A 57,238-nucleotide genomic window follows, 5' to 3' on the forward strand; every position below is an offset into this window, starting at 1 on the left:
TCTCCGGCACCAAGACTCGGATTCTCACCACACAACTGCAACCGAGTTCTGAGTTCTCAACTGAGGACTGGTAGAAGTGTTTGAACATCAGTCGCTAGGGTGTATTTTTGAGTCTCAATCATGGGATTGCACATTGGGAAGCGCATGGCAGTGGTTCCCTTGTCAACTCAGCCTCAATGGAAGCTGTCGCCGCGTAACCCAATTTCCCAGCACGGGTTGTGAGTAATTTGCAGGAGTGAGTCTGTCTCGTCAGGTCGCATCCGACTGTCCTCACAGCGGCATCCTCGTGAACACCGTTCTTCCGTGTTAGACCGAAGACCCGCTAGATGCAGATCCCCTGGCAGATCATGAGGTTGGGTGACAGGTTGAAGAGACATCGCCAAGCCGGAAGAAAGGCGAGAAGTGTCATGCTGCCGCCTGTCCATGCGTTGGGGGCAAAAACTGTTGGCCTTGAGCGCTTCTGGAGAAGTTGAGAAATTGAGAAGTTCTATTTTGGAGAATCATGAAGCCACGCAGTACTGACCCAAGGTGGCTCCGAACACGAGAAAATCTGGCGGAGGCAGTACTGGCCTTAGCATCTCAACGACCGATTTGGGAGGTGGGTTTCACTGAAATTGCGACTGTCTCGGGGGTGGAACGGTCCACGGTGTACAAACATGCCTCGAGTCTGACGGAATTTCTTATCGACATCCTTGTGGATGAACTGGCGGCAGTCTTCGAGCGCTTTCGGGTTGAAGCATTGGAAGCTCCGTCTTACTTCTCGCGGGTGCGTGGTATGCGGCTCCTGCTCGAAACGGTTCTTCTTCGGCAGGAAATCTACCGTCAGGCCGGGCGAGATTCAAACTACTCAGTGCTGAGCCGAGTGCTGGCGAGGCATCTACATGATCGGCATCTCTTTCTCGTTGAACAGGGCTACTTTCTACTTCCAGAATCGGTTTCAAAAGACGCTATTGGATCTGAGATGGCTGCGTGGTTCATCACAGACGGTGTGGCTGGGTCCATAAAGGCATGGATCGACACTTCGGCAAACCCTGATATCGACACATTTCTTCGGTTCCATGCCGTTATACCTCCGGAATGGTGGCACTCAGAGTCCGATCGACTGGGCCGAATCAGGTAAGACTCAGCCTGACAATCTCACATCCTGAGGATCTAAGTGTTTAGCCGCGCCCTTCGGTAGCGCGTGTGGGTCGATCCGGTGTGGGTTGATCCGGTAGCACGGGTGTGGGTAATCGGTCGCGCTCCCGCGCCCACGCTGCCGTGTTAGTTCAGTCGTCGATAGTGATGTCGGCGAGGTAGCGGCGCATGTTCGGGCCGTCGAGTTGCACGAGTTCTGCGTTTGAGACGATGCTGTTCAGGATGGATTTCGCGGTCCATTGCACTATTAACCTCGCCCACCTAGACTAAGCAACCAAATGATTGGTAGTGCGCTCGACGTCGAGAAGGGATTGTGAACCCGGTGGGTAACATTGTTTTCAATGAGGAACAGGTTCAAATCTACCGCGAGAGGACCCGCAGGTCAGCAGAACTCTGGTCCAAGACGAAGGAGCTGATCCCCACCGGACATGCTGGCGGTATGGGGGCGTTCTACCCACATCCGATCGTCGTGGAGTCAGGCAAGGGATGCTGGCTCTGGGATGTGGATGGCAATCGCTACCTCGATCTACGGCTGGGTGACTGGGTGCTCATTCATGGACACTCCGATGAAGACATCCGTCAGGCCGTTTACGAGCAGATGGGCAAGGCCGTGCAGGTCGGCGCGCCGGAATGGAACCTCGGCTACCGAATGTCGGAGCTCTTGGTCGAGCGGATGCCGTCTGTTGAGAAGGTGCGATTCTTCGTGTCGGGTACCGACGCGAACATCTGCGCCCTACGCCTCGCCCGGGCGTTCACTGGTCGGAGTCTGGTGGCAAGGTCGACCGGTGGCTACCATGGAACCTCCGACGAACTGATCGCCGGAGTCTCGGTGCTCCGTGATCGGGAGGACCTCGTTCCGCGAGGTGCGCTTCGGCAGTCGAAGGATCAGATCGTCGAGATCCCCTACAACGATGCAGACGGTGCCGAAATGGTGATCCGGAAGCATGCGCGGGACCTTGCGGCGGTGCTCATCGAGCCGGTGATGACCGCTGCAGGAATGCTCGAGTCGAGTAGAGAGTATCTGCAGCGCCTCCGTGCAGTGACCAAGGAGCTCGATATCCTGCTCATCTTCGACGAGGTCGTCACATTCCCGGTAGCCTACGGTGGGGCGCAGGCGCATTACGGGGTGACTCCCGACCTCACCACACTCGGCAAGACGATTGGAGGCGGTCTGCCGGTCTCCGCGGTCGGAGGCCGCCGCGACATCATGGATCTTCTCGAACCTGCGGCACACAACGGGGTCGCGCCGGTGTGGGTCATGTCCACATTTGGGGGGAATTCCGCGTCCCTGGCCGCTGGCATCGCCTGTCTCGAGAAGTTGACTCCCGCAGCGCACGAGGAGATGAATCGCAAAGGCGAGCGCATCCGCAGCTTTATAGATGGACTTGGCCGGAAGTATGGCATCCCTCTACACGCGACCGGCATCGGCAACCTCATCGGTGTTCACTGGTCCGAGGACCGGGTCGTCGACGAGCCGACTTTGCGTCGTGACGACCGGGAGAAGATCCAGAACATCAATCTGGTGCTCGACAACGAGGGTTATTACCAGACGTTCACCGGGCTGTTCCTCCTGAGTACCGTCATCGGCGATCAGGAGATCGACGGATTCCTATATGCCTTCGAGCGTGCGCTGCACACTTTGGGGTATGTGGGTGAGCCTGCCGTGTAAATGATGCCCAGGGCAAGTCGACAGGCGCTCATGCACGTGAGGGTTGTATCAGATTTTGGAAGACACCATTGAGAGGTAGGAAAAGAAATGAATCGACTTGAGGGCAAAGTTGCCGTGATCTCGGGAGGGGCTCGCGGTCAGGGCCGTGCGCACGCGCTCCGGCTCGCGCAAGAAGGCGCGGATATCGTCGCGTTCGACGTCTGTGAGCCGTTCCGCACCCCCAGACACACAGGGGCGACGATGGAGGACCTTGCGGAGACCGCGAGACTCGTCGAAGATCTTGATCGTCGCTGCATGATCGCTCAGGTCGACGCGCGAGATCTCGGAGCGCTCACCTCTCTCGCTGAGAAGACAATGGCGGAGTTTGGCCGGATAGATGCTCTGATTGTGAATCACGGCATCTGGGCGGTTGGACCGAACTCATGGGAACTCGAAGAAGCCGACTGGCAGGAAAGTATCGATGTAATGCTCACGGGAGCGTGGAAGGTGACGAAGGCCTTCATCCCTGCGATGCTCGAAGCCGGAAACGGTGGATCGATCGTCCTGACTTCCTCTGCAATGGGAAAGCACGCACAGCCCGGTTCCATCGCCTATACCGCGGCCAAGCACGGCATTCTTGGTGTCATGCGTACGCTCGCCTGGGAGCTTGGCCCGCATTCGGTCCGCGTCAATGCGATCATGCCAGGCAGCATCAACACCTCGATGACGCAGACCGGTGGAACCGTTGAGCAATCCGCTGAATGGTACCCGAGATTCTTCGGTACGGATCGTTCACTGTTGCCGGTCGGCTGGATGGATCCGATGGTGATCGCCAACGCAGCGGCCTTCCTGGTGTCTGATGATGCCGCGTTCATTACCGGTGCTGCGCTGCCGGTCGATGCAGGGTGGAGCGCGTACTAGGCGAACGTACCCTCGCGGCCCGATTCGCAAGTCCAGTTTCGGGGTGGTGGGCTATCCAGGAACGAGAGGAGCGAACTATGACCGAATCGCCAGCGCCAGACGGACTCTGGATTATGCCAGTCGCCGGCCCGGGTTCTAGACGGAAGCGCAACACCTAAAGTGTGAGTTGTCTAGACCACCACCGAAGGGCTGCGCTTCCTTGTCCACACTTTACCGCCACCTCACCCTGAACGACCGGATCGAGATCGAGAAACTCCACGACCACGGCCACACCCACGCCGAGATCGCTCGAAGAATCGGCGTGCACCGTTCAACCATCGGCCGCGAGATCAAGAAGCGTTCCTGGCAACCTGAACACGACCACGCGAATCTTCGCCCCTACCTACGGAACAAACTCGACACCCGTCACCGGCGAGACCGGGTGTATCTCGCTGGTCAAGCACAACTCCACGCCAACACACGCCGAGCACGCTCGCACCAGCCCTACCGAATGACGCATGACCCGCTCGTTGATTGGGTGATCACACATTTGGGGCGGGGGTGGACCCCGGAAGAGATCAGCGGACGCCTCCCTATCGAGCACCCCACCGATCACCGTATGCGGGTCAGCCCAGAAACGTTGTATGCCTGGATTTACTCACCCGGCCAACAGCATCGGCAGCTGCACCAATACCTTGCTCGGGGGCAGAAGAAACGACGCCGCATCAAGGGCCGAAAGGTACACACGGAACGCATCAAATATCGGGTCTCGATACATGAACGACCCGCCGAGGTATTGACGCGGGAAGAGTTTGGGCATTGGGAATCAGACAGTGTGCTGGGCGCACACGGCACCGGCGGTATTCACACCATGGTCGAACGCACAAGCCGTTACTACCTGGGAGTGAAGCTCTCCCGAGTCGCTGCTGCCCCGACTCTGGAGGCGCAGCTTGGCGTGTATCGGGTGCTGCCTGCACACGCCGTCAAATCTGTCACAGCCGACAATGGAAGCGAGTTCGCACACCATTACATGCTTGCCGACACGATCGGGGTGCCCACCTATTTCTGTGACCCGTACAGCGCATATCAGCGGGGCAGTAACGAGCACTTCAATGGTCGGCTACGGAAGTATCTCCCCAAGGGCACAACCTTCGAGGACCTCACCCAGGAAGAACTCGACGAGTACATCGGTGAGATCAATGATCGGCCCAGGAAAGTGCTGGGTTGGGCGACCCCGGCAGAGGTATTCCAGGAGTTATGCTCGGGGTAACTCACTGGGTGTTGCACTCCGAACTAAAATCCGGGCCGGGATCGGCGAGATCACTCGAGATGATAACCTTGCCGATGTGATCTCGGGTGCCGTTCGTGAGCCGGTGCAAGCGGGGGACATCTTCGTCGTAACCTCCAAGATCGTGTCCAAAGCCGAAGGCCGCTTTCTCAATGCCGAGAATCGCGAGGCGGCAATCACTGCTGAAACGGTTCGGGTTGTGGCATCGCGAGCGGGTGCCCGAGGGAACGTCACTCGGATTGTCCAGAACCGTCAGGGCATCGTCGCTGCCGCCGCGGGAGTTGACGCGAGTAATACCCCCGAAGGAACGATCCTGCTTTTGCAGGAGGATCCTGACCGCAGCGCACGAGAACTGGCCAGCCGGCTCCGAGATCGCTTCGGAGTCGATGTCGGAGTCATCATCTCTGACACTCTCGGTCGACCTTGGCGGGAGGGCCAGACCGACTGCGCAATTGGGGCAGGTGGTGTGCGTGTCATCGACGACCACAGAGGAGCGGTCGATGCAGAGGGCCGCACCCTCGAGGTGACCGCGCCATGCGTCGGCGATGAACTCGCGGCGGCCTGCGATCTCGTGAAGCGGAAGACCAGCCGCGTGCCGGTTGCGGTGGTGAGGGGTCGGGGCGATCTGGTCGGATCAATGGATCTCCCGGGTGCTGCCTCGATCGTCCGAGACTTGGAGCGGGACCTGTTTCGCCTCGGAACGCGGGAGGCCTTCGAAGAGGGGTATGCGGCGGGTGTGGCCGCGGCGGAGAACCTTACATGAAAGAGCCGCCGAAGGTAGTCGTGCTTACTGGTGGCGTGGGTGGATCGAAGTTCGTCGTCGGCCTGCGCGACTTGTTGGTTCGAGAGCACGGGGTGGCGGCTGACACAAGCCTGACCGCGGTAGTGAACACTGGGGATGATCTGTGGCTCACGGGAGTCCGGTTGCAGCCCGATCTGGACTCGGTGATCTACGCACTCGCGGGTGTCAAGGATCTTGAGCGCGGCTGGGGCCGCGCTGGGGAGACTGAGACTGTCTCTGCGGAGTTAAGGGAATACGGGGCGAGCTGGCCCTGGTTCACTCTCGGAGACCTCGATCTTGGAACGCATCTCGCTCGTACCGGTTGGCTGCGTGAGGGGAACCGCGTATCGGAGGTCGTGCGCCGGCTCGCGGCACGATGGAACCTCGGAGTGCGCATCCTGCCCATGACCGACGATGAGGTTGACACGAGTGTGGTCGTTCGGGAAGGGCAAGGCGAACGAGAAATGCACTTTCAAGAGTGGTGGACACGGTATCGTGCGATGCCCCAGGCAGTTCGCTTCGAAAATCGGGGTATCAGCCTCGCGCGCCCCGCGCCAGGCGTGAGGGAGGCGATCCTTGGCGCCGATGCGGTCTTGTTGGCACCGTCTAACCCAGTTGTCTCCCTCGGGCCGATTCTGGCGGTACCCGGCATTCGGGAGGCGTTGAAGGAAACCCCGGCTCCGGTGGTTGGCGTCTCGCCCATCCTGGGCGGTGAACCGGTGAGAGGGATGGCTGACGTGTGTCTGCAGGCGATTGGGGTGGAAGTCTCTGCCCGGGGTGTCGCGGCGCACTATGGATCACGTAAAACCGGCGGACTTATCGACGCGTTTTTCATCGACAAGATAGACGGCACCTCGGCGCGTGAAATAGCACGACTGGGCATCGATCCTCAGGTGCAGTCGATCTGGATGCGTGACGAAGCGGAGTCCGTGGATCTCGCATCGACTGTGCTCGATTTCGCCATAGGAAATCGATCCGCACCTTGACCGTGGTGGGTCAGGAGACCTGTGTTCATTGCACCAACCGTTCGATCCTTTGCTGGGATTGTATCTGAAGATGGGGAGTTGTATGTCGGTAGGCGTTGTCACTGGAGGTGCCTCTGGTATCGGGGCCGCATGCGTCCGACGCCTTGTCAAGGCCGGACACTCGGTGGTGGTGGCTGATCGGTCGTTTGCTGCGGCGCAGCAGGTCGCGGAGCGCTGCGGGGAACGAGCTTTCGCGGTCGAGGTCGATGTTACCCAAGAGGCCAGCTGTCGGAAGATGACGGATGCGGTTGTTGATCGCTTCGGAAAACTCGACTTTGCTGTGAACAGTGCTGGAGTGGGGAATTTGGACTCCAGCCGTTTGATTGAAATCCCCTTCGAAGAGTGGCGTCGGGTGCTCTCAGTAAATCTCGATGGACTATTTCTCTCGATGGCCGCGGAGATCCGGATCATGGCCCCAGAGGCAGGCGGCTCGATCGTCAATATCGCATCGGTGATGAGTGCCGTGGCCGTCGCCGGTGCAGCCGCTTATGTCGCTAGCAAGCACGGGGTCATCGGGCTGACGAAGGCCGCCGCTCTTGACTATGCAGCCCAGGGAATCCGCGTGAACGCAGTTGGGCCGGGGTATGTTGAGACGGCAATGCTGAACGGGCGTCTGGCGCTCGCGCCTGCGGATGCACGCGAGGAGATCATCGGGAGGCATCCGATGGGGCGCATCGCGGCTCCGGAGGAGATCGCTGATGCTGTCGTCTACCTCGTGGGCGACGGCGCTTCTTTTATTACCGGGGCCTATCTTCCGGTGGACGGCGGTTACATCGTGCGCTGACGCAAGCGTTACACAGACCCAAACTCTTTCTTTGCAACCTGACATAAGGAGACGAATTGCCTGAATTGAGTATTCCTAACGGCCCTACGCTGTATTTTGAGGACACTGGGGGTTCCGGACTCCCGATCATCTTCAGTCACGGGCTGTTCATGAGCCGAGACATGTTCGGGCCGCAGCTCGAGGAGTTCGCCAGCGATCACCGCTGCATCGTCTGGGATGAGCGTGCGCACGGAAAAACGCGGTGGGAAGGGGAATTCACCTACTACGATTCCGCTGACGATCTCATTGCACTCGCTGATGCGCTGGGCATCGACAAGTTCATCCACTTTGGATTCAGCCAAGGTGGCCTTCTCGCGCTCCGCGCAGCCTTGAAGTATCCTGAGCGATTTGCTGGCCTAATCCAGTGCTCGACACAGGCCGGCGGTCTCGCTGGCGAGGAAGAGCAGGCTTTCAGGAAGATCGTTGCCGATTGGATCGATGAGGGTCCCACCGCGGAGCGTCTCGACTTCTTGGTGAGCCTCATCCTGGGCCCGGGGGCCGACGAGCAGTTCTGGAGGGAGTACTGGAGCGTGTTGACACCGAAACAGCTTGAAGACGCGACGTTTGCGCTCTACGATGCACAATCGATCGAGGATCGACTCGGTGAGATAGTTCCCCCTACCCTCGTCATTCACGGTCTCGCCGATGTTTCCACCCCGCTTGAGCGGGGGACCAGGGTGGCTGAACTTGTACCAGATTCCCGCGGGTTGCACCTCGTCGAGAACGGGCCACATGCGCTCAACCTAACCCATGCGGATGAGGTCAACCGGGTCGTGAGGCGCTTCGTTGATGAAGTGACCACCGAGACTGAGGGGCAGTGATCGTCAATGAATTCGACCTTCAGCGAGCCGGTCGATTGGTCTGCCGCAGTGGCACATTCGTGCACGTTCAAGACCAGTCACTTTATCCATGGTGAGTTTACTCCCTCGCTTTCAGGCAAGACCTTTGCGAGCGTGTCGCCACGTGACGGCCGAGTGCTGGCACACATTGCAGCAGGCGACACCGGCGATGTTGATCGCGCCGTCCTCTCCGCACGCCAAACCTTCGAGTCGGGGGTTTGGAGCAGGCGATCGCCCCGTGAGCGCAAGCGGATTCTTTTCGACTGGGCAGATCTCATCTTGTCGCATCGTGAAGAACTCGGGATGCTCGAATCGCTCGAAGTGGGTAAACCTATATCACATGCGACAACCAACGACGTCAACGGTGTCGTCGACGCCCTCCGTTGGTATGCCGAATCACTTGACAAGGTGTACGGTGAGGTCGCGCCGATTGGCGAAGAGGCGCTCGTTACCATTACCAGTGAGCCCCTCGGAGTGATTGCGGCAATCGTCCCCTGGAACTATCCGATGATCCTTGCTGCACTTAAATTCGCCCCAGCAATGGCAGTCGGCAACAGTATCGTAATGAAGCCAGCGGAACAGAGTTCGCTCTCTATGCTCAGGATCGCCGAGCTCGCGGTCGAAGCGGGCATTCCCGCAGGTACCCTCAACGTTGTCTGCGGTTTAGGAGCCGAAGCTGGGGCCGCACTCAGCCAGCATATGGACGTCGATAAGATCGTCTTCACAGGTTCGGGTCCAGTCGGTCGCCTCATCCAGAAGTATGCGGCCGAATCGAACGGAAAGGCCGTGCAGATCGAAGCGGGGGGCAAGTCCCCGCATGTCGTGTTCGAGCATGCCGGACCCTTGGATATCGTCGCCGAGCGAGTTGCGTTCTCTCTCTGCTATAACTCAGGCCAGACCTGCTCGGCTGGCACGCGAGTACTGGTTGCCCGTTCCCGTCACGAGGAACTGATCGAGCAGTTGCGAAAGGCATGTTCTGCATGGATCCCGCAGGATCCGCTCGACCCGTTGTCGACGATGGGACCGATCGCGAGCGAGCTTCAACTTGAACGGGTGACAGGCTTCATCGATCGTGCGATCGATTCCGGGTCCGAACTGGTTATGGGCGGCAAGCGAGTGCTGCTCGATTCGGGCGGATTTTACCTTGAGCCCACAGTATTTGATAACGTACAGAATCATCTGGAGATCGCGCAGGAGGAGATCTTTGGTCCTGTCCTGTGCGTCATTCCCTTCGAAGGGTTCGACGAGGGAGTCAGGTTGGCGAACCAGACTCGATACGGTTTGGCGGCGTCGGTCTGGAGCGACAACCTTTCAGAAGGCATCCGGGCTTCGCGTGAGATTCGTGCCGGAATGGTCTGGGTGAACACTTATCAACGATCGGACATCACTTTCCCCTTCGGTGGCGTAAAAGCGTCGGGGCACGGTCGAGACCGTTCCTTGCACGCCCTAGCAGAGTACTCATCCCTCAAATCCACTTGGCTTAACCTGTAGCGACGGGTCCGATCCGGGAAGGAACTGCTTCTGAAACACCCTTCGTCGGGGTGCCCCGCACAGATACACACCGTAGTTTCGACAGTGTCGTTTCCGGAACGCGTGGTATTGATCCTGACCCCGCCTGATGGTCTCGGAACGCACACCTGAAGCTATCGATCTAAAGTGCAGCTTCGCTCACATCGATATCCCGTTGCGCTCTTGGAGAGTACGTGACTGCGGTGATTCTGCCTCGGCTGAGCGCAGTCGAGTCCGGCGGTGGTCGATGCGGGATTAGGCTGTGATCGCACTACGAACGAGCGCGACCGATGCCTCAGTGATCTCCTCAATGCTGAATTGCTTACCGGAACGGCTGGGCCAGAACCGCACCCCATTTAGGGCTCCGGTGAGGAATCGAGTGATGAGGCGGTAGTCCTGATCTTGACGAACATCGCCGTCTTCTTGGGCGGCAATCACCAGGTCTCGAACGTACTTCTCGAATTCCTTTCCCGCCTCTAGTGCACGTTGGCGCCGATCTCCGGTCAGGTGACGGCGTTCAGTGAAGTAGATGTTCGCACGTTCTCGATTCTCGAGGTACCAGATCGTCTGGCGCCGGATGTACTCCATGAGTTCCTCGTAGGGTCGAAGGCCCTGAGCCTTGATCTCCTCCTGCAACCCGTCCATCGTCGCGTGGGATTCGGCGAGAATACGCCAGAGCAGGTCCTCCTTCGAGTCGAAGTAGTGGTAGAGGCTGCCCTTGAGGACTCCAACACGATCCGCAACTTCTTGAATCGATGTCGCAGAGTAGCCCCTCTCGGACATGACTTTGATAGCTGCCGCGATAACTGCTGCGTCCCGATTTCTCGAAGTCGGCGCCTTGGTCGCATTCGCCCCACGAGTCATGTGTGTTTCCGATCTGTCCAGGTTTCATTTACTTCGAATATTGGTCAATACTAACGTTTGGATGAAGTTTCGTATCCATCAGCTTTCCGGGTGGGTGATTTGCGTCTTGCATGCGGACGAAGGCTTCGACGCCTGGACGCTGCCGTCGGTCGTGTGACCCTCGGCCGACAGGCCGCTAGTCTATCCCGAGGTGGGAGGTGGGAGGTGGGTGCCGTGGCCAGCGATTCGGCTATCAAAAGATTTGATCTGGAAAGCAATGCGGGCGCCGTGCTGCGTAATGGGGAGGGAGGTGCCCGTGCTTGACTGACTCCCGAGTTTCGAGCATACTCAACCGTATGTTTGGTTGGCTTGCATGATTCGCGCGAGTTCCCGCGAGCGCATGTCGCGGAAGAGGAAGATGAGCAAGATGAGATCGACAGCTGATGTCGCCGCGGGACTCGGTGGAGACGTTGCCCTCGGCGCAATGCGGCACCCTGATCGGGTCGCCCTCGAAATGCTCGACGGGCCGTCTCAGACCTACCTTGAGATGGATCGGTTGACCAACCGGATCGCCAATGCTCTGCTGGGGTCGGGGCTCGTTCCCGGCGACCGGGTCGCCATCTGGATGGGAAACAGTCTTGAATACGTCAACACTTACGTGGCATGCCTGAAAGCAGGTCTCGTAATCGTGCAGGTCAACACCCGTCACACCTCGCGCGAGGCCGACTACCAGCTCGCAGACTCTGGGGCCGCTGCATTGCTGTTCGACGATGAAGTAGCGGCACGAGTCGAAGCGCTTGAGACTGTCGAACAACTGCGATTGCGGGTGACCACGGGTGCGGAACGAGTTTTGGGCGCGCAGACGTTCACTGAATTTGCCGCAGTGGGAAACGTGTCCCCTCCCTCGAGTTCTCTGGGTCCGGAGGCCCTTGCGGTGATCGGATACACCAGCGGTACGACGGGATACCCGAAGGGGGTGGAACTCACTCATCGTTCAATTCGGAGTCTAGGGGTTACGAATGCCTTGAGCAATCGATACGCTTTGGCAAGCAGGCAGGTCTTCGGCCTGTCACTGTCATTCACCGCAGCTACCCCAGCCCACATACTTCCGCATCTATACGTCGGGGGCACCACCCTGTTGATGCGATCGTGGGACACTGAGCGCCTCGTTGCCGCGATTGATGCAGAGCATGCGAGCTTCACCATTGTGCCGAGTCCGGCTGTCACTGATTTTACTGCGGCAGCACGCAGGTCCGGAACTCGGTTGGATTCGATGCAGAGCGTGCTGCATTCGGCCTCGAAGGCGCCGGCGGAGCATCTCCGGGAATTTGTCGATTACTTCGGTCCGCGGTTGGTCGAGGGCTGGGGAATGACCGAGAACTCAGGTGGGTTGGTAACCGCGACAACGGTTGAGGACTTTGTCAGGTCGAACGACGAGGTGTTCGCTTCAGCGGGACGCGCGGTGCCCGGCGCGATAGTCCGACTTGCCGACGAGCATGGCGATCCGTTGCCGCATGATGGTGAGACGGTGGGCCAACTGATGGTGCATTCGACATCGCTGGCTCGCGGCTACTGGCGCAACCCTGCTGCTACGGAAGCGGCATTTGCGGACGGTTGGTACAGGTCTGGTGACCTTGGCACGATCCGCACAGACGGACTCGTCACGGTTATTGACCGACGACACGATTTGATCATAAGTGGCGGGATGAACATATACCCAAGCGAACTCGAACGTGTGATTGCGGAGCTACCGCAAGTGCGAGAAGTCGCTGTGGTTGCGGCAGCGCACGACCGCTGGGGGCAGACTCCGGTCGCGTTCGTCTCAGTGAGAGTGGGCGATGGACTCGACAGCGATTCTGTGTTCCGGCATTGCGAAACGAACCTGGCCCGGTACAAGGTTCCGACGCAAGTCCACTTTCTCGATCAGCTCCCGTTGAATGCAAGCGGCAAAGTCTTGCGGGAAGAGCTTCGGGCGCGGGTCGAAACGACGGCAAGCTTCGGGCCTGACTCTGAACACACTGATGCGTGAGTTGTTCGCGGCATGAGGTGGAGCGAATGGTAAGGAGAGCTGCGATGATGCATACTCAGATTGATCTCTCATCGGCCGGGGGGGCGCTCGGCGCCGATGACATCATCCAGATGCTGAGCTCGCGCGGGGCAGACCTAGAGGGTCTTCAGCGGACTGCTGCGGAACTCAGGGATGAGGGATTACGAGAATTCGGTCGTCCTCAGGCGATCACGTACTCCAAGAAAGTGTTCATTCCTGTCACGAGGCTCTGCCGGGACCGCTGCCACTATTGCGCCTTCGTCGAGACCCCTGGCCGTCTACGCCGTCAAGGCAAAGACCTCTTCATCTCCGAGGACCAGGCCCTGGCTATTGCCATGCGAGGTGAACGGCTCGGATGTAGGGAAGCTCTCTTGACGCTTGGCGACCGGCCTGAAGATCGGTGGCCCGAAGCTCGGCAGTGGCTCGACGAGCATGGTTTCGAATCCACAATCCATTATGTCTCGCACCTCGCTCGCCGCATTATCGAGGAGACGACACTTCTACCACATGCCAATCCGGGGGTGATGAGCGCGTCTGAGATGTCCTCGCTTAGACAATTCGCGCCGTCGCTCGGCATGATGCTCGAAACAACGTCTGAGCGACTTTGGTCAGAACCGGGGCAAGTGCACTTCGGGTCACCAGATAAGGACCCGGCGCTCCGTTTGCAGGTGCTTGAGGATGCTGGGCAGCTCGGCGTCCCCTTTACGAGCGGTGCACTCATCGGTATCGGTGAGACCCTCCAGGAGCGAGCGGAGACGCTGATGGCGTTGAGAGACGTGCACCGGCGCTACGGAAATCTACAGGAAGTCATCATTCAGAATTTTCTGCCGAAGGACGGAACCCCGGCTAGTGGCGTGCACCCGGTCGACACTGAGGAGTACCTTGCCGCTATCGCAACCGCGCGGATAGTCCTCGGCCCGGTCGCCCACCTTCAGGCTCCGCCAAATCTTTCCGACCCAGAGACACTCGTCGCCCTCATCAACTCCGGCATCGACGACTGGGGAGGGGTGAGCCCGCTCACAGCCGACCACGTGAATCCGGAGCGACCTTGGCCGCAACTCGACCGGTTGGCTCAACTCACTCGTGATGCTGGGTACACCTTGACCGAACGGCTTACCATTTACCCGGAGTTCGTGACAGATGCTGAAACCTGGGTGGATTCTGCGCTCCGCGAAAATGTCTTGAGGCTTGCGGACGGCTTCGGTCTCGCTCAGTCACAGACAATCTCAGACTCAGCGCGGGCGCCTGATGTCTCACGCAAGGCCCACCCGCTCATTGCCATCTCTGAACTCCTTGACGCGGCAGCAGAAGGCGCGGAGGCGCTCGCTCCGGAGGATTTTGCCAGGCTTCTAGCCGCGGAGCCTGATGACCTGACGCGACTCTTCTCGATCGCCGACGACCTGCGTAAGTACACGGTTGGGGATTGCACCACATATGTCCGTAACCACGCGATGAGTCTCAATGTGCCACCCGCAGAAGTTCCAGATCCGGCAACGCTTGCCGCCGAGCTCGAGGCGCGAGGCATTGTCGAGCTGTGTATTCAAGGTGTGCTGGATGAACCGGGCAATTTGGATCTCACACTAGCTTTCGTGACTGGTGTCAGTTCGGCGGCACCTTCAGTGCATCTCCACGCGTTTCGGCCGGGCGACGTGTTGCGCTTGTCCCGTCGGTCTGGCGTGGCTGCGCGCGAGATCTACTCTGCCTTGTGGGATGCGGGTGTACGTACGGTCACCGGCACAGGGCTCAAGCTTTTAGACGAGACTTGGCGACTACAGCATGCTCCCGACGATCTCCCCATTGCTGAGTGGCGCTCGGTGATTGAGGGCGCGCATGAACTCGGCCTGAAGTCCACTGCCGTGATCGGTCTCGTCAGCGAACAGAGTCCACTGCAAATCGTCCACCATCTTTTCGAGCTGCGAAGCATGCAGCGCGCGACGGGCGGCTTCACAGAGCTTATTCCCTTGCCGGTAGCAGGGTGGAGGCCAATTGTTCCCGGCCGAGCTCCCGAGCTCGATCTTCGGGCAGTGACCGCTGTGGCGCGGCTGATTCTCGGCAGTGACCTCACACATATTCAAGTGCCCTGGCCAAGAGTGGAGCGTCACGAGGTTGCTTCGCTCTTGACTGCTGGCGCTGACGATCTCGGCGGGACTCTCGAACGCTGGGGGGAGCCAGATGATCCTGGTTCAGAATTCAGCGTCAGCGAAATGGCACCAATCGCAAAGTCTTTGGCGCGGACACTTCGCATGCGTAACGCCTGGTACGGTCACCCTGACGCAGGGCGTTAGTTTCGTGTCGCTGACGGAGGTGCGAATGCACGTACGTCCGGATTCCCCGGAGGAGGGAACTCTTGACACGGTCATCGTGGGTGCAGGTATTGCTGGCATCGCCATGGCGATGCGTTTGAAAAATGATGGGGTTGAGAACTTCGTCCTTCTTGAGGCTGAGCGAGGCCTCGGCGGCACCTGGCGCGACAACGTCTACCCGGGCGTGGCCTGTGACGTTCCGGCGCCGCTCTACTCATATGAGTCGATGCCGCAGGGTCCGTGGACTCGTCTCTATGCTGCGGGACACGAAGTACTTGCTTACCTACAGGAGTGCGCGGAACGGGCGGGACTTCTGCCACACATTCGGTTTGAATCCCCAGCACGCCGCATGGAATGGTCGGCTGCGGACGAGGCATGGCGCGTGGAACATGCAAGAGGGACCCTGCTAGCGCGAAACCTGGTGCTCGCATGTGGGCGATTGACCGAGCCGGCAATTCCCTCGATACCGAACCTTGATACCTTTCCAGGGATCGTGTTGCACTCCGCGCGATGGAAGGAGACGGAGCTGGCTGGATCACGGGTCGCACTCGTGGGCACCGGCGCATCAGGTGTTCAGTTGTTACCGCAGCTGGTGCAGCGATCCAATTCGGTGGTGGTCTTTCAGCGCACTCCGGCCTATGTGCTACCCAGGCACGATCGCCCCCTGACATCACAGGAAACGCGTGCTCTGCGCGATGGGGGAGCTCCCGCCGAGCACCTCCGTCGTGCACTCTTTGACCAGGCGGAATCGGTTCACCCGCAACGACTTGGGTTCGGCGACGTGCAAGAGCGGCAGGCCCTGCAGCATCTTTCCCAAGCGATTCCAGTTGCAGAGTTGCGTGGGCAGTTGACACCCAGGTATCCGCTCGGCTGTAAGCGGGTGACTTTCTCGGACGAGTACTATCCGAGTTTTCTCGACCCGAAGGTGACGCTTGAGCCCAGCGCTCTGGCCGAAGTACACGGGCGGAAGTTGCGAGGCGCTGGGGGTCGGTCGTACGAGGCCGACGTTCTCGTGCTGGCCACTGGATTTGAAACCACGGATCAGCCGTTTGCGGCTCTCGTGTACGGTCGCGGGGGTCAGAGGCTCGACACTTACTGGGAGCATCGCATGCGGAACTACGCCTCAACCGTAGTCCATGGATTCCCGAACATGTATGTACTGAACGGTCCGAACGCTGGGCTGAGTCATAACTCCGCGGTGTACATGATTGAGTCACAGATCGGGTTTGTCGCGCAGGCGCTTGAATATCAGCGCTGGAACGGCCATCCGACCATTGAGGTGCGCGCAGAGGCGGAAGAGGCGTACCTGAGTCAAATCGAGGAGCGTGCGTCGCGTGGCGTGTGGCACTCAAAATATTGCAGCAGCTGGTATTTGCACAAGCGCACGGGCGCATTGAACCTGCTTTGGCCGGGTACGGCAACAGAGTTTCGCGAGGAGTACGGTACTTTTCAGGCTGACCCCTTCACTGAGACGCCGCTCGTCTCCGAAGCTACGCCAATCCCGTGATCCGCACGCCAGAGTGCGCCTTGTAGCGGCGATTGATCGAGATGAGATTTGCTGTGAGGGCCTCCACCTGAGCGCTGTTACGCAGACGGCCGCCGTAGATGCCATGAACGCCGGGAATTACATCGGCGAGCTCTTGGACGATCTGAGCATCTGCTCGCCCATCACCAAGGACGAGTACGTCGCTCGCGACCTCACGTGATATGTCGTTGAGCACGACGGCGGACACGTTGTGGAATGCGCCGATTACGCGAGATTCGGGAAGCAGAGCTGCTGCCTGCTGGGTGGCGCTTCCCTCGTCAACCGGCAGCGCGAATGCACCTTTCTCGTCGAAGCCCAGCGGGTTGACGCAGTCGATCACGAGCTTCCCGCGAAGGGGATCTCGAAGCGTTTCGAGCGTGGGTTTGTGGCCCGCCCAGGGAACGACGATGGCGACAATATCGGCCCATGTGGCAACGGTCGTATTGGTGCCACCAGTAATGTCTGCGCCAGGAATCAGCTCTAAGATTTCGGTAGCAACCTGTTGGGCGCTTTCTGGATTCCGGGAGCCGATCCTGACGCTCATTCCCGCCTGCGCCCATCGGAGCGCAAGTCCTCGACCCTGAGGTCCGGTTCCGCCGATAACTCCAATACGCATCGACTTTGACAGGGCTTTCAAGGTTTCTGGCACAGCGTTCATCCTCCAAAATGTCAGGTCTCCTCAAAGGCGAGAGGATCAGGGTTAATTCTATCAATCGTTTGGTATTCTGAGAAGTGTGGATGATCGCCAGATAAGATTCCATTTCAATGACGAAGGTGGTGCGCGATGGAGTGGAATGCAGTCGTGGCCTTTCGCGGGGAGTTGGGTTCAAAGTCTCGCCTTTCGCAAGGTGACGGGGCACCGCCCCCAGAGGTATCGCTTGAGTTCGCTCGCGCCTTCGCCTGCGACTTGGTGGACGCCTTGCATGGGACCGAGGCCATACGTCGTGTCACGGTGCTCACTAAGCAACCTCTCCGCTGGTCTCATAGGTGCGCGGGTGACGAAGAGCTCGTCATGGACCGGTCCACGGAGTTCAACGCGGCACTATCGTCTGCGGTAGTGGAGGTACGGAGTGAGTCTCCTCACAGCGGTGTTCTGATTCTGCCGGGAGACTTGCCTGCTCTTACGCCAGTAGATCTTGCCGGGGCCTTGGCGCAAGCATCACGCTTTGAGCGGGCCTTCGTGACTGATCGGGTCGGGACGGGAACCACCCTGCTGACTGCGCGACCGGGTGCCGGGTTGATGCCTCTTTTCGGAGAAGGCTCGGCAAGGCGCCATTCAGCCGCTGGGTTCCATGAACTCGATCTTCCCGTGCGAAGTCCTCTGCGTAACGACGTTGACACCCTTGAAGACCTTGAGCGCGCGATGGGGATGGGTGTTGGTAGCCACACCGAGGCTATCTATCGCAGGTGGTTCGAGATGCGGACCGGGCATCGTCAGGACTTCGCACAGGTGGCGCTGGCCAGATAAACTTACGGGGGCTTCAGTCAACTCGGATTGACTGAAGCCTCCGTCGTGCTTAAGCCCGGGATCGCTAGGCGAGCGCCGTGTCCTGCTTGTTGAGGCCGAGCTGTTCGACGACAAGCTGTTGTGCCTCCCAGGTCCGGTCTGCACCGGCGCCCCCATCGTTCATGACCATATCGAACGACTTCAGAGGCTGATCGATGGTGCCATCGAAGTAGGGCATGACTTCCTGGGCGAAGAGGCGATGGCTGCGCAGAGTTGCCTCATGATCCGCCCAGTCAACTCCCATCAGCAGATAGCTTCCGAACCCGCCGGTCTTGTCGAGCAAGCGCTGGATCTGGGCGCGAGCCATCTCAGGAGTGCCAACGATTGCTCCACCTGTTTCGTTGAGGAGCTTCACTGTCCCCTCGACATCATGGTAATCAACGCCCTGGGCCTGCTTATGAATATTGGCACGATAGGTCTCGAGGGTCGGCATACCCCATCGAATTTCCTCCATCGCCTGTTCCACCGTCGGAGCGATGTGCATCGGTCCCATGAGCCTCCACTTGGAGCGCTCGGGAGCGGGCTGGTTGAACTCTGCAGCAGTTTTTTCCATGAGTGCCCACTGGGTATCGAGCACCTTGAAACCAGCCGGATCGGTTGCAGCGACGGAGATGATGTTCGCGCCATTCTTGCCTGCCGCGTATGGGGCATTAGGCGAAATCACACTCACGATCTGTACGTCGAAATCGTTGTAAGGGAGTAACTGGAGTTCGGCGTTTTCAAGGGTAAACCAGTCGGACTTGTGCGTGACTACCTCGCCCTTGAGTAGTCGAATGATGCAGCTCAGCGACTCCTCCATCATCAAGCGGTGCTGCTTGACATCGGTCCCCATCATGAGTGCGTCCTGCAGCAACTGGCCCGGCGCAACGCCAAGGTGCACACGACCACGGGTCTGATGCGACAGCTGAACGATGCGCGAGGCGATCTGGAAGGGATGGTGCCACGGGAGGGTAACCGCTCCCGTGCCGAATTCTAGGCGCTTCGTGCGCTCTGCCGCTGCGGCAATGAACAGCATCGGGTCGTCGACGAGTTCAACTCCGCCAGAGTGGTGTTCGCCCACCCAAACCTCATCGAAACCGAGTCGATCCATCTGTTCAATGATCTCAAGATCCTGCTGAAAGGTGAGGGTTGGGTTGATGCCGGGCTTGTGGTATGGCCCAATGAAGAGACCGAATTTCAGTTTGTCCTGCTTAGAGAACTTCATTTAAACTCCTTAACTTCGTTGTGTAGGGTGTTGCTACGCAGAAAAGGCTTTGAGCCTCGATGCTCAAGGAAATTGCTCCTCGCTAGCAAGCGGTACTTAAAAGTTACCACAGAGGCTGCCGTGCGTTTGGTAGATTTTTGCGCTGCCTCCTTTCCCTCAGAGGGGCTGTCGGACAGGCGAAGAAGACTATGATCTGTGCAGGACTATTTCCGAAGAGATTCTCGGAGTTCTTCAGTCACTGACGTCGCGGCGACGAGCCCGCCATCAACTGGGAGTGTGTGCCCGTTAATCTGCCGGGCGCTCTCTGACGCGAGGAAGGCAACCACTTCCGCAATGTCTTGTGGTGCAGAAAGCCTCCCCGTCGGCGTGCAGCGGAGGTATGCCTCACTGAGTTCCGGTGGAGCGTAAATCTCATTGTTTGGAGTGGTGACATACGAAGGAGCGACTGCGTTGCAACGAATTCCCTGAGGGCCGAACTGAGCGGCGATGGCCCGCGTCAACTGAATCACACCCGCCTTCGCGATTCCGTATGCGGTCAAGTTTGGCTCACCAAACATTCCGGATACTGAGGCGATATTCACAATACTTCCGCCGCCGTTTCTGAGCATGATCGGGATGACATGGTGGCACATGAGGTACGGGCCTCCGAGGTTGGCGCGGAGAGCTTCGATGAAATGGTCGTGAGGCGTATCGATCACGGATAAATCACCGGTAGTAAGAGCCAGCACCGCAGCGTTGTTGTTCAGAATATCGATGCGTCCATGGCGCTGAACGATCACTTCGAGTGCCGCTTGGACCTCATCCTCGTTGGTCGCGTCAGTGCCTATGAGTTCTGCGCGGCCACCTTGCTTGGTGATGTCGTCGACAACGCGCTGAGCATTGGCGACATCGGGATCCAGGACTATGACCTGCGCTCCCCGTGAGGCGAGCGTGTGTGCACTTCGTTCACCGATTCCGTTACCTCCGCCAGTGACAATGGCGATGCGCTCATCGAGAGCGAGGGTGTTGGGGCCTTTGGTGCTAGATGACAACTGACGGGTCTCCTTTGGCCTGTAGGCTGGGCTCTGGTTTATTTCGCAGGACGCGGGCGCTCTGCGATTGCTGTCAAAGGGATGCGCATTACCTCGTTTTTTACGAACGGAAGTTCGGCAAGCGTGAGTTCCGCGGCCTCTTTTGATTCCGACTCGATGATGAGTACTGCACCGGTGCCGTCGAGTCTGCGGAACAACTGGCTGATGAACCCAGTTCGCATAAGCTCGTCGACTGCGAGGATTTCGGCAGCCAGATGGGGTTCGGGGTCGGCACCTGGAACTATGCGGGCGTCACCAAATAGCTGCATGTATCACTCACCCTCGTCTGTGATGAGTGTTTTGGCCGACGCATTTTCCCGCGCCGACCAAAACACTAGCGGCGCTTCTCAGCCTCGTACTGCGCGATGTACTCGGTCTGTGCCTTGAGATTTACCTCGGCAATGTCCTTGCCAGCTGTGAGAACGTCGTTGTAGGAAGACAGCAGCGGCTGCGATTGACCCTGGAAGATGGGCATGACCTCCTCAGCGAGAAGTTCCCAGCTGCGCATCGTTGCCGGGAAGTTCGCCCAGTTATGGCCCATAAAGAGGAAGGTGCCGAAGCCGCCGGATTTCTCGATCACACGATTAATCTGCGCGATCGCCATCTCTGGCGTACCAATTACGGCAGAACCTGCTTCATTCCAGTCGTCGATGACCTTGTCCAGATTATCGAAATCAGGCATCGGTCCTGGGTTCACCAGGTACCGAGGTGTCTCGATCTCCTTAAGGGCGTACTTGACCTCGCGACGCGCCTGCTCCTCGGTTTCGGCGATATGCATGGGTCCCATCATTCGCCAGTCGTTTCGCGAAGCGACGTGACCTGCAGCCTTGGCCTCGTCGTTCCAAATGTCCCAGTGACCAGCGAGTCGCTCGATTCCCTGAGGATCTGTCGCTGCCACGGAAATCATGCCCGTGCCATACTTGCCTGCCAGCTTGGGACCCGCGGGTGAAAGCACACTCACAGTCGCGATATCAAGATCAGAGTGGGGAAGGATCTGGAGACGGGCTTCATTGAGCTCGAACCGTTCGTTTCGCATGGTGACCGTCTCCCCCTTCAGTAGGCGGATGATGGCATCAAGAGCTTCCTCCATGATGCGGCGACTCTGCAATGGGTCGAGCCCGATCATCTGTGCGTCGCGGAGGAGTGCACCGGGGCCGATACCCAGCATGGCCCTGCCTTTTGACTGGTGGGACAGCTGGGCAATGCGATCAGCGACCATGAGCGGATGGTGGTAAGGAAGGGACACTACGCCCGTGCCCAACTTGATTCGCTCGGTGCGTTCTGCGGCGCCCGCGAGAAGCAGCTCGGGAGAGGGGCAGGGACTCACCCCACTCGAATGGTGTTCTCCGACCCATACCTCGTCGAAGCCGAGGCGATCGAGTTGCTGAATAATCTCAATGTCCTGACGGAGCGAGATCGTAGGGTGGTTACCAGGCTTGTGGTAGGTCCCAGTGAACATCCCGAAACGCATCTGGGATTCGAAGAGCTTCATGTTTGTCCTCATCTTCTTGGAATGGCCCACGCAGAGTTCGGAGTCTCGACGCAGAGCGGGATCGACCTTGTTGTGGAACGGAAGGCTCCGCAAACAACATTAATCGTGGTCTGGTACTTGAAATCTGTCAAGCGTTTGGTTGATAATCAATCCTACGTAGGGCTCTCGTGAATCAGAGTGCCAGTGGATCTCCCTGGAGAGGACTATATAAGATGTCTGAAGTTCGTGCGGAACACGCAGACCGCGTGGCTTTGGTGACCGGTGCGGCTGGCGGTATCGGTGCTGCCGTCTCGCGCACACTTGCAGCTCGGGGTGCCAGCGTTATCGTGGCCGACTTTAATTCGGATGCCGGTGAAGCAACGGCCGCAGAGATACGCGCTGCAGGCGGTCGGGCAATCTTCCGCAAGGTCGATGTGACGGATGAAGCGCAGGTTGACGCGATGGTCCAGTTCGCCGTCGACGAGTTCGGTGGATTACACATGGCACACAATAATGCGGGCATCTTGCATCCCGGGGACCGGTTCCATGAGCTGTCAATGGAGCAGTGGGATAGGACGATGGAGATCAATACCCGCGCGGTGGCACTCTGCATGCGTGCGCAAATTCGGCTAATGCTCGCGAACGGAGGTGGCTCGATCGTGAACACGGCTTCAGGAGCCGGCATCGGCTCTGCGCCCGGGATCTCTGCCTACACCGCGAGTAAGCATGCGGTTGTTGGAATGACGCGCAGTGCAGCCGTTGAGTATGTGCGCGATGGAATTCGGGTAAACGCGGTTGCGCCTGGAACCGTCGACACCGGAATGCTTGCAGGGGTTCCAGCAGAACGCCGAGATGAGCTGAACGCACTGATGCTCATGGGGCGGATGGCGCAGCCCCAGGAAGTCGCTGAGGTTGTCGCCTTCCTCTTATCCGAAAAAGCAAGTTACGTCAATGGGGCGATCGTCAGCATCGACGGTGGCTCCTCGGCTCACGCCTGACGTCAACCACCAGCATCTGCAGCTCTACGAGCCTGCTTCGGCGGGAATCAGGGGCACACGATGAATTCCAAGTAACTGTGAACAAGGGTGTGAGCATATGGAACAATCCGGGACTGCGAGCCGAGCTACCGGCACCGCCGACTTCGAGCGCAAGGCAGGAGCATGGCTCGAAGCGAATGTGCCAAAGAAATGGCGTGAGAACCGTGGAGCGCTCAGCGGTGAAGAAGCCGATGCGATCCGCCGCGACTGGGATCGACAGCTCTGGGAAGGCGGGTTTGCGGGCATCAGTTTTCCCGAAGAGTATGGCGGTCAAGGGCTCGGGCTCGCCGAGGACGTAGTCTTCCATGTCCTCGCGGCGAAGGCGCAGGCTCCTGACGGCTTCTCTCGCATCGGTAAGACACTTGTCGCGCCAATGCTTGTGCGCAGCGGTACGGCTGAACAGAAGGAACGCTATATTCAGCCACTCTTGAGCGGGGAAGAAGTATGGTGTCAGGGCTTTTCCGAGCCAGGAGCCGGGTCGGACCTTGCGGGGCTACGCACTCGGGCTACCAAGGTTGCTGGTGGGTATCGCCTCTCGGGCCGCAAGACGTGGACGACGTTCGCCCAGCACGCGGACTTCATCTTTGTGCTTGCTGTCACAGACCCGGATGCGCCCCGCTACCGGAACCTTTCAATGTTTCTTGTCGATATGCGAGCGAAGGGTGTTGCTGTCGACGATATCCGCCAGATCTCCGGTGCTGTTCACTTTGCCGAGACACAGTTCGACGAGGTTTTTGTCGCGGATTCAGACCGAGTGGGACAAGAAGGCGAAGGCTGGGGCATTGCGATGGCACTCCTGAGCGACGAGCGGGGAGGATCGGAGACAGCGGCGCGATACGTGGAAATCCGTGCGGACGTCGACTTGTTGCTCTCGTCGCTCGCGGGCCGGGAAGACTTGGAACGAGATCTAAACCACCTCGATATTCGTGCCGAGGTGCTGCGTTGGCAGCTTGCGAAGGTTGTGGACCTCGAAACGGAGGAGAACGAGAAGTTCTGGCGATCGGTCTCGATGTTGAAGGTGCAATGGAGTGAATTGTGGCAGGACGTAACGCGCTTCGGCCTCGAGTACGGCAGCCCCGAAGACCAAGATCATTGGCGCTTCCAATACTTTGAAGCGAAGGCCGTTTCAATTTATTCGGGCACGAACGAGATCCAGCGAAACATTATTTCTGAGCGAGTGTTGGGACTTCCACGATGAATGTATTACTCAGTACCGAGTCCGGCGAGATGGGTGCACTCGCAGCGGATACCATCGGTTCGATTCTTGATCGGGCACTCGGAACGGCGAACATTTCCTCCTATGCAGAGGCTGGTGAACCACTGGGGTGGGACTCGCTTGCGAAGGCTGGTTGGGACCTTGTCGGTATTGTCGATGACGGCGAGGGTGCGACTCTGCGTGACCTAGTAGAGGTCGCTCAAGTTTGGGGATCGCGCCTTGCGCCTTTGCCATATCTCGAAACCGTGCTCGCAAAGCGTCACTCCGAGGCTGCCCAGGAATGGGAGGGCCCCGTTACATTTGCGTTGCCGCACCCGAGCATCGAGCAAGGATTGAGTTATATCCCGCATGGTACGATGCCGGGCATCGGGCTCCTGACTGCGATGGGCATCCGAGCCGGGGAAGTGGTCCCCGTTCCTGCAGGGCGCCCCCACATCCTGGACCTTGATGCGAGGGCCATTGAGGCATCCGCATCGACTGTTTTCTCTCTTGAAGCTGCTCAAGAGGTGGCCGTAGTTTTTGCGGCAAGCTCGGTAGGTGCAGCACGGCAGTTACTTAATCTCGGAATTGCATTCGCAAAAGAACGCGAACAGTTCGGGAAGCCCATTGGATCGTTCCAAGCTGTCAAACATCATCTTGCGAATGCCATGATCGCTGTCGAAGAGGCCGACACTGCGGTGATTTGGGGAAGTCTCCTCCTTGAGGAGTCCTTCCGGACTTCACGATTCGCGGTTTCCCGATGCATCGACGCGGCGGAGACCGTACTCCAAGTGCACGGAGGGCTCGGTTTCACCTGGGAACTCGGCCTCCACTTCTACCTCCGCCACATGATGGCTGTGCGTGAGTCCGTGGAAGGGCTCCAAGCACAATTCTGAAGCGCTAGTGCAGACCAGCACGCATTTACCGAAACCACGATCAACCTAAGAGAGTATGGCAAATGACGCATATCGATTTCGTCGAACAGTCGATTCGAGACGGCCAGCAGAGTCTATGGGGAATGCGAATGCGAGCCCACGAGGCTGCGGATGCGCTGCCGTACCTCGCCCGCGGCGGATACCGAACTATCGACCTCACCGGTGCAGGCATGTTCACCGTGCTGTTGCGCGAGTACTTCGATGACCCTTGGGCCACCATCGACTTCCTCATCAAGGGGCTTCCAGGCAACGAGATCCGTTCTGGCCTTCGGACGATCAGCGCCGTCGGTTTCGCGCACACGCCACAGGCGGTGCTCGATCTGTGGATCCAGACGTTGATCAAGCATGGTGCCACGAGCTTCTGGCTATACGACTGCCTTTACGATATGGAGACCATGAAACACATGGCCGACGTCGTGAAGGACGCAGGCGGCCAGCCGGTGCCTGCCATCATGTACGGTTACACGAGCGTTCACGACGACGCCTTCTTCGCAGAGCGCGCGGCTCAGATGGCCACTTGGGAGGGCGTGGAATCGATCTATGTCGAAGACGCTGCTGGTGTGCTCAAGCCGGAGCGCGCCCGAACGCTGCTTCCCGCGATCCGTTCGGCGGTCGGGCAGATGCCACTGGAGATGCATGCGCACAACACCACTGGCCTGGCGCAGCACAATTACATCATCGCACTTGAGAGCGGTTTTAGCCGCCTGCACACGGCATCCAGACCACTCGCAAACGGCGCATCGCTGCCCTCGACAGAGATGATGGCCGACATTGTGGAGCACATGGGGTTTACACATTCCCTCGATCGGAGCACATTCGCTCCGGTGGCAGAAATCTTCACCCGTGCGGCAAAGGACGGGGGGCATCTTCTTGGCGTTCCCGCAGAGTATGACCCTCGCATTTATGAACATCAGCTGCCTGGCGGCATGACTGGAACGCTTATTAACCAGTTGGCTCGGCACGGCATGGGAGATCGGCTGCCGGACGTGCTCGCGGCAATCCCTCAGGTGCGACTTGACCTCGGCGAGCCGATCATGGCGACCCCGTTTTCCCAGTTTGTCGGCATTCAGGCGGTGCTGAACATCGTTACCGGCGACCCGTACAGCATCGTGCCAGACGAAGTCGTCCACTACGCGCTCGGACACTACGGCCCCGTAGCTGGCGCAATGAACCAGGACGTGCTCGATCGCATTCTCGCGTCGCCGCGCGCGCGAGCCCTGCAGTCATGGACGCGTCCAGATCCGAGCCTTTCCGAGTTGCGGTCGCACTTCACCGCAGGTATCTCGGACGAGGAATTCTTGCTGCGATACATGATGAGCAACGAAGAAGTCGATGCCATGATCGCGAAGGGGCCGATTCGCACAGATCCACGTCGTTCAGCCAACGCCATCGTGGGTGCGCTCAGCGATCTCATTGCGGAGCGGAGCACGCTCACCTCGTTTTCGGTCTCAAGCCCCGAGTACAGTGTCACGCTGGCAAAGAAGTCCTGATACGCATGGACACGAGATTTGGTGCCTGAAGCGATAGGAATCACTAATGAATGAACGAGCGGTGCTCCCGACCTCGACCAGAGGCGTTGCTCTCACACGGTATCCCGAGGGAGAACTCCAAGAGTCTGACTTTGCCGTAAGAGAGTTTGACCTTCCTGAAGTTACCCAGGGCTCAATACTCGTGCAGAACGAGTGGTTCTCGCTTGATCCATCATCGCGGATTCGGATGACAGCGGGAGAATCGACGTACTTCACTCCCTTCGCGCTCGACGAGGTACTCGATGGCTGGGCGGTGGGAAGAGTGCTCGACTCTGCACATGACGATTTCGCGGTTGGGGATTATGTGCACCACTTCGGTGGTTGGCGAGAGTATGCGGTAGTCGCCGTGCCCGACAAGGACTGGTATTCTCCACGTCGCGTTGAGGTGGGGGGCGGTATCGACTCCAGACATCACTTGGGGGTGCTCGGTCCCAGCGGACTTACGGCGTGGGCAGGGCTGTTCCGTGTGGGGCGGTTAAAACCTGGAGAGACAGTGTTCGTCTCGGCGGCGGCTGGCGCTGTTGGCACCCTCGTCGTGCAAATGGCGAAGCTAATGGGCGCCACAGTGGTCGCAAGCGCCGGAACCGATGAGAAGGTTCGTCATTTGGTCGACGATCTCGGCGCAGATGTCGCCTTCAACTATCGCGTGGCTCCGGTGCTCGACTCATTGCAGGCGGCTGCTCCGGGGGGAATTGACGTCTACTTCGACGGTGTCGGCGGAGACCACCTTGACGCGGCGCTCTTGCAGCTACGTGCTGGCGGCCGAGTGGCGCTCTGCGGTCAGATTGCCGGATACAACCTCAAGGGCGATGATCGGCCCGGTATCAAGAATCTCTTCTCCGCTATTGAGAAGGGCCTCACGTTGCAAGGCTTTCTCGCGCGCATGTACTTCGACGAATTCGACGAGTTCTACCGCGAGGTTGCCGAGTGGCTCGCTCGCGATCAGTTGATCTTTGACGAGACCATTATCGAGGGGATCGACGCTTCGCCGGCCGGATTCATCGGCATGCTGCATGGCACAAATATTGGTAAGTCCCTGGTGCGGGTCACCCCGCGAACCAGCTGAGAGCAGGGAGTGAAAATGTTCAGAGGATGGCAGTTCACGGCACCGCATCAGCCCTTAGAGCTGGTCATAAAGCAAGATCCGGAGCCTGGCCCCGGACAGGTGGTGATCGCGACGCGTGCGGCAGGGCTCTGTCACAGCGACATCGGCTTCCTGGAAGGAACGATCGACTGGATGCTCGTGACCCGCCCTATTATTCTCGGGCACGAGTGCGCCGGTGAGATCGTGAAGCTCGGGCCGGACGTCGAAGGCTGGAAGATCGGCGATCGGGTGGCAGTTGCGGGCCTCGGCCTGGACGCGCCCGGGCTGATTGCCGACGGCGGCTTCGGCGAGAAGTTCATCGGAAAGATCGATCAACTCATTCGGATACCGGAATCAGTGGACTACGTTCAGGCCGCCGCGGCGACTGACGCCGGTCAGACGGCGCGCAAGGCGCTCCGATTGGCCGAGGTTGGGCCCGGTAGGCGCGTGGGCATCATCGGCTTGGGCGGCCTCGGCCTCACAGCGGCAAAGATGGCGGTGATGCTGGGAGCGGAGGTCTACGCGGTCGAGATCGACCAGTCCGTGTGGGCCAGCGCTGAGGAGGCCGGAGTCAAGCGGGTTGTCTCTTCCCCGAAGGAGCTCATCGACGAAGCACTCGATGCCTTCGTCGACTATGCGGGCTTCGGCGTTACGACCGCGGGTGCCATCGAGGCGGTGAAACACGGTGGAACCGTGGTGCAGGTGGGGATGGGTCGCAAGGAAGCAACGATCGATACGACCCAACTGGTCACTCGCGAGGTCATTCTTCGCGGGTCACTTGGTGGCTCCTATGTGGACACCCAAGACGTGCTCGGTCTGATGAGCGAGGGCCTGAGGGCAACAGCGACTGAGATCACCTTCGAGGAAGTGCCCGAGGGGCTCGAGCGTCTTGAGCGAGGCGAGGTCAATGGCCGCCTCATCATCAGCTACCCGGCCCCATAATCCAATTTCGGAAAGATCAGCACAGATTGGAGGCGTGCATGCTCTACATGCTCACATCGGAGGTAAGCCGGCCAGCGGGTATCGGCGACGCCGAGTGGGACTCCTTGCTCACAGCGGAGTTCGAGTACGGGGTGGGTTGCCGAAAGCGTGGCAATCTGCTTGAGATTTGGCGCATCGCCGGCAGGTATGCGGCGGTGAGTATCTGGAATGCGGATGATCACGAGCACTTCCACGGGCTCGTCGCTGGCCTGCCACTGTTTCCGTACGCCCGCTTTACCGTCACACCGCTCGTCGAGCACCCCTCTACGGCTCGACTCCGGGAGCAGGTGGCCGACGTGAAAGCCGATATTCGCATAGCCCACAGTGCCCAAAGTCTGCCCTGAAAAACTATCAATCAAACGGTTGACCGGTTACCTGCTTGCGGCATATTGTTAATAGCGTCTCGGTTGACCTTAGCGAAGGAGCTAGTCTTGTCCCGTAATGTATCGTTTGGTGTGATTAACAGTTTCGGCATGCCGGATCAGTGGCGGACGACTTGGAATGCTCGATACGAGGAGATCCTCGAACAGAGTGAGTGGATTGACAAAGAGCTCACGAATATTGATGGCGTTTATGTCACCGAGCATCACTTTTACGGTGATGGGTATCTGCCTGCGCCTATGGTGGCAACTGCGGCGATCGCGGCACGGACGAAGCGAGTGCAGGTGGGGACCAACCTCATCCAGATTCCGCTCCATAATGCTGTTCGTCTCGCGGAAGAGGCACTGGTTGTCGACGCGATCTCCGGCGGGCGTCTCCGATTGGGTCTCGGGATGGGTTACTTTCACCAAGAGTTCACCGGTCTGGGGCGCAGTTTGAAGAACCGAGTCAGCTTGACGGAGGAAGGTGTCGCAATTCTGCGGAAGGCCTTCTCTGGGGAACCCTTTGAGTTCCACGGCAAGCGCTATGACTTCGATAAGATCCATGTCACGCCGGGCCCCATCCGTGAGGGCGGTCCTGAGATCTGGATGGGGGGTTTCGCGCCTGCAGCAGTCGAACGTGTTGCGCGACTCGCGGATGGCTTCCTAGAGTTTGACCACGGCAGCGCAGACACCTTCCGCGAAACGGCAGATCGTTTGGGTCGCCCCCGGGAAGAGCAACGAGTCAATACCACGTACTGGGCGATCATCGCCGAAGATCCCGAACGGGCATTCGCACAGGCCGGCGAGTACTGGATGCACCTTCTCAACGAGTACATTGTTCGTGATGCCTATATCGGGCGGACCCCACCACTGACCGAACCTTACACTGACCCGAAGAAGGCCCTCGCGGATGGTCTGGTGATGCTTGCAGACGGTAACGAAGCCATCAAGATCTTCAACAACGACGTCGATCGAGGCACAATCGACTTTAACTTCGTGACGACGATGCCAGGTGAGCCGATCGAACAGGTCAACGAGCGGCTCCAATACCTGAACGATAAGGTGATTCCTCACGTGAAGCAGAGCACGCACCCGGCTGCGAAGACCGTGTCTTCGTAGATCTCGCTCCGCATGGGTTTTCATGGCGATCTGCCGGGAGAACCCATGCGCCGGTCGCTGGCTCGATCGTGGCCCGCCGTTAACAAGTCTCTTCCAGGATTGAGGAACCCCTTGGTATCAGTGCGTTTCTTCGGTTTGATCCCACGCAAACCCGACATCACGCCGCAGTGGTTCCATGATCACTATCGCTACCCGCACGGTGCGCTCGGGCTCGGCCTCGACGCGATGAAGCACTATGTGCAGAGCCATCAATTCGACACCCCGCTGCTTGGCGAGCAGCAGCGGCGATTTGAGGCGATTGCTGAGGGCTGGTACGATACCCCCGAGGCCGGCACCGCGCTCTCAACGAACTCGCACTACGTCGCACACCTTTTGCCGGATGAGGGACTTTTTGTCGATCTGCCCCGTTTGAAGTGGCTATACGCGCTGGAGACGCAGCACGTAGAATTGCTTTCTGGCACCGAAGCCGATCGTCGATGGAGCCCGGAGTCGGTGCCCACCACCGTGAAGCTCTTACAGTTCTTATCAGAGTCGGATGCCGCCACTCTCGCCGGGGATGCCAAAGCTCTAGGTGCGTCTCTAGCCGCCAAGCGTTTTGTGCGGAGCGAGCCGCACCCGAGCGTCTACCAGGTCGATACACCGGCTTACGCGGCTGTGCACGAGTACTGGTGGCCCACATACTCTGATCTGCTCGCGGGCCAGGAGGAGAATCCAGAGGCTTGGGAATCCCTGGTGCGCCTCGGTGCCGATTCTCCCTCACTCGTGGCACAGGCGGAGCGCTACCGGTAGATGCCTCGCGCACGGTACACACATGCAATAAGGTGAATCATGCATCTAGGACTAGCTGGCAAGAAAGTGCTCGTCACTGGGGCAACCCGTGGGATCGGGCGTTCACTCCTCAAGACATTCGTCGAGGAGGGGGCCGATGTCTCCTGCTGCGCGAGGAGCAGGCAGACGCTATCGAGGGTTCTCGCGGAGTACGCGGATTCGACGAGTCGCGTCATCGGGGAGTCAGTAGACGTCTCTGACGTCGCTGCCCTCCAGGCATGGATTGACCGCTCGGCGGAGGCGCTCGGTGGTGTCGATGTCTTCGTCTCAAATGTGAGCGCAATGGGCGGGCCTGATAAGTGGCAGCAGGTGTTCGAGCTCGACGTGCTTGGCACCGTTCGAGGCATCGAGGCGGTGTTGCCGCACATGCGCGTTGGCGGTGCGGGCGCGATCGTTCTGATCAACTCCACCGCTGCGGTCGAGACGTTCCGTGGGCCGACCGCGTATGCGGCGTTCAAAGCTGGCCTGCTCAATTACGCGAAGAATCTCAGCCGAGAGCTAGCGCGCGAGTCAATCCGGGTGAACAGTGTGGTGCCCGGGCCGGTGTTCGTCGAGGGCGGTGCCTGGGATCAGATTCGAGCAGAAAAGCCGGAGGAGTTCGAGAAAGTTCTCGCCGATTTGCCAATGGGGAGAATGGCTTCGCCGGAAGACGTCGCGCGAGCCGTCGTTTTCCTAGCCAGCGAAGCAGCCTCGTACGTCTCCGGAACTGCGCTTGTGGTCGACGGTGGATTCACCAGACGAGTGCAGTACTGAGAAGACTGGTTCTGCGGCCTTCACTTCAGCAACATCTGTATCTTAGCTATCGTCTCTGCCGGGCCGCTGCGCCTCGCGGCTTTCTACGAGGAGTTATTCGACTGCCGCCAGGTCGGCACGGGGCGCCAGATTGGCGGAGCGACACTCGAAGCCGGGATGGGATCTCGGGATACGTGTATCCGGAGTGCATCTATTTGCCCGGCGGGAATACCGGCACGCTCGAAATCTTTAGTCCGTGCGATGTCATCCCGGCACATCGGAAAGCTTCGAGCCAAGGGGCTCACCCCCTCAGCTTTTTCGTCGACGAAACCGAGAATTCCTGTGTTCGGTTCGAACGCTTCGGAGGCGAGCCCGAGCGCTTCGTCACCGAGATCGAGGTCGCCGGAGTCGACGATGCAAGCCTCGTGTATGCACGGGACCCCGAGGACAACCTGGTCCAAGGAGTGGCTCAGCCGTCGAGGCTGAGCCGAGTCCGTCACTTGGCCGACCCGGCACGCATGTCGACCAAAACCTTCAACCGCTCGCCCCGGGCCAATGCGCGAATGGTCTGCTCTAACTCGTCAAAATCGCCGACTTCCACCCAGTGACCCGTGTCGATCAGGCCCGCCGTCATGGCCGCGATGACCTCGGCAAAATCCGGTGCCTCATAGGCGAGCGAACCGATGATTCGGAGCTCCTTCAGTGCGATTGTGGCTCCGGTGAGCTGCATCGGCCTCTTGTAGATCGCGACGATTACAGCAATCCCCTGCGGTTTGAGGATCTCGATCGCCTGATCGAGTGCTGAGGCATGACCCGCGGCGTCGAAGACTATGTCGATCTCGCCTTGCGATTTGAGATCGGCGGTGTCGGCGAGAGACGCGATGCCCATCGCCTCGATCACCTTTCGTCGTGTCGCGCTCGTTTCAGAGAGACGCACGTCTTCGATACCGAAGGCCCTGAGCGCCAGTGCCACACCGATGCCGATAGGACCCCCTCCGATGATCAGCGCGCGCTGGCCGGGAGCGATACCGCTGCGCCGTACGGCGTGCCAGGAGACTGCCAATGGCTCCACCAATGCCCCGAGTTTGAGAGGAATCCCCTCGGGGAGACGGAAGAGTTTGTCCGCAGGCAACGCAGAATAGTCTGCGAGACCGCCGCTCTTGCTCGTGAATCCGTGGGTTCCCAGCTTCTTGCAGATGCGGAAGAGTCCCGCCTTGCACGCGCTGCACTCTCCGCAGTGGATCATCGGGAATGCGACGACATTATCCCCAACTGTGAAATTCTCGACTTCGGATCCGACGGCGACTACGGTTCCCGAGAATTCATGACCGATGATCTGAGGGAGGGAAGTCCCTGTCACAGGGTGAGGCTGGGAATAGTCGATGCCGATGGAAGATGGATTGAAGAACATCGCGATGTCTGAACCACAGATTCCGCAGAACGCGTTACGAATCTTCACCTCGTTCGGGGCGACCTTAGGCTCGGGCACCTCCTCGTTCCGGAGGTCCTCGGCGGCGTGCACGACTGCTGCCCGCATAATTATTTGGCTCCCCTCCTGGACGATCGACTGCAATTCGTCTGCACAATCACTTGCTCTTGCTCCGCCGCGCGGTGACATCCACTGCGACTGCCACGATCACGATGGCGCCTTTGAACACCTGCTGGAGGGCCGGTTCAAGGTTGAGCGAGGAAAAGAGGTTGTTGAGGATCATCAAGATCGCGCAACCCACTACCGTTCGCCACATTGCTCCTTCGCCGCCGATCAGGGAGGTACCGCCGATGATGACTACCGCAATGGCATCGAGCGTCATATTTCCGACGAAGTTCGGCTGCGCGGTGCCGAGCTGGCTGGCGACCAACACGCCGCCCAGCGCTGCCAGCATGCCTATCATCACGAAGGTACTGGTACTAATGAGGCTAACGCTGATTCCCGAGAGCCGCGCAGCCTCTCTGTTTCCGCCCACTGCGTACACCGATCGCCCGTATGTAGTCTTTGCGAGCACTATAGCAGCGATGACAAATGCAACGATGCCGATGACATTTGAGAGTGGGACGGTGCCGAAAAACTTGTAGTTTCCTAGGAAGCTGTATTCCTCGGAGACGGAGAACTTCACGTTTGCGCCAGCATACAAGGTCATCAGGCCGATGTAAGCAGAAGAGGTACCGAGCGTGGCCACAAATGGATTGATTCCGACCTTGTTGATCAGATATCCGTTCACGACGCCGAATACGAACCCAACCGCAACTGCGATGAGCACTGCTACGGCGGCGGGTGCCACACCGTCGAGAGAAACGTAGGTCACTGCGCCAGCCGCGTATACAGCTCCGACCGAGAGGTCGAAGCCCCCTGCGATCATGACGAAGGTCATCCCTATCGCGGCGAGGATCAGTCCCGTGTTCTGGCTCAGAATATTTGTGAGGTTGCCGATCCCCCAGAACCCGGGATAGATGATCGTGACCAGGACGAGCAGCCCTGCCAGTACCCAAATCATCGGATACCGGGCGAAGCTTCGCAGAAGCCAGCCACCCTGACTGGTTCGAGCACGATCGCTCGTGACGATAGATACCGTGTTTGTATTTGCCATGGTTATATCTCTTTCACAAACTGCTGTCGGCAGTGTCGAAGATTAACTGAAGAATTCGTTCGGGGGTGATGAGGTCGGTGGAGGCATCCAGGGTCGCGAGGATCCGACCCTCGTGCATCACGAGGACGCGGTCGCTCAAGCCAATAACCTCCTCGAGTTCGGAGGACACTACGATCATCGAGCGGCCGGTGGAGACGATCTCCTCGAGCGCTTCGAGGATTTCCGACTTAGCGCCAACGTCGACTCCACGCGTCGGTTCGTCCGCGAGCAGAATCGGGTAGTCGGTATAGAGCCACCTCGCGATGAGGAGCTTCTGTTGATTGCCGCCAGATAGGTTGCCTGCGATCTCGTCCATCCGAGCGGTGTTGTAACCCACAGGTGCAGCTGCACGTGCTGCTGCCTCCTTCAACTTAGCGTCGTTTAGGAAGACCCCGTTGCTCTCGCGGTTCCACTCACCGAGAACGATGTTGTCCGAGGCTGATTGTGAAAGGAGCAGCCCCTGGCCCTTCCGATCTTCAGGCTGAAGTGAAATCCCTCTGGATCTCGCCTCTCCCACATTTTTTGGAAAAGTTGTCGAAGAGCTCTCGAACGTCTTGAGCATGCCAGTGGCCAAGGTGTCGGCTCCGGCGAGTGCCCGGAGAAGCTCAGTTCGACCTGAACCCACTAGACCTGCGATGCCGAGGATCTCCCCTCGGTACAGTGTGAACTCGATGTCATGCAACTGTCCTGGAGATGAGAGCTCCCGCACCTCGAGGGCGACTTTCCGATCAGCTTCAGCTGATGGAGGGGTACCAGTTCGACTCTGGTGCTTGCCAGCCGCGATGTCCGCACCGTGGGCATGGTTGCCGAGCATGGCCTGTACGATCTCTGACTTTGTCCACTCGGCGCTCTCCCGGGTCTCTACAAGTGTGCCATCGCGAAACACCGAAATTACATCAGAATGCTCCTGGATCTCATCGAGGTTGTGGCCGACGATGGTCATCGCGATGCCGTCCTCGCGAAGTTTCCGCATCGTCGAGAACAAAGCCTCTCTTTCGGCGAGAGCCAATGAGGCCGTAGGCTCGTCGAAGAGGATGCATTGTGCGTCAGATGCGAGAGCGCGAAGAATCTCGATAACTTGCTGGTCAGCGATCGAGAGGTCCCCGCTCCGATGCGCGGTAGCGGGCGTGACACCGACTCGGGCGCACAACTCCTCGTACTTTTCCTGCATTACACGTTCCTGCAGCCAGCCACCCTTTGTAATTGGCTGTCCGAGGAAGACGTTCGCCCGCGGTGTGAGTGCTGGCAGCACGGTGAGTTCTTGATATATTGCCTGTACCCCGAGTCTGATTGCTTCCTTCGGCGATCCGCCGGGGACGATGCTCCCGTCTATTCGGATCCGTCCACTCGTGGGCGCGATTCTGCCCGCAGCCATTCCCAGGCAGGTGGATTTCCCTGCACCGTTCTCGCCCACGAGCGCGTGCACCTTCCCGCGAATTGCGAGGTCAAGTGAGACTTCCTTCACCGCCTTGGTCTGACCGAACGACCGTGAAACATGCTCGAACGAAATGAAGGCTTTGCTCTCTGCCAAGTTTTCTCCCAACCCTTTGTGGAGGATGATTGTCGAGGGTTGGGCGCCGAAGTTCCATGGAGGCAGTGGCGCCCAACCCTCACTTTGGAGTCGGCCCTATAGGCCCAGGTCGTCGATCGTGTCGCGCGTGACCATCCCGACCTCGGCGAAGCGCGGCAGGAGGACATACCCGGCAGGTGTCCCCTCCTTCGCGGTATTCACGATCGCCTCTACTGCGGCATAGCCGACGTCATATGAGAACACCGGCACGGTTCCGAGGATCTGGCCGCTTTCCAAAAGTTCGGCGGATAGCTCGGAGCCTCCTGAGCTCTCGAAGACCGAGATCTTGTCACCCAGGCCTTGATCGGAGATCGCCTTCACCACACCGCCGGTTATGTCGACATAGACGCTGAAAACGACGGTGGCATCAGGGTTTGCTTGCAGGAGATTCTGCGTATCGGCGTAGGCGCCGGGGGTGGTCCAATCGGTGTAGACGTTGCCAATCACCTCCCACTCTGGGTGGTCTTTCGAGAACTCAGCCCAAGCGGTTTCGTGTGCGGTGACGGTGGTGTGGCCCTGGTTGCCGTATGCGAAAAGGACCTTCTGGGGTCCATCACCGAGCTTTTCGACTGCGCCGTTGAACATCGTCATCGCGCCCTCGATGAGGTTGTTCTGGTCCACGTAGGCAATGGTTCCCGGGGCGACAAGATCCGGTCCCATTTCAGCGCCGGTGCCGCAGAGTGGCCCGCCGAACGCTGCGACGAGCAGTTGGGCATCGATGACGGTGTCAGAGACCGTCTTGCACATCTGGGGGGATACGGACTGAATGCCCACCGCCCCGAACTTGCCACTCGTGACGATCGAGTTGTAGTTGGAAAGTTCGGTTGCCGGGTCGAGATCAGACCAGTAAACCTCGACGTTCACACCGAGATCCTCGGCAGCGGCCTGTGCGCCTTCGGCTTTGGCTGCGGAGTCGGAGAAGGTCGGGCCAGCCTGAATCATGATGGCGATGTTGTCGGTGTTCTGCGGCACCACCTCGCCGATTCCTACGTCAATGGCGGTTGCCGAAGTCGAGGTTGTCGTCCCAGAATCCTCGGTGGTGCCGCTTCCGCAAGCCGTGAGTGCGAGTGCTGCGACTCCGACCACAGCGGTTGAAAGTGTCAGACGACGCATCCTTGTTATGTGCATGTTTGCTCCTTTGCTAATGCCTGCCGACATTGGAGAGTGCGTGTAACTCGTTGACGCGCTCTCGGCCTCGCTTTTTGCGAGACAAGCTCACCTTAATCAACCAAACGTTCGAAGCGCAAGGTCTCCATGCGTGATTCGCGTTGCGGCACACGGGGAATCGTGCCGTCTAGAAGTGGCTTTCCGCACGGGCCTGCGCGGAGAGCAGGGTGATAAACGTGCGCATTCGTCGTACGGATTTACGGAGGTTATCCACTAATGGGGTTTTGATCAGCTGATGGGTGCCAGGCTCCGGCCGGCCGACGGGTGATCCGACAGCTTCAGCTTCGGGAGCACCTGTGAGGCGAGATACTCGACTCTGGCCGAGGCGCCGTCGATATCCTCACCTGGCATGATCGGCATGATGTCGAAGTCTGTCACGCCTTGATCGATGTCTCTGTTAAATGCCTCGACCGCGCCGGCGGCATCGGTGAGGAAGAGGAGTCCTTCATCGAGGGCCTCTTGGGGTGTCTCAAAATCGGGGCGCCGACCGATGCCTTTGCCCTGTGGAGAGAGATGACCACGAGCGATATAATCGTTGACTAATCTGAGCCAGTTTTCACCGACCCGCGCGAACTCGCGTTCTGGGTCTTCTGCGATGATCGCCCAGTAGGTCCGATTCATGCGGATGTCCCGTTCTGCTTTTCCAAGCTCTCGAGCAGCCTTTGGGTAGAGCTCGAGGCCGTTCGGGCTGAAGACAAGGAAGCCGTCTGCCAGCTTCGCAGCTCGCTCGATCGCCGCTGGTACCTCGCCCCCCATCCATATTTCGGGTCCGCCTTCACGAATTGGGAGGGGAGTCACTTCGATTTCGGGAAGGTCAAAACGCTTGCCGGAGTGGGAAAAAGGCTCCCCGGAAAAGGCTTTGCGGAGGATCTGCAGGGACTCGATGGTGCGGCTGAGTCGGTGGGAGAGATCGATGCCAAGGCCGAAGAACTCCTGGTGGTAGTATCCCATTCCGAGACCAAGACGGAGTCGACCACCGGACACTGCGTCGATGAGTAGCGCGTCTTCCGCCAAGCGGACAGGGTTATGAAGCGGAAGCTGCATTACTGCGGAACCGAGATTCACGCGTGATGTCTTCGCGGCGATAATCCCGAGCATGACCATGGGAGAGGGGAGGTAGCCGTTCTCGTAGAAGTGGTGTTCGGTGACATCGATCCGGTCGAACGGCAGCTGCTGGTCGATCCACTCGATTTGATCGAGAACACCTTTGTAGTACTCGGTCCATCGTTCGCGGGATGGGTTCGTGAAATCGTAGTTCAACCCGAATGAAACGCGTTTTGCCATGCTCATGCCCCTCGTCTTCGAAATAGGTGATGGCTGCGGTATTCATCGCGTGGGATATCGCGAGCCCGCCTCAATCGATTCGTGCGGCCACAGTTGGCAACCAATCGATTGGTCAGAGAAGTCCATCACATTTTACAGCCGCATTCAAGGGCGCGTGTCGTTGACAACCATACGATTGGTCGATACCGTTTTTAGCGCATGATGTACGAAAATCATTGCGCGGCTAGCCAAAGGAGACAAGCGAACAATGACCGAGTCATACAACGAGCCATTGAGGTTCGGCTCATTCATCCCGCCACTCATTCGCCCGATCTACGATCCCACTCTGAGTTATCAGCGCGTTCTTGAACTCGTGGAGTTCTGCGACCGTATCGGTTTTGACGAGGCGTGGTTTGGCGAGCATCACAACGGCGGGTGGGAGATCGTGAACTCTCCCGAAATTATGATCGCTTCTGCTATCGAACGCACCAAGAACATCAAGCTCGGCACTGGCGTAACCTCCCTGCCCTACCACCACCCGTTGCATGTGGTGCAGCGCATGGTGATGCTCGACCACCTCAGTCGAGGTCGTGTAATTCTCGGTACCGGTCCGGGGTCGTTGGCTTGGGATGCGCACATCCACGGGATGGATTATCAAGGCAACCGCAAGCGGCTCGGCGAGTCGCTCGAGGCCATCATGCGACTTCTGCGCAGCGATGAGCCTGTCAACATGGAAACCGACTGGTTCAAGCTCGTCGATGCGCAGCTGCAGGTGAAGCCTTATTCTCGGCCGCACTTCGAGGTGTCTGCGGCAGGAACCGCATCCCCCGCAGGTCCGCGTCTTGCCGGCCAACATGGGATTTCGCTGCTCAGTATTGCTGCGAGCAGTCCAGCTGGCTTCGAAGCACTTGCAGGCACCTGGGAGGCGGTCGAAAAGGAAGCTGCTGAGTATGGTCAGACGGTGGATCGCAGTGGCTGGCGTCTGGTGAGCTTTTATCACATTGCAGAGACGGAAGCTCAAGCTCGCGAGGAGGCCCGATATGGGCTGCTTCATCTCATCGACTACTTCAGCAGGACCACCGGACTTGCCGATTCGCTGAGTGACATCACTGATTTCGACCGCACGCTCGATGAGCTGAACGAGTCTGGCCTCATGGTGATCGGCACCCCCGACCGGTTGGCCGAGCACATCGAGTCATTCCAGAAGCAGACTGGGGGCTTCGGTGCTTTCCTCGGCTTCGGGCACGAGATCGCCGACCGTGAGGCGACACTCAAATCGCATGAGCTGGTGATGCGGGATGTGGCTCCGCGCTTCCAACAGCGCACGACTCGTCAGCAGGAGAACTTCGATCGCGTCACTTCACTCCGGGGTAATTGGAACAATGAGGTCGCCCAGGCGCAGGCGAAGGCCTCCGCCGATTGGGAAGCGAAGCAGAAGGGGAGCTTTACTCCCTGACTCGTGTGCGCCGCAGGGCCGGGTGATCGTGTGTAACGTCGATCGCACGGCCGTTTTTGGAAGATCAAAGAAGAGGGCCTCCCCGTAGCTCCGGGGAGGCCCTCTCCGAACTCCGGGAGGGGTCAGGCGCCCCAGCGCTTCTCGGTGGCGAGGAATGCGGTGAGGTGCTCGGCGCCGACGAAGTTGACCTCGTCCTTCGCCATCTCCCGGCTCGCCTCCTGACCGGACTCCGACGCGAGGCCCTCGACCATGTCTGGGTACGAGGTCCACCATACCTCAGTGATGCCGCCGATAGGAGGGGTGTGCCACGCCCTGTCGGTTGTGATCCGGTCGAGCACGGGGTCACTCACCGGATAGTGTTGGGCATAGCGACGGTACCCCATCGCCGGTCCGTGTAGGGCCACCAGCGGGCCGTGCACATTCTTCCAATGATCGAAGAAATCGCCCAGGGTCATTCCCGCCTTCGGGTGATTCGTCACGATCATCTTGACGGTGTTGGTTCCGTCTGCCCATCGTTCGGGAAGATCCTCGAGCTGAACCAGCTCATTGGAGAACATGACGCTCCGTCGGCTTGAGTCTTCCGTGTGGAAAGTCTCCGGCAGCTCGGCGATCAGTTGCCGGGCGGCGTGGAGTGATTCGAAATGCAGCTGGAGTAGGACGTCCGGGGCGGCAGCCCACCCTCTTTCCCGAGCGAAGCCGTCGATCTCAGCGGAGGGAATACGAGTGGAAAGCACGCCGCCCGAGATGCCGGTCGACGCGGTGGGCGAGAGGGTGTCGAGCCAGTCCTGCAAGGCCTCGGCAAGTGCTTCGGGTTTGTGCTTCGCGCTCAGGAGCAACTGCGCCGTCACCGGACGCGAGGGGGATTCATCATTCGTCATAATTGAACTCCAGTGGTGAGTATGTGGCCGCGGGGAGCGCCTTCGCTCGGCAGCCTGTGGAACCCCAATTCTACCGCCTGTTTGTTTGAATTGTAGTGTCGTAGGTTTCGATTCGCGTTGAGTCCGGCGATGGCAGCCCTGGGGAAGAAGCTCCGAGGCGGTCCGATCCGGTGCATTCGGCCAATTCCCGCGGCTCGCATTCCGATCATCCGGGTCCCTGCTCGGTATACTCATTTTTCATTGATCAATCGTTCGTATGGTAACTGAGTTCGTGCGAGAAGAAAGGGGCGGCGGCGTGAACATAGCTAAGGTGGTCGGTTGCGGACACTTCGGTGTGACGGTGAGCGACATCGAATGCACGAAGGCGTTTTTCGTGGAGGTGCTCGGTTTCAGTACAGGGGCGGAGGTCTCCCTGAGCCCTGACTTCTGCAGCTCGGTCACTGGCGTGGCCGACGCGCAAATCGAGGCCTGCTTCGTAGAGGGGCACGGCATAGTGGTGGAACTGTTGAGGTACCGCGCGCCGGATGATCGCGGTCGTATCGAGGGAAGAAGCTGCGATTCCGGTGCTGCCCATCTCGCGTTCTACGTTACGAGCATTACGGGCATCCTGGCGGAGGCGAGCGCCTATGGTTGGCAGGCCGCGGGGGTGCCGACGGCAATCACAGTTGGGCCCCGAGCAGGCGGCAAGGCCTGTTATGTAACGAATGCCGATGGCATTGTCTTGGAGTTCGTCGAGCTTCCGAAAAGTTGATCCGGGCCGGGCTTCGCTCCTGTGGCCACGGGTTACCGGAGGGGCCGTTCACCCGTATTCGGTGTACTCGACAATCCGGTTGTCTCGCGTGATGACCACCGCGCAGATCCTAATAGTCACCGATTCCCCGGCGCGCGCGATTCCCTCGACATTGCGTACCGCTTCGGCTTGCCAATCGTACTCGACCACTGCGATGTCTCCGGAAATAGTGATTCTCCGCGGCTCCGAGAAGCAACGTCCTGGAAACGGGCCCTGCGCAGCAGCAGCCAGCCGTTCGAGAACCGCGTCTCGCCCAATTGTGAGCGGCCCGTGACCGTGATGAACGAGGGCGATCTTCGGGTGCAGGATCCGGTACAGTGCATTCAGGTCAAGCGAATTATAGGCGATGCGCCACGACCCCGTGAGCTCGCCCGGTGACATCATGCCGTTTGGTTTCGCCGCGCCGAAGCTGGCACTTCCGAGGCAGGTGTGCCGCTGCCTCGGGCCCCGGCCGAGACGAGCCCCATGGCAGTCGCCCCCTCTCGTCCCATATTTCGGGGAGGGTGTATCCCACCTGCTCCGGCGATGGCCTCGACTCGAAACGGGTACCGGCAGTTTGCGCGATGTACATGCGGCTGACGTGCTGGCCGGCTGCGCCGATGACTTGACCCGAGAAGTCGCAGCTCTCATGGGCGAGGAATGCCACGACAGGAGCGACTCGGTCGACGGTAAAGTCGCGCTCTAGGAGGGCGCGACGCTCCGGGCTCACGTCGGGTGCCCGCTGGTACAACGGAGTCCATGCAGTCGGTGAAATCGCGTTGACGCGAATCCCGTGCGGTTCGCCTTCGACAGCGAGGGCTCGGGTTAGACCGTAGGCCGCGCCCTTCGATGCGGCGTAGGCGGCACCCTGCGGATCACCGAAGAAGGCTCCTCGTGAGACGGTGTTGACCACCCGGCCATATCCCTGGGCAATCATGTACGGCCAAGCGGCCCGAGTCAGGTGCCAGCTTGCGCCGACCTGAACTGAGAGCATGTGATCGAACTCGTCGTCCGGGTAGTCCTCGAACTTGTAGAAGTGAACGATGCCGGCGTTGTTAAGGACGATGTCCACCCGCCCAAAATGCTCGATCGCAGTCGCGATGACGTGTTGCGCACCCTCCTTCGTGCCGACATCCGATGTGTCTGCTACTGCGGTGCCGTTGGCCTGCTCGATTGCGGCGACGACCTCTTCAGCGACGGGTGTCTCGCTCTCTGTTCCAGGCCGAATACGGTTGTTGACCACCACCCGTGCCCCGCGTGCAGCGAGGAGTTCCGCATATCCTTTGCCCAATCCGCGTCCTGCCCCGGCAATAACTGCGACCTGGCCGTCGAAGCGAAGCTCGTGCATATTGACTCCTTCTTGATGTCTATTCGTTCAGGTCTTCGCTGCCAAGCGATTGCGGCGCGTCAGGGGCGTGAGTCACCGCTGAGGAAGGCCGTGACACCGGCCTTCGCCTCTTCGGATCCGACGAGTGTGGAAGAAGCCTTTTGCGCGTGGCGGTACGCCTCGAACCAACCCATCTGCTCGTGCTCAACGAAGACTCGCTTACGTGTCATCAGGATGTCGATCCCCTTCAAAGCGATATCTCCGGCGAGGGTGAGAGCCCGATCGAGCACTTCCTCCTTAGGGACGACGTGCCCGATAAACCCGGCTCGTTCAAGTTCATGTGCCGTCGCACGTCGCCCGGTGTAGGCGAGTTCGCGGATCAGTCCCTCCGGCATGCCGAGTGAAGCGAGGATCCTCGAGGTGCCAGCTATCAGGCCGTAGTTGATCTCCGGGGTGGCGAACTGCGCGGTGTCGGCGGCGATGCGGATATCGCAGACTGCGGCCAGCATGATTCCGATGCCGATAGTGTGCCCGGAGATGGCTGCGATCACCGGGCGCTGCAGCTGCGCGAAGCGCGGGATCACCGCGTTGACGAATTCGTAACGCTCTGCCCGGCTTTCGCTATCCATATCCGCGAAATCGTTGACGTCGGCACCACCGCACCAACAACGGGACTTCTCGCCAGCCGCGAGTACGACGACCTTCACGTCATTTCTGGTCTCCAAATGCTCCGTGAGGGCGAGCAGTTCCTCATAAGTCGAGACACGAAAACTATTCACCGGAGGGCGTTTAAAGGTGACAAGTCCGATGCCGTGTTCGACTGCGAGGGTGAAGGATCCGAATACTTCAGTGTGCTCCGATGTCATGTCATTCTCCTTGGCTGATGAGGCATTTCTAGAATGTCGTGTCCGCTGCGTGTGACGGTGCAATCAAAGACTAAACCAAATGGTTGGTTGGGTAATCGTAGCCGGAATCCCGTAGCGTGTGTGAGTTCGATGTCGTCCCGCCTCCGGGGCTACCGCGCTTGCTGGGTAATGAAGGGGAATATCGCTGGTGACGTTGCCCGGTGCTGTGGGCACGGGTTTCGTCACAGCATGGTCACGATGGGTTGTGAGGGGTGAAGGATCTTGTAAGCTTTACCAAACGGATGGTAGACCATGATCCGTTCCTACGATGAAGTAGAAAGGTAGTCTCTTGAAACTAAGAACTCAAAAGCAGGGCCGTCTCCTTGGCGGCCTTGGCTTGCTTCTGGCTGGCGCACTGGCTCTCTCTGGGTGTGCGCAGTCCGGTGCCGGCTCCGACGCCTCCGATGGTGGTAGCGTGTCCAGTGGAGACGCGGCAGCGAACCTTGAGCTGGCGAACCAGAAGGTCGAGGAGTACTCCTCTTTTGACCAGGTGTTCCCTGAGCTGGAGCCCTTCACCCCTGTTGCGGGCAGTGTTGACGTGGTGGCTCAGGGTATGGCTGCAGAGGTCGTCGGCCTGAACGCACAGCGGGCGGTCGAGGGGTTCGAGGCCGCAGGCTGGGATGTGCGCGGCCCGTTCGATGGTGAGTTCTCGTCACCGGTCATCGGTGGATTGATCGACACCGCAGTGGCGGAAGGGCGCGATGCGATGCTCTTTAGCTCCGCGAACTTGCAGGATGTCGGCCAGTCGGTGACCAATGCTCTCGAGTCGGGCATGGTGATGGTGTGCGTGATGTGCCCCTTCTTCCCAGAGCTCGCAGATGCGGGCTTGATCTACTCGACGATTGACTTCGAGACGCAGGGTGAGATTCTCGGCTGGTACATGGTGCAGCAGTCCGAAGCCACCGGCCGGATGATGAGCCTCGAGGATCAGGGCTCCTACGCGACGGTCCTCCGTGCCAATGGATTCAACCGTATCGTCTCTGAAAACTGCGATACGTGCGAGCTCATGGACAATCTGACACAGCCTTCGGCGGACATCGGACTTCCGGGCCCGCCCCAGTGGAGCGCGTTCCTCAGCGCGAACCCGCCGGGCGAGCCAATATACGTCAACTCGATGGCCGATGTTGTCGGACTTCCCATGGTGAAGACCCTGCAGAGCATCGGTCGGACCGATGTCTTCATTGGAGGCTTTGATGCGGATGCGGAAGCCATCGATATGATTCGCAGTGGTGACACGCCCTTTATCGGTACTGTGGCGCTTCCCTACTACTGGGGTGACTGGGCTGGCGTCGATCTCGCGATGCGCGCGGTCAGCGGCGCTGAGCTGTGGGATGCCTCGAAGCTACCGATGCAGCTCGTGACCCTAGACACGGTGGAAGACTTTACGGAGTTCGCGCCCGAGGGTGACTGGCAGGCCGAGTTTAAGAAGGTCTGGGGAGTAGACTAACCCATTGAGTGATCAAGCGGGAGGCGCAGCAATACTGTCGCCTCCCGCTTTTTCCGTTTGCCGCCGCGGAAGCGTCGCCGCGGCTCTCGGAGAACGAGAAGCATCCCGCTTGAAACTCTTGATCAATCGTTTGGTTAATTGATAGAGTGTTGGAGAAGCACTTTCAAAGGAGAAAAGCTACTCATGTCTACAAATCTGCTGCAGAATTTGACGGTTCCTCAAGACGTTGCTGAAGCGGTCGTGCTGCCCAAGTCCTACGGGGATCTGCAGGGCACGGTCCTCCCAGCGCTGAAGTGGTTACGGGAGCATGCGCCGATCGCTCAGGCATCGGTCGACGGTTACGATCCGGTGTGGATCGTCAGCTCTCATTCGGCGGTCCAGGAAGTGCTGCGGAACGCTGAACTCTTTCACAACGCTGATGTCAACATCATGCTGCAGCCCCAAGCCGGTGACCAGTATTTGAGGGACATGCTCGGCGGTCACACTAAGGTTATGACCTACAATCTCAGCTACGTGGAACCACCGGTTCACACACTGTTTCGTGAGACGACTGCGCATGCGTTCCTGCCTGCCCAGATCAGAGGGTATGAGCCGCGCTTCCGGAAGCTTGCCGTCGACTCAGTGAGCCGCATGCTCGAGCGAAACAACGGGTCGTGCGACATCGTTCGGGAGCTGACAGCAGATTACCCGCTCGCAGTGATTATGGATCTGCTCGGAGTTCCGGAGTCGGACTGGGATCTCATGATGAAACTGACCCAGGACACGTTCGGCGGCGACGATCCAGATTGGCGCAAGGACGATGTCCCGGCGACACCTGAAGCAATGGCACGGCAGTGGCTAGAATCCACAGAGGCATTCCGCGAGTACTTTCTCAAGGTCGTCAGAGACCGGCACGCGAACCCGCGTGACGATCTCACGACTGCGATCGCCACCTCGAAGCTACCGAACGGCGAATACATGCCCGAAATGGCGCAAGTGGAACTGGTGATGTCGATCGCTTTGGCAGGCCACGACACCGTCAATTCTTCGATCGCCGGCGGCATCCATGGTCTCGCCACTCACCCTGATCAGTTGCGTGCAGTCAGGGAGAACCCGAAGCTTTTGCACGGGCTTGTCGAGGAAAGCCTGCGCTGGGCGACTCCGGCGAAGCACTTCATGCGGAATGCGACGCAGGACACGGTCTTGCAGGGTGTTGAGATCAAGGCGGGCGATCGTCTGATGTGCTCCTTGCAGTCGGCAAACCAGGATGAAAAGGTGTTCTCGAACCCGATGACCTTCGACATCTCCCGGCGGCCAAACCCGCATGTGGCATTCAGCTTCGGACCTCATGTATGCCTGGGGCAGCACATTGCCAAGATGGAGATGAGAGTGCTGTTCGAGGAACTCCTTGCCCGGATTGATGGTCTGGAATTGCTCGGCGACCCAGTGAACAAGGTCTCGAACTTTGTGAGCGGATTCAAGTCACTACCGGTGCAGTACACGGAGGTCTGAAACCGAAATGGATACCCGAGGTTCTGGTGGTGGAACTGGAATGGGCACATCCGAGACACGAGTCGTCATCGTCGGTGCCGGGCATGGCGGTGCGACCACGGCTTCGATGCTCCGGCAACTAGGCTTCGACGGTCAGGTAGTTTTGATCAGTGACGAACGCGTCGCTCCTTACCATCGGCCACCTCTCTCGAAACAACTGTTGAGTTCTGGCCGCGATCAGCTTCTGTTCGAAGAGGATTTTTACGAGGCCCAGGAGGTGTTGCTACGCCTCGATAGCCGAGCAGTGCGCATTGATGCCGAGCAGAAGCAAGTCCTTCTGAGTGACGGCTCGCAGCTCGAATATGACCAACTGGTGCTCGCCACGGGTGTCACCGCGAACAAGGTGGCGGCGCTTGAGGAATATCCGAAGAACGCCTTCACCCTCCGGACTCAAGATGATGCAGAGACGTTGGCGGAACAGCTGGATCGCGCCGAATCGATCACGATTGTCGGAGGCGGATGGGTCGGACTCGAGGTCGCTGCAGTGGCGAGACAGGCGGGGAAGACGGTGACGGTGGCCACCCGCGGAGAAAAGATCCTGTCTCGCGTGGCATCCCCGGAGCTCGCGGAGTGCATCCTCGCTCGACATCGGGAGGCGGGTGTCGAGTTCGTTTTTGGTGAGACCATTATCGGGGCTTCCGGAAGAGACGGATTCGTGCGGGAACTCCAACTCAGCTCCGGCCGTCGGCTGAGAACAGAGTTGGTACTGTCCGGCATCGGCTCACAAGTTGATCTGCAGCTCGCACGGTCCGCGGGCCTGCGCGTGGCTGCGGCGATCGAGGTGGATGCTGATTCACGAACCTCGGATTCCAGTATCTTTGCCGTCGGGGACATCACCGAGCGTGAGTTTGGCGCTCGCGGTCGGCGTCTACAGTTCGAAAGTATTCCGAGCGCGATCGAACAGGCGAAGCGCGTGGCGCATGTGATCTCCGGTCGTCCTGCCTCAACGCCAGAGACTCCGTGGTTCTGGTCCGAACAGTACGAACTGAAGATCCAAATTGCAGGTGTGCGAGACGCTGCGGATCAGGCAATTGTGCGGGACTACTCGGGGGACGGAAGACGCTTCTCCGTTTTTCATTTCGTCGACGGATCTCTGAACTGTGTCGAATCGGTGGGAACGCAGGCTGATTTCCTGGTTGGTAAGAGACTGATATCGGAAGGGGTCAAAGTGACTCCAGATCAATTGGCGGACCTTGCCTTTGACGTTTCTGCGTTGCTTCCAGTTACGGACTCGGTGCCGGTCAATAGAGGGGATCTGGGCGGGACGTCTGCCGACGAGCTTCCCGGCCCTGGGGGTCGGGAAGGATTTGCCCTAACGACTTTCGTCACTGCCGCTGGCGCAGTGGTGTCTGTTGAAATCGAAGACGGGCACACGCTGATGGAGGGAGCTATGAAGCAGAACGTCTCCGGGATCGTCGCGGAATGCGGCGGAATGGCAACCTGCGGCACCTGCCACGTCTACGTTGACGAGCCCTGGATAGATCAGTTACCAGAGCCAGAGTACGAGGAAGAGGTGCTTGTCGAGTTCCTCCCGCTCCAGCGCCCAAACTCACGCCTCGCCTGTCAAATTGTCGCGTGTACGCAAACAGACGGCATTGTCATTCGGGTACCGGGCGAAGAGTAGCTAGTGCCATGATCGAAGAGCGGGAGTCACCACGGAAGCTGATTTGGGCGATACACGAGAGGTTTATCGCCTATGTCGAACGGCAGATTCCGGATGCGGAGATCAGCTGCTCTCGCGGTGCCTACCGTGACACTGACGGAGCCTTTTGCTTTCCGCAGGCGACTTCGGTATCGGGCACTGAACTTTGTTTCCTTGGGGTCGTGCACTTCACCGGGCATGGTGGGATGTTGGACATGCGCATCAAGGACCCCCGTATCGCGTCCCGAGGCTCCGGCCAGGCGCTGAGCATCGTCGACGCGATCGACGATGCTTCAAGGATTGATTTCGCAGAGTTGTTGACGGTGCCGGGTGCTGACGGCGACGGGGGCGTCATCGAGTTTGATGTGAGGATCAACGCCTTCTCCTCCCAGGAGATGGGTGGAGTGTATCCGGCTGGGTCGGAGATGGCGCGAATCGTGGTTTCGGAGAAATGATGAGTGAGAGCATGGCGGAAAGAGTAGAGGGAAAGGTGGCGCTTATAACTGGCGCGGCTCGCAGTCAAGGTCGTTCGCACGTAGCCCACTTGGCGAGGAGGGCCTCGACATCATTGCGATCGACCTTTGTGAGCCCATCCCGGTGCCCCATACGCGGTCGCGATGGAGGAAGACCTCGCGGAGGCTGTGCGGCAGATGGGAGCCCTCGGCTGGTGGATCCTCGCGATTACGACGGGTTGAGGTGCGTCTTTGACGCGGGAGTCGCCGAGCTCGGTCGGCTGGAAATCGTCAGCGCGAGTGCGGGCTTCGACACGACCACCGGCCCGATCGAAGAGTTCAGCGCCGAGACCTGACACAACATGATCGAGACGAATCTGACGGGCCGGTGGCACACAGCGAAAGCCCCCGTTCCCATCTCAGGGCGGGCGGCCAGGGCGGAGCAGTCGTCCCGACCAGTTCGGCGGTGGGTCTCGAAGCCTCTGCAAGCATAGGTCACTACTCGGTTTCCCAGCGCGGAGTGGTCGGTCTAATGCTGACGCTAGCGCTTGAACTCGCTCCGGAGTTCATTCGAGTGAACAGCTACACCAAACCCAGGTGGACCCGCCGATGATCCACTCCCAAGCGACCTGCGATCTCTTCGCCCCGGTCATCGAGAAGCCGGGGATCGACGTCTTTATCAAGCGGTCGAAGAGGATTAACGCGATCCCGGTGCCCTGGGTCGAATCCTTCGATGTGTCCAACACCTTTCTCCTGCTCGCATCAGACGGGGCCCGCTACGTCACCGGGGTGACGCTTCCGTTCGACGCGGGGCACCTTCTCAAGTTGGGAGCTCCGGTGAGGTGCAGCGGCCCGTTCCGTGGTGCACCCAAGGCTCTGGCACTTGGGCCCTCAGTTTGGGCGGATCGTATAGTCATAGCTTGCTTCTTAACCAAACGGATGGTAGTTTCGACTCGAACGACTACAACGGAGTAGAAGGAAAGAAAGTATGAAGCATGTCAGTCGCCGCCGAGGTGTACCCATACTGCACTCGGCATGTTGATGGCCACTGCGTTCATGCGCGCGGGATGCAGGCAGGTGGCGAAAACCGACCACTCTGGGGCCGCCTTCGAGTTGGGTGACAACCTGCTGCCTCTGTGAAAGCTCGGAAAGTCCTCACCCCTCGATAATTGGGCGCAGGCGGCGAAGAACAATCCGTCTCGCCCACCGCTCAGAGCTATTGTTAGGAGATATTCACCATGGATGATGCTTCGACTCTGAAAACTCCAACTCTTGAGATCCGAGAGTTGCAGAAGAACTTCGGCAGCTACGCGGCGTTGCGCGGTGTTTCGCTGAGGTTCTCCCCGGGAGAATTTGTTGGCCTGCTCGGCCCGAATGGTGCTGGGAAGTCCACCCTGATCAAGATTCTTGATGGAGTTTACACTGCGACTTCTGGCAGTATTCTGCTCGACGGTCAACCGGTTTCATCGCTCGGGAATCACCCTCTTGTTGGTTTCATCCACCAGGATCTCGGGCTCGTCGATGATCTCACCGTTGTAGAGAACATGCGTTTGGCTCAGAAACCGATGCGGTTGTTTGGCCCGATTCTCAATTTGAAGGCCGAGCGCGAGGCGGCAAGTGAAGCGCTGGCCGCGGTCGAGCTGGATCTCTCCGTGGATTCGCTGGTCAGTTCGCTCTCACCCGCAGAGAAGGCCCTGCTTGCGGTCGCACGCGCGTTCTATCGGGGGGCGCGGATCATGTTCGTTGACGAGGTGACCTCGACCCTTCCACCGAAGGATGCGCGTCGTGTGACTCATGCGCTTGCCCGGAGTGCCGAGCGCGGTGCCACCATTATCATGGTGTCGCACAAACTTTCCGAGGTGCTCGAAGTTACCAGACGCGTCGTAATTCTGATTGACGGGAAGCTTGCGGTCGACAAGAGCGCAGAGAATCTCGACAGTACGAGCTTGACGCAGATGCTGATGAATCACGAGCTCAACGCTGCAGACCCCGACTCCCTTGATGTCGCGCAGGCGCAGGGTGTGGTGCACGGGGAGGTGCTTGCGCGGGTAGAGAATGTTGTCTCAAAAGGATTTGGTCCCGTCTCGCTCGATCTGCGCGCTGGCCAGATCATCGGTGTCGGTGGGCTCCTCGGCTCCGGGCTGCACGATCTCGCCTACATCATGACCGGTGAACAGAAGGTCGAACGCGGGAAGGTCGTCTTCGCGGATGGCGTGAACGCCGCTATGGTGCCACCTCATCGTGAGAGCCAGGGTGGATTCGATGAGTTCACAGTCCGTGAAAACTTCACTATCTCGTCGCTGCCACGTTGGAAGAACGCGCTGGGCCTTCTTTCCCCCAAACGTGAGTCGGATGCATCGGCCAGGGCGGTCCAAGAGTACGGTGTCGAGCCGCAGGACAGCGACTATCGTTTCGGTGCACTCTCCGGCGGGAACAAGCAGAAGATCATCTTCGGACGTGCGGTGATGAGTGAGGCGAGCGTGCTGGTGCTATGTGAGCCGACGCGCGGTGTGGATGTGAAGACCAGACGTGAGATCTACGCATTTATTAAGCAGCGGGCCGCTGCGGGTTGCGCGGTGCTCGTGTTGAGTTCGGACACTGAGGATCTTTTGGCCCTCAGCGAGATGTTGACGGTTGTCGTCGAGGGCAAGCTGGCGCCCCCTCGACCTATGAGTGAGTTCAGCGAAAAGGAATTGGAGGCCATACTGTGACCAACACCGAGACACTCTTTGCCGTCGGAGACGGCCGAAAGACTAAGCAGGCCTTCTGGTCGCAGGAGTGGTTTGTGCGCTCCGTCACCGTCGCGGTATTTGTGCTCCTGTTTATCGGCATGCACTTCTGGTTGACTCAGGGCTTTTTCCTGGGGAATTCACGGGTGTTGAATATCCACCAGAACATTCCCGTGCTTGTGCTCGCGCTCGCGGCAGTCGTGGGGTTGCTCGGCGGTGCGTTCGATCTGTCCATCGCGGGTAATGCCACGCTCGCAGCATTCCTCACAGTCGGACTCACCTCGGTCTATGGGTTGCCACTTCCGCTCGTCCTGCTGCTTGTGTTGCTGATGGGTGCCGCCGCCGGCTTCTTGAACGGCATAATCGTCACCAAGATCGGCGTGAACGTGATTATCGCCACGTTGGGTATGGGGAGTGTGCTGCTTGGCCTCTCCGTGGTGTTTGGCGGCGGCGCTTCAGTGACGCAGGTCGGCGGTACGCCAATGCCCGAGTGGTTCCTCCAAATGGGTGCTTACACTAACAAGCTTCCGGTCTGGATCCAGATCGCACTCTTCGCGCTTCTGGCGCTGGGGGTGTTCATCGGACTCGGACGTATCAAGCCGAAGAAGCTGAGCCGCGTGGCTTGGGGTGTGATCCGCGTCGTCGTAGTTCTTGCGGTGCTCGGCCTTCTGCAACTGGGAATCAACCTTTTCGCGTGGTTCGAGTCCCTCTCGGTCTTGACTGGCGTGTTCATCATCTTGGTGTTCCTGGTCTGGCTGTTTATGGACCGTACAAGCTGGGGGCGCAATATCAAGGCCACCGGATCGAACCCGCTTGCTGCACGTCTGGCCGGCGTCCGCACCAGCAAGGAGACGATCCTTGCATTCATGGTGACCGGGGCGCTCAGTTCATTTGCGGGCATCCTGCTCGGGGCTAGTCAAGGCTCAGCCTCACCGAACGTCGCAGGCGGCTTCCTTCTCCCAGCCTTTGCCGCGGGCTTCCTCTCCACGGTGATTTTCTCAGCCGGTCGTTTCACCGTTCTGGGTACGGTAGCCGGTGGTGTGTTCGTGGCCTGGGTTGCTCAAGGCCTGATCGAGGGCGGTCTGAAGTTCACTTGGATTGAGTTCGTGAATGGTGCAGTGTTGATCGTTGCGGTTGCGTTGTCTTCAATACTTCGACGACGATCAAGCTGACACAGTCGCCGCTCCAATCTACGTCGAGAAGTTTTACCAAGAGGAATGTCATGCTGCTAGAGAACAAAGTCTGCGTTATCACCGGTGGCACCAGCGGGATTGGTCTCGGAACCGTTGAGCGTTTCGTCGAGTTGGGCGCGAAGGTCGTCATCGGGGACATCCAAGATGAACGGGGGCGCGAAATCGCGGATCGGCTTGGCGTGAACGCACACTATGTGCACGCTGACGTGACACAGGAGAGCGAAATTGAGGCACTGGTCGCAGAAGCGGTCTCGTGCTTTGGACGCCTGGACGTTATGTTCAACAACGCCGGCGACGGGGGAGACCGGGCCGGGATGACCGAGATTGGTGCCGAAGGCTTCGACCGCTCGATGAGCTTGCTCGCACGTTCGGTGCTGCTCGGGCACAAGTTTGCAGCCCGTCAGTTCATCGCGCAGGGCGGCGGCGGTTCGATTATCTCCACGGCTTCGGCCGCGGGAATCGAGGGTGGCTGGAGTTCCGCTGCTTACACTACAGCCAAGCACGCCGTCGTCGGCATCGTCCATCAGGCGGTCGCTGAGTTGGCAGCACATGGAATCCGCTCGAATGCAATCTCACCGGGTGTGATCGCGACTCCGATCATGACGCGGACGTTCGGTGTGCCGATGGAAGAGAATGAGCGCTTTCTCGATTTCCTCTCGGATCGGATCGGACATACCCAGCCGTTGCAAAGACTCGGTCGTCCGAGAGATGTCGCGGGCGCAGCGGTGTTCTTCGCAAGCGATCTCTCTGAGTATGTGACCGGGGTGAACCTGCCTGTAGATGGTGGGGCAACGGCAGTCACGCAGGGGAGCTTTGCAATCGATGTGGTTGCGGCTGCTGCCGAGTTTCCGGCATAGCCCAAGCCTGAGCGCGGGCGCTGAACTGGGGGCGAAAGCCCGAGCTGGCCTGTCACGCTGTGTGGCAGGAGAAATCATTGAGGAGAACTGAAGTGGACTGGTCAGGATCGTACGCTGATACCCATCTGGATGTGGAGCTCAAAGGGCGCTCGAGGATCTTCGACCTCGCCGTTCGGCTTGAGAATGGTATGGCGCGTCATCCTCATCATCCTCCCTACGCCTTTGCGATGGCGAAGACGCACGGCGGTCATGGATACAAAGACGGAGTCTCTGCCGCAATGGAGATGATTGCTATGGGAGCTCATGTAGGTAGTCACGTCGATGCGCTTGGCCATGTGTCCAAGAACGGAAAGATCTTTGGTGATCGGGACGTGCTCATGGGTCTCGACTGCATGGATGGTCTAGATGCCGGAAGTATTGAGGAATCGCTGCCGATGATTGGGCGTGGCCACCTCTTCAACGGACCAGAGTTCTTCGGTCGTGACCTCACGCCCGCAGACGGCATCGGCCCAGAAGTGTTCGAAAAGTGGTTTGAGACGCATGAACAACCTCAGCCGGGATCCGTGATGCTCATCCGCACGGGGTGGATGCAATATTGGAGCGATCCGGAGCGGTATATTGGGCTTGCCACCGGGCTCCCTGGCGTTACCATCGAGGGTGCCCGATGGTTGAGTGCGCGCGGCATCGTTGCAACCGGATCGGACACAATGAACTACGAGCATAAGCCGGATTCCAACATCATCAATTTGCCTGTGCACGTGCACAATCTGGTCGAGTGCGGCATTCCGATCATGGAGTCGCTGAACCTCGAAGTACTTGGTGAGTCCGGATACACGGAGTTCACGTTCATTGGTATCCCTTTGCGTATCGCTGGGGGCACGGGGTCTCCGATCCGTCCCATTGCAATCGTCTCGGGAATCTGACACTACGGGGGCCGGTCAGAGTCGATTACATCTGGGCTGGCTCTATCCTGACCAGAATGACATAATGAACCAATCGTTTGGTGAATTTGAGAAAGGCTGATGGCCAATGGTGGAGAGTAACGACGGGAGTGGTCAGCGAGACTTTGCATCGTCAGCGCAGGCGTGGCTCGAAGAGAGTGTTCCGAAGCGTTGGCGAGAGAACCGCGGTTCGCTGAGTGAAGACGAGGGCAACGAGATTCGCCGGGAGTGGGATCGACAGTTGTATCGTGGAGGGTACTCTGGCCTTTCACTCCCGAAGGAGTTCGGTGGGCAGGGATTCGGAGTTGCTGAAGAAGTCATCTTCGCTGAGCTCGCGGGGCGTGCCCAGGCCCCCGACGGACTCGCCCGCATTGGCCGCATTCTCACGGCGCCAACGCTTGTTGCGCATGGCACCGAGCAGCAACTCAGCAAGTATCTTCAGAAGATCCTCAGCGGTGACGAGATCTGGTGTCAGGGCTTCTCGGAGCCCGATGCCGGTTCCGATCTTGCCGGAGTGAAATGCCGTGCGACAAAGGTCGACGGTGGTTACCTCATCAATGGCCGCAAGATCTGGACCAGCTTCGCTCGACACGCGGATCGCTGCTTGTTGCTCGCCCAGACCGATGCAGACGCGCCCAGGTACAAGAACCTCACTCTCTTCTTGCTCGACATGCACCAGCCAGGCGTAGACATTTCGCCGATTAGACAGAGTTCCGGGCTTTCGCACTTTGCCGAGGTGCAGTTCACCGACGTATTTGTCGCTGATGAAGACGTGGTCGCTGGTGAAGGCGACGGTTGGAAGGTCGCGATGACCGTACTCACCAACGAGCGCGGTGGTGTCGAGGCCGCGAGTCGATACGTCGAGATCCGTGCCGATATGGACCTCCTCCGTGCGTCGCTGGGTGAGCAACCGGAGTATAAATTGCGACTCGACTCCCTAGAGGCGCGTGTCGAACTCATTCGCTGGCAGGTCTCCAAGTCGCTTGCGCTAGAGGAAGATCCGACCGAGTACTTCCGAGCGACTTCCATTCTGAAGGTCTTCTGGAGCGACCTCTGGAAAGAGATCGCCGAGCTTGGACTCGAGACAGCGGACGGGACAACCGTGGATCACTGGCGGTTCCAGTACCTGGAGACTCGCGCGGCATCGATTTACTCGGGCAGCAACGAGATCCAGCGCAACATCATTAGCGAACGAGTATTGGGGATGCCCCGATGAGCCTCATCAACACTGCAGCCGGAGAGCTGGGTTCCGCCTTCGCGGAGATAATCCGCGAGACTACCCGCCGGGCAACAGCTGGCACGAACGTTGCCACCTATATTGAAGGAGCATCCCCCATCAAATGGGGGATGATGAGTGAGGCCGGCTGGGACCTCATCGGGGTCATCGAAGACGAGGACTCCTCTACACTTCGAGATCTAGTCGAGGTCGCAGGCGCGTGGGGCGACACACTGCTTCAGCTGCCCCTGATTACCTCGATAATGGCGAAGCGCCACTCGGCGGCCGCCCGTGAGGTTGACGGACCGGTCACGTTCGCGGTGAGCACGCCGACATCGCCGAACGGAAAGACTTACATCCCATTCGGCCAGGTCGAAGGCATCGTCGTCCTGGACTCCTTGACTGAGGCGGCGCGTCTGATCGTCCCGAGTGACCAAGCCACGGACTCCTACGCTCCGAGCCTCTTGGGTGTGACAGCAGAAGCCCCCTCGGGCTTTAGCGCCGCGGCCGCATACGAACTGAGCGTGGTCTGGGCCGCAGAGGCTGCCGGAGTTGCGCGCCGCGCACTTCTCGACGCTGTGGACTTCACGAAGGAGCGCCACCAGTTCGGCAAGCCGATTGGCTCCTTCCAGGCGGTCAAGCATCATCTGGCAAATGCTCACATTGCGGCGCAAGTTGCGGAAACGGCCGCGATCTGGGCCAGCCTTGAGCCCGAGAACGCAGCTCTCGCTGTCTCGCACTCGCTCTCCGAAAGCTTGAAATCCTTGCAGCTCGCGACACAGGTTTACGGCGGGCTGGGATTCACGTGGGAGATGGGCGTCCACTTCTCGCTGCGTCATGTAACAATGCTGCGCGATCTTGTGAAAGGGATTTCGAAATCATGACTGAAGCTGTCATTGTAGCTACGGCTCGCTCCCCTATCGGGCGGGCATACAAGGGCTCACTCATTGGAATACGGCCCGACGATCTCACTGCGCAGATGGTGCAGCGGGCGCTTGAGAAGGTTCCCGTGCTAGATCCGGCAACTATTGACGATATGCTCATCGGCACGGCGCTTCCGGGAGGCGAACAGGGATTCAATATCGCGCGGGTGGTCTCCGTGTTGCTGGGTCTCGATGGTGTTCCTGGAACCACCGTGAACCGCTACTGCGCTTCGAGTGTGCAGACTACCCGAATGGCAGTGCACGCGATCCGCTCGGGCGAGGCGGAGGTCTGTGTCTCGGGTGGGGTGGACATGATGTCGAGGCTGGCGCCCGGGGTGCCGGACAGCCCAGAATCGCGCAACCCACTCTTCGTTGAACAGGGTCGGATGCAGGATTCTTTGGTTGAATGGAAGGACCCCCGGGAGACCGGCAATCTTCCCGACATTTACATGGATATGGGAACTACAGCAGAGAATGTGGCCACCCTCATGGGAATTTCGCGTGCCGAGATGGACTCCTATGCGCTCCGCAGCCAGATGAACGCGAAAGCTGCTGCCGAGGCAGGTTTCTGGGAAACCGACGTGACTCCGGTGAAGCTTCCCGATGGAGCGATTGTGGCCGCCGATG

53 protein-coding genes and 1 pseudogene (1 of these 54 running past the window's edge) are annotated in these 57,238 nt (G+C 59.1%); 38 read left to right on the top strand and 16 right to left on the bottom strand.

What is annotated here, in order from left to right:
* Positions 1–598: 598 nt before the first annotated feature.
* The 9 genes from ACTNFK_RS01100 (at position 599) to ACTNFK_RS01140 (ending at position 9,932) form a co-directional block, all read left to right on the top strand.
* Positions 599–1,120 carry a hypothetical protein gene (locus ACTNFK_RS01100; protein ID WP_435936518.1) on the top strand — a complete coding sequence of 174 codons (522 nt, stop codon included), beginning with the start codon at positions 599–601 and terminating at the stop codon, positions 1,118–1,120.
* Positions 1,121–1,459: 339 nt separating this feature from the next.
* Entirely contained in the window at positions 1,460–2,806 is a 1,347-nt protein-coding gene (locus tag ACTNFK_RS01105) for an aspartate aminotransferase family protein (protein ID WP_435936519.1), read from the top strand.
* A gap of 87 nt (positions 2,807–2,893) precedes the next feature.
* Entirely contained in the window at positions 2,894–3,706 is an 813-nt protein-coding gene (locus ACTNFK_RS01110) for a mycofactocin-coupled SDR family oxidoreductase (protein WP_435936520.1), read from the top strand.
* Between the two features lie 199 nt (positions 3,707–3,905).
* Positions 3,906–4,955 (top strand): IS30 family transposase, encoded by a 1,050-nt coding sequence (locus ACTNFK_RS01115; protein ID WP_192497180.1) that lies wholly within the window; start codon positions 3,906–3,908, stop codon positions 4,953–4,955.
* 76 nt (positions 4,956–5,031) lie between these two features.
* A complete protein-coding gene (gene cofE, locus ACTNFK_RS01120) occupies positions 5,032–5,736 on the top strand; it encodes a coenzyme F420-0:L-glutamate ligase (RefSeq protein WP_445117180.1) in 705 nt (234 codons plus the stop codon).
* Entirely contained in the window at positions 5,733–6,740 is a 1,008-nt protein-coding gene (cofD, locus tag ACTNFK_RS01125; protein ID WP_435937003.1) for a 2-phospho-L-lactate transferase, read from the top strand. Before cofE ends, cofD begins: the two co-directional genes overlap by 4 nt.
* 82 nt (positions 6,741–6,822) lie before the next feature.
* Entirely contained in the window at positions 6,823–7,563 is a 741-nt protein-coding gene (locus ACTNFK_RS01130; RefSeq protein WP_435937004.1) for an SDR family NAD(P)-dependent oxidoreductase, read from the top strand.
* Between the two features lie 56 nt (positions 7,564–7,619).
* Entirely contained in the window at positions 7,620–8,423 is an 804-nt protein-coding gene (locus ACTNFK_RS01135; protein WP_435937005.1) for an alpha/beta fold hydrolase, read from the top strand.
* 6 nt (positions 8,424–8,429) lie between these two features.
* Positions 8,430–9,932, top strand: a complete 1,503-nt coding sequence (locus ACTNFK_RS01140) for an aldehyde dehydrogenase (RefSeq protein ID WP_435937006.1) — start codon at positions 8,430–8,432, stop codon at positions 9,930–9,932.
* 273 nt (positions 9,933–10,205) lie between these two features.
* On the opposite strand, the gene ACTNFK_RS01145 is transcribed toward ACTNFK_RS01140, so the two are convergent.
* Positions 10,206–10,733 carry a TetR/AcrR family transcriptional regulator gene (locus ACTNFK_RS01145; RefSeq protein ID WP_445117181.1) on the bottom strand — a complete coding sequence of 176 codons (528 nt, stop codon included), beginning with the start codon at positions 10,731–10,733 and terminating at the stop codon, positions 10,206–10,208.
* 478 nt (positions 10,734–11,211) lie between these two features.
* On the opposite strand from ACTNFK_RS01145, the gene ACTNFK_RS01150 reads away from it, so the two are divergent.
* From ACTNFK_RS01150 to ACTNFK_RS01160, 3 genes are read left to right on the top strand one after another with little or no spacing between them, the layout of a single operon-like run.
* Positions 11,212–12,822 carry a class I adenylate-forming enzyme family protein gene (locus ACTNFK_RS01150; protein WP_435937008.1) on the top strand — a complete coding sequence of 537 codons (1,611 nt, stop codon included), beginning with the start codon at positions 11,212–11,214 and terminating at the stop codon, positions 12,820–12,822.
* A gap of 44 nt (positions 12,823–12,866) precedes the next feature.
* Positions 12,867–15,125, top strand: coding sequence for a 7,8-didemethyl-8-hydroxy-5-deazariboflavin synthase CofG (gene cofG, locus ACTNFK_RS01155; protein WP_435937009.1), 2,259 nt, complete (start codon positions 12,867–12,869; stop codon positions 15,123–15,125).
* Between the two features lie 25 nt (positions 15,126–15,150).
* Positions 15,151–16,650 (top strand): flavin-containing monooxygenase, encoded by a 1,500-nt coding sequence (locus tag ACTNFK_RS01160; protein WP_435937010.1) that lies wholly within the window; start codon positions 15,151–15,153, stop codon positions 16,648–16,650.
* Here ACTNFK_RS01160 and npdG read toward each other — a convergent pair.
* The gene (npdG, locus tag ACTNFK_RS01165) at positions 16,634–17,326 is read right to left on the bottom strand and encodes an NADPH-dependent F420 reductase (protein ID WP_435937011.1); all 693 of its coding nucleotides are present in this window, start codon (positions 17,324–17,326) and stop codon (positions 16,634–16,636) included. The two genes, ACTNFK_RS01160 and npdG, sit on opposite strands and share 17 nt — an antisense overlap.
* 126 nt (positions 17,327–17,452) lie before the next feature.
* Between npdG and cofC the strand changes: the two genes are divergently transcribed.
* Positions 17,453–18,136 (top strand): 2-phospho-L-lactate guanylyltransferase, encoded by a 684-nt coding sequence (cofC, locus tag ACTNFK_RS01170; RefSeq protein ID WP_435937012.1) that lies wholly within the window; start codon positions 17,453–17,455, stop codon positions 18,134–18,136.
* A gap of 64 nt (positions 18,137–18,200) precedes the next feature.
* Here cofC and ACTNFK_RS01175 read toward each other — a convergent pair whose 3' ends face one another.
* The 4 genes from ACTNFK_RS01175 to ACTNFK_RS01190 all read right to left on the bottom strand — a co-directional run bounded on the left by ACTNFK_RS01175 (position 18,201) and on the right by ACTNFK_RS01190 (position 21,941).
* A complete protein-coding gene (locus tag ACTNFK_RS01175; RefSeq protein ID WP_435937013.1) occupies positions 18,201–19,379 on the bottom strand; it encodes an LLM class flavin-dependent oxidoreductase in 1,179 nt (392 codons plus the stop codon).
* A gap of 203 nt (positions 19,380–19,582) precedes the next feature.
* Positions 19,583–20,410 carry an SDR family NAD(P)-dependent oxidoreductase gene (locus ACTNFK_RS01180; protein ID WP_435937014.1) on the bottom strand — a complete coding sequence of 276 codons (828 nt, stop codon included), beginning with the start codon at positions 20,408–20,410 and terminating at the stop codon, positions 19,583–19,585.
* A gap of 38 nt (positions 20,411–20,448) precedes the next feature.
* Positions 20,449–20,718, bottom strand: a complete 270-nt coding sequence (locus ACTNFK_RS01185; RefSeq protein WP_435937015.1) for a hypothetical protein — start codon at positions 20,716–20,718, stop codon at positions 20,449–20,451.
* Between the two features lie 65 nt (positions 20,719–20,783).
* Complete coding sequence (locus ACTNFK_RS01190; RefSeq protein ID WP_435937016.1) at positions 20,784–21,941, bottom strand: LLM class flavin-dependent oxidoreductase; 1,158 nt, start codon at positions 21,939–21,941, stop codon at positions 20,784–20,786.
* Between the two features lie 212 nt (positions 21,942–22,153).
* On the opposite strand from ACTNFK_RS01190, the gene ACTNFK_RS01195 reads away from it, so the two are divergent.
* From ACTNFK_RS01195 to ACTNFK_RS01240, 10 genes are all read left to right on the top strand, one after another.
* Positions 22,154–22,918 carry an SDR family NAD(P)-dependent oxidoreductase gene (locus tag ACTNFK_RS01195; protein ID WP_435937017.1) on the top strand — a complete coding sequence of 255 codons (765 nt, stop codon included), beginning with the start codon at positions 22,154–22,156 and terminating at the stop codon, positions 22,916–22,918.
* Positions 22,919–23,015: 97 nt separating this feature from the next.
* Complete coding sequence (locus ACTNFK_RS01200; RefSeq protein WP_435937018.1) at positions 23,016–24,155, top strand: acyl-CoA dehydrogenase family protein; 1,140 nt, start codon at positions 23,016–23,018, stop codon at positions 24,153–24,155.
* On the top strand, positions 24,152–25,048 hold the full coding sequence (locus tag ACTNFK_RS01205; protein ID WP_435937019.1) for an acyl-CoA dehydrogenase family protein: 897 nt from the start codon (positions 24,152–24,154) through the stop codon (positions 25,046–25,048). The genes ACTNFK_RS01200 and ACTNFK_RS01205 overlap by 4 nt, the downstream gene beginning before the upstream one ends.
* A 62-nt stretch (positions 25,049–25,110) precedes the next feature.
* Entirely contained in the window at positions 25,111–26,577 is a 1,467-nt protein-coding gene (locus ACTNFK_RS01210; protein ID WP_435937020.1) for a hydroxymethylglutaryl-CoA lyase-like TIM-barrel protein, read from the top strand.
* Positions 26,578–26,623: 46 nt separating this feature from the next.
* A complete protein-coding gene (locus ACTNFK_RS01215) occupies positions 26,624–27,682 on the top strand; it encodes an NADP-dependent oxidoreductase (protein WP_435937021.1) in 1,059 nt (352 codons plus the stop codon).
* A 15-nt stretch (positions 27,683–27,697) separates the two neighbouring features.
* A complete protein-coding gene (locus tag ACTNFK_RS01220; RefSeq protein ID WP_435937022.1) occupies positions 27,698–28,642 on the top strand; it encodes an alcohol dehydrogenase catalytic domain-containing protein in 945 nt (314 codons plus the stop codon).
* A gap of 38 nt (positions 28,643–28,680) precedes the next feature.
* On the top strand, positions 28,681–29,025 hold the full coding sequence (locus ACTNFK_RS01225) for a muconolactone Delta-isomerase (RefSeq protein ID WP_435937023.1): 345 nt from the start codon (positions 28,681–28,683) through the stop codon (positions 29,023–29,025).
* Between the two features lie 87 nt (positions 29,026–29,112).
* Positions 29,113–30,162 (top strand): LLM class flavin-dependent oxidoreductase, encoded by a 1,050-nt coding sequence (locus ACTNFK_RS01230; RefSeq protein ID WP_435937024.1) that lies wholly within the window; start codon positions 29,113–29,115, stop codon positions 30,160–30,162.
* Between the two features lie 120 nt (positions 30,163–30,282).
* Positions 30,283–30,951, top strand: a complete 669-nt coding sequence (locus tag ACTNFK_RS01235) for an EthD domain-containing protein (protein ID WP_435937090.1) — start codon at positions 30,283–30,285, stop codon at positions 30,949–30,951.
* 39 nt (positions 30,952–30,990) lie between these two features.
* Entirely contained in the window at positions 30,991–31,743 is a 753-nt protein-coding gene (locus tag ACTNFK_RS01240) for an SDR family NAD(P)-dependent oxidoreductase (RefSeq protein ID WP_435937025.1), read from the top strand.
* Between the two features lie 475 nt (positions 31,744–32,218).
* Here ACTNFK_RS01240 and ACTNFK_RS01245 read toward each other — a convergent pair whose 3' ends face one another.
* The 6 genes and pseudogenes from ACTNFK_RS01245 to ACTNFK_RS01270 form a co-directional block, all read right to left on the bottom strand.
* On the bottom strand, positions 32,219–33,259 hold the full coding sequence (locus tag ACTNFK_RS01245) for an alcohol dehydrogenase catalytic domain-containing protein (RefSeq protein WP_435937026.1): 1,041 nt from the start codon (positions 33,257–33,259) through the stop codon (positions 32,219–32,221).
* 49 nt (positions 33,260–33,308) lie between these two features.
* A complete protein-coding gene (locus ACTNFK_RS01250; protein ID WP_435937027.1) occupies positions 33,309–34,307 on the bottom strand; it encodes an ABC transporter permease in 999 nt (332 codons plus the stop codon).
* Between the two features lie 13 nt (positions 34,308–34,320).
* On the bottom strand, positions 34,321–35,355 hold the full coding sequence (locus ACTNFK_RS01255) for an ATP-binding cassette domain-containing protein (RefSeq protein ID WP_435937091.1): 1,035 nt from the start codon (positions 35,353–35,355) through the stop codon (positions 34,321–34,323).
* A 63-nt stretch (positions 35,356–35,418) separates the two neighbouring features.
* Positions 35,419–35,811 (bottom strand): annotated as a pseudogene (locus tag ACTNFK_RS01260) (ATP-binding cassette domain-containing protein); the annotation flags it as partial.
* 162 nt (positions 35,812–35,973) lie between these two features.
* A complete protein-coding gene (locus tag ACTNFK_RS01265) occupies positions 35,974–37,044 on the bottom strand; it encodes a sugar ABC transporter substrate-binding protein (RefSeq protein WP_435937028.1) in 1,071 nt (356 codons plus the stop codon).
* 267 nt (positions 37,045–37,311) lie between these two features.
* Complete coding sequence (locus ACTNFK_RS01270) at positions 37,312–38,373, bottom strand: LLM class flavin-dependent oxidoreductase (RefSeq protein WP_445117182.1); 1,062 nt, start codon at positions 38,371–38,373, stop codon at positions 37,312–37,314.
* 241 nt (positions 38,374–38,614) lie between these two features.
* Between ACTNFK_RS01270 and ACTNFK_RS01275 the strand changes: the two genes are divergently transcribed.
* Positions 38,615–39,802, top strand: coding sequence for an LLM class flavin-dependent oxidoreductase (locus ACTNFK_RS01275; protein ID WP_435937030.1), 1,188 nt, complete (start codon positions 38,615–38,617; stop codon positions 39,800–39,802).
* A gap of 122 nt (positions 39,803–39,924) precedes the next feature.
* Here ACTNFK_RS01275 and ACTNFK_RS01280 read toward each other — a convergent pair whose 3' ends face one another.
* Positions 39,925–40,680 carry an EthD domain-containing protein gene (locus ACTNFK_RS01280; RefSeq protein WP_435937031.1) on the bottom strand — a complete coding sequence of 252 codons (756 nt, stop codon included), beginning with the start codon at positions 40,678–40,680 and terminating at the stop codon, positions 39,925–39,927.
* A gap of 295 nt (positions 40,681–40,975) precedes the next feature.
* Here ACTNFK_RS01280 and ACTNFK_RS01285 point away from each other — a divergent pair, with 295 nt between their 5' ends.
* The gene (locus tag ACTNFK_RS01285; protein ID WP_435937032.1) at positions 40,976–41,431 is read left to right on the top strand and encodes a VOC family protein; all 456 of its coding nucleotides are present in this window, start codon (positions 40,976–40,978) and stop codon (positions 41,429–41,431) included.
* Positions 41,432–41,479: 48 nt separating this feature from the next.
* Here ACTNFK_RS01285 and ACTNFK_RS01290 read toward each other — a convergent pair whose 3' ends face one another.
* The 3 genes from ACTNFK_RS01290 to ACTNFK_RS01300 are packed head-to-tail and all read right to left on the bottom strand — an operon-like array spanning position 41,480 to position 43,642.
* A complete protein-coding gene (locus tag ACTNFK_RS01290) occupies positions 41,480–41,854 on the bottom strand; it encodes a nuclear transport factor 2 family protein (RefSeq protein WP_435937033.1) in 375 nt (124 codons plus the stop codon).
* Positions 41,808–42,797 (bottom strand): SDR family NAD(P)-dependent oxidoreductase, encoded by a 990-nt coding sequence (locus ACTNFK_RS01295; protein ID WP_435937034.1) that lies wholly within the window; start codon positions 42,795–42,797, stop codon positions 41,808–41,810. The genes ACTNFK_RS01290 and ACTNFK_RS01295 overlap by 47 nt, the downstream gene beginning before the upstream one ends.
* A gap of 59 nt (positions 42,798–42,856) precedes the next feature.
* The gene (locus ACTNFK_RS01300; RefSeq protein ID WP_435937035.1) at positions 42,857–43,642 is read right to left on the bottom strand and encodes an enoyl-CoA hydratase/isomerase family protein; all 786 of its coding nucleotides are present in this window, start codon (positions 43,640–43,642) and stop codon (positions 42,857–42,859) included.
* Positions 43,643–44,096: 454 nt separating this feature from the next.
* On the opposite strand from ACTNFK_RS01300, the gene ACTNFK_RS01305 reads away from it, so the two are divergent.
* The 13 genes from ACTNFK_RS01305 to ACTNFK_RS01365 all read left to right on the top strand — a co-directional run.
* A complete protein-coding gene (locus ACTNFK_RS01305) occupies positions 44,097–45,128 on the top strand; it encodes a sugar ABC transporter substrate-binding protein (protein ID WP_435937036.1) in 1,032 nt (343 codons plus the stop codon).
* 183 nt (positions 45,129–45,311) lie between these two features.
* On the top strand, positions 45,312–46,619 hold the full coding sequence (locus ACTNFK_RS01310) for a cytochrome P450 (RefSeq protein ID WP_435937037.1): 1,308 nt from the start codon (positions 45,312–45,314) through the stop codon (positions 46,617–46,619).
* A 40-nt stretch (positions 46,620–46,659) separates the two neighbouring features.
* Positions 46,660–48,282 carry an FAD-dependent oxidoreductase gene (locus tag ACTNFK_RS01315; RefSeq protein ID WP_435937038.1) on the top strand — a complete coding sequence of 541 codons (1,623 nt, stop codon included), beginning with the start codon at positions 46,660–46,662 and terminating at the stop codon, positions 48,280–48,282.
* A gap of 8 nt (positions 48,283–48,290) precedes the next feature.
* Positions 48,291–48,755, top strand: coding sequence for an HtaA domain-containing protein (locus ACTNFK_RS01320; protein WP_435937039.1), 465 nt, complete (start codon positions 48,291–48,293; stop codon positions 48,753–48,755).
* Between the two features lie 212 nt (positions 48,756–48,967).
* Complete coding sequence (locus tag ACTNFK_RS01325) at positions 48,968–49,108, top strand: hypothetical protein (protein ID WP_435937040.1); 141 nt, start codon at positions 48,968–48,970, stop codon at positions 49,106–49,108.
* A gap of 110 nt (positions 49,109–49,218) precedes the next feature.
* Positions 49,219–49,365, top strand: coding sequence for a hypothetical protein (locus ACTNFK_RS01330; RefSeq protein ID WP_445117183.1), 147 nt, complete (start codon positions 49,219–49,221; stop codon positions 49,363–49,365).
* A gap of 625 nt (positions 49,366–49,990) precedes the next feature.
* Positions 49,991–51,463, top strand: a complete 1,473-nt coding sequence (locus ACTNFK_RS01335) for an ATP-binding cassette domain-containing protein (protein WP_435937042.1) — start codon at positions 49,991–49,993, stop codon at positions 51,461–51,463.
* Positions 51,460–52,653: an ABC transporter permease gene (locus tag ACTNFK_RS01340; protein WP_435937043.1), complete on the top strand. Its 1,194-nt coding sequence runs from the start codon at positions 51,460–51,462 to the stop codon at positions 52,651–52,653. The genes ACTNFK_RS01335 and ACTNFK_RS01340 overlap by 4 nt, the downstream gene beginning before the upstream one ends.
* Before the next feature lie 50 nt (positions 52,654–52,703).
* Complete coding sequence (locus ACTNFK_RS01345; protein WP_435937044.1) at positions 52,704–53,531, top strand: SDR family NAD(P)-dependent oxidoreductase; 828 nt, start codon at positions 52,704–52,706, stop codon at positions 53,529–53,531.
* A gap of 131 nt (positions 53,532–53,662) precedes the next feature.
* Positions 53,663–54,454 carry a cyclase family protein gene (locus ACTNFK_RS01350; RefSeq protein ID WP_435937092.1) on the top strand — a complete coding sequence of 264 codons (792 nt, stop codon included), beginning with the start codon at positions 53,663–53,665 and terminating at the stop codon, positions 54,452–54,454.
* A 106-nt stretch (positions 54,455–54,560) separates the two neighbouring features.
* Positions 54,561–55,688 (top strand): acyl-CoA dehydrogenase family protein, encoded by a 1,128-nt coding sequence (locus tag ACTNFK_RS01355; RefSeq protein ID WP_435937045.1) that lies wholly within the window; start codon positions 54,561–54,563, stop codon positions 55,686–55,688.
* Complete coding sequence (locus tag ACTNFK_RS01360) at positions 55,685–56,572, top strand: acyl-CoA dehydrogenase family protein (RefSeq protein ID WP_435937046.1); 888 nt, start codon at positions 55,685–55,687, stop codon at positions 56,570–56,572. Before ACTNFK_RS01355 ends, ACTNFK_RS01360 begins: the two co-directional genes overlap by 4 nt.
* A protein-coding gene (locus ACTNFK_RS01365) for an acetyl-CoA C-acetyltransferase (RefSeq protein ID WP_435937048.1) crosses the window boundary here: on the top strand, positions 56,569–57,238 show its 5' portion. It continues 533 nt past the right edge of the window; the window shows 670 of its 1,203 coding nt (coding positions 1–670); its start codon is at positions 56,569–56,571; its stop codon lies off the right edge, out of view. Before ACTNFK_RS01360 ends, ACTNFK_RS01365 begins: the two co-directional genes overlap by 4 nt.

This window comes from Leucobacter fengyongliangi (assembly GCF_052386045.1).

What these genes read in the sequence shown, in the direction of transcription:
- ACTNFK_RS01175 (WP_435937013.1), bottom strand. Translation starts at nt 19,379, where the DNA reads ATGAAGTTCTCTAAGCAGGACAAACTGAAATTCGGTCTCTTCATTGGG.
- ACTNFK_RS01240 (WP_435937025.1), top strand. Translation starts at nt 30,991, where the DNA reads ATGCATCTAGGACTAGCTGGCAAGAAAGTGCTCGTCACTGGGGCAACC.
- ACTNFK_RS01275 (WP_435937030.1), top strand. Translation starts at nt 38,615, where the DNA reads ATGACCGAGTCATACAACGAGCCATTGAGGTTCGGCTCATTCATCCCG.
- ACTNFK_RS01300 (WP_435937035.1), bottom strand. Translation starts at nt 43,642, where the DNA reads ATGACATCGGAGCACACTGAAGTATTCGGATCCTTCACCCTCGCAGTC.
- ACTNFK_RS01195 (WP_435937017.1), top strand. Translation starts at nt 22,154, where the DNA reads ATGTCTGAAGTTCGTGCGGAACACGCAGACCGCGTGGCTTTGGTGACC.
- ACTNFK_RS01250 (WP_435937027.1), bottom strand. Translation starts at nt 34,307, where the DNA reads ATGGCAAATACAAACACGGTATCTATCGTCACGAGCGATCGTGCTCGA.
- ACTNFK_RS01355 (WP_435937045.1), top strand. Translation starts at nt 54,561, where the DNA reads ATGGTGGAGAGTAACGACGGGAGTGGTCAGCGAGACTTTGCATCGTCA.
- ACTNFK_RS01225 (WP_435937023.1), top strand. Translation starts at nt 28,681, where the DNA reads ATGCTCTACATGCTCACATCGGAGGTAAGCCGGCCAGCGGGTATCGGC.
- ACTNFK_RS01110 (WP_435936520.1), top strand. Translation starts at nt 2,894, where the DNA reads ATGAATCGACTTGAGGGCAAAGTTGCCGTGATCTCGGGAGGGGCTCGC.
- ACTNFK_RS01190 (WP_435937016.1), bottom strand. Translation starts at nt 21,941, where the DNA reads ATGAAGCTCTTCGAATCCCAGATGCGTTTCGGGATGTTCACTGGGACC.
- ACTNFK_RS01360 (WP_435937046.1), top strand. Translation starts at nt 55,685, where the DNA reads ATGAGCCTCATCAACACTGCAGCCGGAGAGCTGGGTTCCGCCTTCGCG.
- ACTNFK_RS01270 (WP_445117182.1), bottom strand. Translation starts at nt 38,373, where the DNA reads ATGAGCATGGCAAAACGCGTTTCATTCGGGTTGAACTACGATTTCACG.
- ACTNFK_RS01280 (WP_435937031.1), bottom strand. Translation starts at nt 40,680, where the DNA reads ATGACGAATGATGAATCCCCCTCGCGTCCGGTGACGGCGCAGTTGCTC.
- ACTNFK_RS01345 (WP_435937044.1), top strand. Translation starts at nt 52,704, where the DNA reads ATGCTGCTAGAGAACAAAGTCTGCGTTATCACCGGTGGCACCAGCGGG.
- ACTNFK_RS01245 (WP_435937026.1), bottom strand. Translation starts at nt 33,259, where the DNA reads ATGCGGGCAGCAGTCGTGCACGCCGCCGAGGACCTCCGGAACGAGGAG.
- ACTNFK_RS01200 (WP_435937018.1), top strand. Translation starts at nt 23,016, where the DNA reads ATGGAACAATCCGGGACTGCGAGCCGAGCTACCGGCACCGCCGACTTC.
- ACTNFK_RS01335 (WP_435937042.1), top strand. Translation starts at nt 49,991, where the DNA reads ATGGATGATGCTTCGACTCTGAAAACTCCAACTCTTGAGATCCGAGAG.
- ACTNFK_RS01145 (WP_445117181.1), bottom strand. Translation starts at nt 10,733, where the DNA reads ATGTCCGAGAGGGGCTACTCTGCGACATCGATTCAAGAAGTTGCGGAT.
- ACTNFK_RS01185 (WP_435937015.1), bottom strand. Translation starts at nt 20,718, where the DNA reads ATGCAGCTATTTGGTGACGCCCGCATAGTTCCAGGTGCCGACCCCGAA.
- ACTNFK_RS01150 (WP_435937008.1), top strand. Translation starts at nt 11,212, where the DNA reads ATGAGCAAGATGAGATCGACAGCTGATGTCGCCGCGGGACTCGGTGGA.
- npdG (WP_435937011.1), bottom strand. Translation starts at nt 17,326, where the DNA reads ATGAACGCTGTGCCAGAAACCTTGAAAGCCCTGTCAAAGTCGATGCGT.
- cofD (WP_435937003.1), top strand. Translation starts at nt 5,733, where the DNA reads ATGAAAGAGCCGCCGAAGGTAGTCGTGCTTACTGGTGGCGTGGGTGGA.
- cofC (WP_435937012.1), top strand. Translation starts at nt 17,453, where the DNA reads ATGGAGTGGAATGCAGTCGTGGCCTTTCGCGGGGAGTTGGGTTCAAAG.
- ACTNFK_RS01290 (WP_435937033.1), bottom strand. Translation starts at nt 41,854, where the DNA reads ATGATGTCACCGGGCGAGCTCACGGGGTCGTGGCGCATCGCCTATAAT.
- ACTNFK_RS01320 (WP_435937039.1), top strand. Translation starts at nt 48,291, where the DNA reads ATGATCGAAGAGCGGGAGTCACCACGGAAGCTGATTTGGGCGATACAC.
- ACTNFK_RS01215 (WP_435937021.1), top strand. Translation starts at nt 26,624, where the DNA reads ATGAATGAACGAGCGGTGCTCCCGACCTCGACCAGAGGCGTTGCTCTC.
- ACTNFK_RS01295 (WP_435937034.1), bottom strand. Translation starts at nt 42,797, where the DNA reads ATGCACGAGCTTCGCTTCGACGGCCAGGTCGCAGTTATTGCCGGGGCA.
- ACTNFK_RS01160 (WP_435937010.1), top strand. Translation starts at nt 15,151, where the DNA reads ATGCACGTACGTCCGGATTCCCCGGAGGAGGGAACTCTTGACACGGTC.
- ACTNFK_RS01310 (WP_435937037.1), top strand. Translation starts at nt 45,312, where the DNA reads ATGTCTACAAATCTGCTGCAGAATTTGACGGTTCCTCAAGACGTTGCT.
- ACTNFK_RS01265 (WP_435937028.1), bottom strand. Translation starts at nt 37,044, where the DNA reads ATGCACATAACAAGGATGCGTCGTCTGACACTTTCAACCGCTGTGGTC.
- ACTNFK_RS01130 (WP_435937004.1), top strand. Translation starts at nt 6,823, where the DNA reads ATGTCGGTAGGCGTTGTCACTGGAGGTGCCTCTGGTATCGGGGCCGCA.
- ACTNFK_RS01210 (WP_435937020.1), top strand. Translation starts at nt 25,111, where the DNA reads ATGACGCATATCGATTTCGTCGAACAGTCGATTCGAGACGGCCAGCAG.
- ACTNFK_RS01140 (WP_435937006.1), top strand. Translation starts at nt 8,430, where the DNA reads ATGAATTCGACCTTCAGCGAGCCGGTCGATTGGTCTGCCGCAGTGGCA.
- ACTNFK_RS01205 (WP_435937019.1), top strand. Translation starts at nt 24,152, where the DNA reads ATGAATGTATTACTCAGTACCGAGTCCGGCGAGATGGGTGCACTCGCA.
- ACTNFK_RS01220 (WP_435937022.1), top strand. Translation starts at nt 27,698, where the DNA reads ATGTTCAGAGGATGGCAGTTCACGGCACCGCATCAGCCCTTAGAGCTG.
- ACTNFK_RS01315 (WP_435937038.1), top strand. Translation starts at nt 46,660, where the DNA reads ATGGGCACATCCGAGACACGAGTCGTCATCGTCGGTGCCGGGCATGGC.
- cofG (WP_435937009.1), top strand. Translation starts at nt 12,867, where the DNA reads ATGATGCATACTCAGATTGATCTCTCATCGGCCGGGGGGGCGCTCGGC.